Genomic DNA, 57,671 nt, shown 5'->3' with positions numbered 1-57,671 from the left:
GCCAACGCCCGCGCCTTCATCGAAGACGAGCTGGGCCTGGGCTTCAACCCGTACACCACGCAAATCGAACCGCACGACTACATCGCTGAGCTGTTCGACGCGATCGCGCGTTTCAACACCATCCTGATCGACTTCGACCGTGACATCTGGGGCTACATCTCCCTGGGTTATTTCAAGCAGCGCACCATCGCTGGCGAAATCGGTTCGTCGACCATGCCGCACAAGGTCAACCCGATCGACTTCGAGAACTCCGAAGGCAACCTGGGCATCGCCAACGCACTGTTCCAGCACCTGGCGAGCAAACTGCCGATCTCCCGCTGGCAGCGCGACCTGACCGACTCCACCGTTCTGCGCAACCTCGGTGTCGGCTTCGCCCACAGCGTGATCGCCTACGAAGCCAGCCTCAAAGGCATCAGCAAACTCGAACTCAACGAGCAGAAGATTGCCGCTGACCTCGACGCGTGCTGGGAAGTGCTGGCCGAGCCGATCCAGACCGTGATGCGCCGCTACAACATCGAAAACCCGTACGAAAAGCTGAAAGAACTGACCCGCGGCAAGGGCATCAGCCCTGAAGCGCTGCAGACTTTCATCGATGGCCTGGACATGCCAGCCGAAGCGAAAGCCGAGCTCAAGCAACTGACCCCGGCCAACTACATCGGCAACGCTGTAGCACAAGCCAAACGCATCTGATCGACCGCTTGCCCCGTTCAAGACGCCCGGCCGCGCCGGGCGTTTTTATTCCCGTCTGAAAAGTGCTTTTTTTCAATAGGTTACATATGAATTCCGATATTCCTCTTCAACTTCTGGGCGGCCTCACGGCACGCGAATTCCTGCGTGACTACTGGCAGAAAAAACCGCTGCTGATCCGTCAGGCGATTCCTGACTTCGAAAGCCCGATCGACGCCGATGAACTGGCCGGCCTCGCCCTGGAAGAAGAAGTCGAATCGCGCCTGGTCATCGAGCACGGCGAGCGCCCGTGGGAACTGCGTCGCGGCCCGTTCGCCGAAGACGAGTTCAGCAAACTGCCGGAAAAAGAATGGACCCTGCTGGTACAAGCGGTCGACCAGTTCGTCCCGGAAGTCAGCGAGCTGCTGGAAAACTTCCGTTTTCTGCCGAGCTGGCGCGTCGACGACGTGATGATCAGCTTCGCCGCTCCCGGTGGCAGCGTTGGCCCGCACTTCGATAACTACGACGTGTTCCTGCTGCAAGGCCACGGTAAGCGCAACTGGAAAATCGGCCAGATGTGCGATTCCGAGAGCCCGCTGCTGCAACACGCCGACCTGCGCATCCTCGCCGAATTCGAACAGACCGAAGAATGGGTCCTGGAACCGGGCGACATGCTTTACCTGCCGCCGCGCCTGGCTCACTGCGGTGTCGCGGTCGACAACTGCATGACCTACTCGGTCGGCTTCCGCGCGCCGAGCGCCGCTGAAGTACTCACCCACTTCACCGACTTCCTCAGCCAGTTCCTGACTGACGAAGAGCGCTACACCGACGCCGATGCCAAGCCGGCGGCCGACCCGCATCAGATCCAGCACGATGCGCTGGACCGCCTGAAGAGCCTGCTTGCCGAGCACATGAGCGACGAGCGTCTGCTGCTGACCTGGTTCGGCCAGTACATGACCGAGCCGCGCTACCCGGAACTGGTGGTCGGCCCGGAAGACGTCGAAGAAGAAGACTTCCTCGCTGCCCTGCAGGACGGCGCCGTGCTGATTCGCAACCCGAGCGCGCGTCTGGCCTGGTCGGAAGTCGATGACGACCTGCTGCTGTTCGCCAGCGGCCAGAGCCGCTATCTGCCGGGCAAACTGCGCGAACTGCTGAAGCTGATCTGCGCCGCTGACGCCCTGCACGCCGATAACGTCGGCGACTGGCTGAACGACGAAGACGGTCGCAGCCTGCTCTGCGAACTGGTCAAGCAAGGTAGCCTGGGGTTCGCCGATGAATAAAATTCGCGTTCGTGTCGCAGACTGGCAGAAGGACATCGCCGAGATCCGGCGCATTCGTGAAACGGTGTTCATCGCCGAACAATCGGTGCCACCCGAGCTTGAGTGGGACGCGGACGACGCGACCGCCGTGCATTTTCTGGCGTTTGAAGGCGACTACCCGATCGGCACCGCGCGCTTGCTGCCCGATGGACACATCGGCCGGGTCTCGGTACTGAAAGACTGGCGCGGGATGAAAGTCGGCGACGCGCTGATGCAAGCGGTCATCGCCGAAGCGGAAGCGCGCGGCCTGAAGCAGCAAATGCTCAGCGCACAGGTGCAGGCCACGGCGTTCTACGAGCGCCTGGGTTTCAGCCTGGTCAGCGAGGAGTTCCTCGAAGCCGGGATTCCGCATGTCGACATGGTTCGGCATTCGGCCTGAGACCGCATCGCGGCTTTCGCGAGCAGGCTCGCTCCCACACTTGATCTCTGCGGGACACAAAACTTGTGCTCACTGGAGACCTACTGTGGAAGCGAGCCTGCTCGCGAAAAGGCCTGCAAGCACACCCCAAACCGCCCCGCTATCTCACGATGCCGGGGCGTTTTGCTGTCTACGATTCAACTTGCCCCACCCCGGGCCGACAAACTGGCAATATCAAGCCTTTCGAACGCGGAGATAACGGACATGTCCCTACGCACCCTGCTCACCACCCTGCTGCTCGGCTGCAGCTTTTCGGTGCTGGCAGCCACAGAAATCGTGCCCCTCAATTACCGCACCAGCGCCGACATGCTGCCGATGGCGCAGGACTTCCTCGGCAAGGACGGCCAGGTCAGCGCCTATGGCAATCAACTGATCATCAAGGCCGACCCGGACAAGATTCAGGAACTCAAGGCACTGATCGGCCAGCTCGACACCGCGCCCAAGCGCCTGCTGATCACCGTCGATACCAATGAAAACAATGGCCGTGGCGACGAAGGCTATTCGGTCAACGGCGCGCAGCCGAATCAGACCCGCATCATCAGCCGCAGTACGACCAGCCGCGAAGGTGGCGTGCAGCAAGTGCAAGCCACCGACGGCATGCCAGCGCTGATCCAGGTCGGGCAAAGCGTGCCGATCACCAACGTTCAGAGCGATTCTTACGGCGGTTACAACAGCCAGACCCAATACCGCAACGTCACCCAGGGTTTCTACGTCACCGCCAGTGTCACCGGCGAGACCGTTCATCTGGCGATCAGTACCAACCGTGACCGCATGAGCCAGGAGCGTCCCGATGTAGTGAACGTGCAAAGCACCGACACAACCGTCAGCGGACGCCTCGGCGAATGGATCACCTTGGCCGGCGTGAATCGCCAGACCCAGGCTGATAAACAGGGCCTGACCCGCAGCTACTCGACTCAAGGCCGGGATGACATGACCTTGCGGGTGAAAGTCGACGCACTGGACTAAAGCACCGAAAACTGACTGATTAGTCGTATTAGACGAAAGATGTAGTGCTCTACAAAAAGCACTACAAAACGTTTGACGCGAAAAAAAAGCGAAGGCATGATGGCCTCGCTCCCGCTAATCAGGGGCCCTGGCAAGGGCCTTCGAAGCGCCGCCCGCACCTACCCCGCGAGCCGTTTCGTGTCTGTACCGCCCACAAGGTGTGTTTGACGAGGTTGCCGACTGGAACGAAGTTGTCCCGAGGGACGGAAGCGTATTTAGGTAACCCGGCTTCACGCTGCAGACCGCATAAAGGCCCACGACGCCGGAATGCGCCCGCACCGCGCCACTACCTGCTCACTTCCCCTCGAGCCCATCATTCATCCCGTCGCCTCCCCCGCCGAATCCGACTTGACCACCTAAGCTTCTGGTCAGCGAGCGCAGGAATTTTCCACCGCAGAACAACTTTTCAATAAAGACGCGACGAGGTTTATCTCCATGGCACTGACACGCGAACAGCAAATTGCAGCCCTCGAAAAAGACTGGGCTGAGAACCCGCGCTGGAAAGGCGTGACACGCACTTACTCCGCTGCTGACGTGGTCCGTCTGCGTGGCTCGGTCCAGCCTGAGCACACCTTTGCGAAGATGGGCGCCGAGAAGCTGTGGAACCTGGTCACCCAGGGTGCCAAGCCGTCCTTCCGTCCTGAGAAAGATTTCGTCAACTGCATGGGCGCCCTGACCGGTGGCCAGGCTGTTCAGCAGGTAAAAGCCGGTATCCAGGCGATCTACCTGTCGGGCTGGCAAGTGGCTGCGGACAACAACTCCGCAGAATCCATGTACCCGGACCAGTCGCTGTACCCGGTGGACTCGGTGCCAACCGTGGTCAAGCGCATCAACAACTCGTTCCGTCGTGCCGACCAGATCCAGTGGAAAGCCGGCAAGAACCCGGGCGACGAAGGCTACATCGACTACTTCGCGCCAATCGTGGCTGACGCTGAAGCCGGTTTCGGCGGTGTACTGAACGCCTACGAGCTGATGAAAAGCATGATCGAAGCAGGCGCCGCCGGCGTTCACTTCGAAGACCAGCTGGCCTCGGTTAAAAAATGCGGCCACATGGGCGGCAAGGTACTGGTTCCAACCCAAGAAGCCGTACAGAAGCTGACCGCTGCGCGTCTGGCGGCTGACGTTGCCGGCACGCCGACCATCATCCTGGCGCGTACCGATGCCAACGCCGCGGACCTGCTGACGTCCGACTGCGACCCGTACGACCAGCCGTTCGTGACTGGCGAGCGCACCCAGGAAGGTTTCTACAAGGTTCGTGCCGGCCTGGACCAAGCCATCGCCCGTGGTCTGGCTTACGCGCCATACGCCGACCTGATCTGGTGCGAAACCGCCAAGCCGGATCTGGAAGAAGCCCGTCGCTTCGCTGAAGCGATCAAGAAGGAATACCCGGACCAACTGCTGTCGTACAACTGCTCGCCTTCCTTCAACTGGAAGAAAAACCTGGACGACGCGACCATCGCCAAATTCCAGCGCGAACTGTCCGCCATGGGCTACAAGCACCAGTTCATCACCCTGGCCGGCATTCACAACATGTGGCACAGCATGTTCAACCTGGCGCACGACTACGCCCGCAACGACATGACCGCCTACGTGAAGCTGCAAGAGCAGGAATTCGCTGACGCCGCCAAGGGCTACACCTTCGTGGCGCACCAGCAGGAAGTGGGCACCGGCTACTTCGACGACATGACCACCGTGATCCAGGGTGGCTCGTCGTCGGTGACCGCGCTGACCGGTTCGACCGAAGAAGAACAGTTCCACTGATAGCGCTTCGCTGAGCAAACGGCCTTTGCGGATCGAATAAAAAGCTAACCGCAGAGCCGCAAGACTGACGCCCCGACTGGTTCGGGGCGTTTTTTTGTCTGCGATTCCTCAACACCGCCGATGCCCTGTAGGAGTGAGCCTGCTCGCGATAACGGTGTGTCAGTTAATGCATGTGCTGGCTGATACACCGCTTTCGCGAGCAGGCTCACTCCTACAGAGGTCTTGCGGTGTCAGCACAAAACATTGATCTGACGCGCCACAAGCATCAGAAATTTCCGCTACAACGGTAGGCTTTGCTACTTGCAGTAACGCGCAAGTAAGACAACTTCCCAATCCCTCACCCGATAAACAGTTACAAATCCGACTCAAACGATATCAATTATCATTTAGCCGCAACTATGATCATTACAGCGCAAGCAAAACATTATTCCTGGAAAACCGCCTGATGCCCGGAAAGGCTGGGCCGAAAGGGTTCCGAGGACGGCCACGTCCTTATTCCAATAAATAATTTCGCCATTGGAATTTTACTTGCCGGGTGTTTAGCCATAAAATCAGCCCGATTGATTGCTGCGACATATCGTCACTGCCTTATTTCTTTATCAAGCTCAGAGACCTTTGCTCTCTGTTAAGGATTACCAGCATGCCCGAAGCGACAGGACTCATGGCCCACAACTGGGGCTTTGCCATTTTCCTTCTGGGTGTCGTCGGCCTCTGCGCCTTCATGCTTGGCGTCTCCAGCCTCCTTGGGTCAAAAGCCTGGGGTCGCAGCAAAAACGAACCGTTCGAGTCGGGCATGCTACCTACCGGTGGCGCCCGCTTGCGGCTCTCAGCCAAATTCTATCTGGTCGCGATGCTCTTCGTGATCTTCGATATCGAAGCCCTCTTTCTCTTTGCATGGTCTGTGTCCGTCCGCGAAAGCGGCTGGACCGGATTCGTCGAAGCTCTCGTTTTCATAGCAATTCTGTTGGCAGGTCTTGTCTACCTGTTCCGAGTGGGCGCCCTTGACTGGGCTCCGGAAGCTCGTCGCAAGCGGCAGGCGAAGCTGAAACAATGAGGCTTTGGCAATGCAATACAATCTCACCAGGATCGACCCCGATGCTCCTAACGAGCAGTATCCGATTGGCCAGCGGGAAACCGTTGCCGATCCGTTAGAAGATCAAGTCCACAAAAACATTTTCATGGGCAAGCTCGAAGACGTGCTGAGTGGCGCGGTCAACTGGGGGCGTAAAAACTCCCTGTGGCCGTACAACTTCGGCCTGTCGTGCTGCTATGTGGAAATGACCACCGCCTTCACGGCACCCCACGACATCGCGCGCTTTGGTGCCGAAGTGATCCGGGCCTCGCCGCGTCAGGCCGACTTCATGGTTATCGCCGGTACCTGCTTCATCAAGATGGCGCCGATCATTCAGCGTCTCTACGAGCAGATGCTCGAACCCAAGTGGGTGATTTCCATGGGTTCGTGCGCCAACTCCGGTGGCATGTACGACATCTACTCCGTGGTTCAAGGCGTGGACAAGTTCCTGCCCGTGGACGTCTACGTACCTGGCTGCCCGCCCCGTCCGGAAGCATTTCTGCAAGGCTTGATGCTGTTGCAGGAATCGATTGGACAGGAGCGTCGTCCGCTTTCCTGGGTCGTTGGTGATCAAGGCGTGTATCGCGCCGACATGCCTTCGCAAAAGGAACAGCGCCGCGAACAGCGAATCGCAGTCACCAATCTGCGCAGCCCTGACGAAGTCTGATCCAGATCTGTTCTTAGTAACGAGAAGCTGGCTTCATTCTTTACGTTGACCGAAAGCGAAAAAATAACCATGACTACAGGCAGTGCTCTGTACATCCCGCCTTACAAGGCAGACGACCAGGATGTGGTCGTCGAGTTGAACAACCGCTTTGGCGCCGAAGCGTTCACCGCTCAGGCAACCCGCACCGGCATGCCGGTGCTGTGGGTGGCCCGCGCCAAGCTGGTTGAAGTCCTGACTTTCCTGCGCAACCTGCCCAAGCCGTACGTCATGCTCTATGACCTGCACGGCGTGGACGAGCGTCTGCGCACCAAGCGTCAAGGGCTGCCGACCGGCGCCGATTTCACCGTGTTCTATCACCTCATGTCGCTGGAGCGTAATAGTGACGTGATGATCAAGGTCGCCTTGTCCGAAGGCGACCTCAGCATGCCTTCCGTCACCAGCATCTGGCCGAACGCCAACTGGTACGAGCGCGAAGTCTGGGACATGTTCGGTATCGACTTCAAAGGCCACCCGCACCTGTCGCGCATCATGATGCCGCCGACCTGGGAAGGTCACCCGCTGCGCAAGGACTTCCCGGCGCGCGCCACCGAATTCGATCCGTTCAGCCTCAACCTCGCCAAGCAGCAGCTTGAGGAAGAAGCCGCGCGTTTCCGCCCTGAAGACTGGGGCATGAAGCGTTCCGGCGCCAACGAGGACTACATGTTCCTCAACCTCGGCCCGAACCACCCTTCCGCGCACGGTGCGTTCCGCATCATCCTGCAGCTGGACGGTGAAGAGATCGTCGATTGCGTTCCGGACATCGGTTACCACCACCGTGGCGCCGAGAAGATGGGCGAGCGTCAGTCCTGGCACAGCTACATTCCGTACACCGACCGCATCGACTACCTCGGCGGCGTGATGAACAACCTGCCGTACGTGCTCTCGGTCGAGAAGCTGGCCGGCATCAAGGTGCCGCAGAAGGTCGACGTCATCCGCATCATGATGGCCGAGTTCTTCCGGATCACCAGCCACCTGCTGTTCCTGGGTACCTACATCCAGGACGTCGGCGCCATGACGCCGGTGTTCTTCACCTTCACCGACCGCCAGAAAGCGTACACGGTGATCGAAGCGATCACCGGTTTCCGTCTGCACCCGGCCTGGTACCGCATCGGCGGCGTTGCCCACGACCTGCCGCGCGGCTGGGAAAAACTGGTCAAGGATTTCGTCGAGTGGATGCCCAAGCGTCTGGACGAATACACCAAGGCTGCGCTGCAGAACAGCATCCTCAAGGGTCGTACCGTCGGCGTCGCTGCCTACAACACCAAAGAGGCCCTGGAATGGGGCGTCACCGGTGCCGGCCTGCGTTCGACCGGTTGCGATTTCGACCTGCGTAAAGCGCGTCCGTACTCGGGCTACGAGAACTTCGAATTCGAAGTGCCGCTGGCCGTCAACGGCGATGCCTACGACCGCTGCATGGTCCGCGTCGAAGAGATGCGCCAGAGCATCAAGATCATCGACCAGTGCATGCGCAACATGCCGGAAGGCCCGTACAAGGCGGATCACCCGCTGACCACGCCGCCGCCCAAAGAGCGCACGCTGCAGCACATCGAAACCCTGATCACGCACTTCCTGCAGGTTTCGTGGGGCCCGGTCATGCCGGCCAACGAATCCTTCCAGATGATCGAAGCGACCAAGGGCATCAACAGTTATTACCTGACGAGCGACGGCGGCACCATGAGCTACCGTACCCGGATCCGCACTCCGAGTTTCCCGCACCTGCAGCAGATCCCTTCGGTGATCAAAGGCAGCATGGTCGCGGACTTGATTGCGTACCTGGGTAGTATCGACTTCGTTATGGCCGACGTGGACCGCTAAGCATGAACAGCACGCTTATCCAGACAGACCGTTTCACCTTGAGTGAAACCGAGCGCTCGGCCATCGAGCACGAGCTGCATCACTACGAAGACCCGCGCGCGGCGTCGATCGAAGCCCTGAAGATCGTTCAGAAGGAACGCGGCTGGGTGCCGGACGGTGCCTTGTACGCGATCGGCGAGATCCTCGGCATTCCGGCCAGCGACGTTGAAGGCGTGGCGACGTTCTACAGCCAGATCTTCCGTCAACCGGTCGGCCGCCACATCATTCGCGTCTGCGACAGCATGGTCTGCTACATCGGTGGCCACGAATCGGTGGTCAGCGAAATCCAGAACAATCTGGGCATCGGCCTGGGTCAGACCACCGCCGACGGTCGTTTCACCCTGCTGCCTGTCTGCTGCCTCGGCAACTGCGACAAGGCACCGGCGCTGATGATCGACGACGACACCTTTGGCGACGTGCAGCCTGCTGGCGTGGCCAAACTGCTCGAGGGCTACGTATGACGCTGACATCTTTTGGTCCTGCCAACCGCATTCAGCGCTCGGCCGAGACTCATCCGCTGACCTGGCGTCTGCGCGATGACGGCGAAGCCGTGTGGCTCGACGAGTACCAGGCCAAGAACGGTTACGCCGCTGCGCGCAAAGCCTTCGCCGACATGGATCAGGACGCGATCGTCCAGACCGTGAAAGACGCCGGCCTCAAGGGTCGCGGCGGTGCAGGCTTCCCCACTGGCGTGAAGTGGGGCCTGATGCCCAAGGACGAATCCATCAACATCCGCTACCTGCTGTGCAACGCGGATGAAATGGAACCGAACACCTGGAAAGACCGCATGCTGATGGAGCAACTGCCCCATCTGCTGATCGAAGGCATGCTGATCAGTGCCCGCGCGCTGAAAACCTACCGTGGCTACATCTTCCTGCGTGGCGAATACACCACCGCCGCCAGGCACCTCAACCGTGCCGTGGAAGAAGCCAAGGCTGCGGGCCTGCTGGGCAAGAACATTCTGGGCAGCGGTTTCGATTTCGAGCTGTTCGTCCACACTGGCGCCGGGCGTTACATCTGCGGTGAAGAAACCGCACTGATCAACTCCCTCGAAGGTCGCCGCGCCAACCCGCGCTCCAAGCCGCCCTTCCCTGCCGCCGTCGGCGTGTGGGGCAAGCCGACCTGCGTGAACAACGTCGAAACCCTGTGCAACGTGCCGGCGATCATCGCCGACGGCGTTGACTGGTACAAATCGTTGGCTCGCGAAGGCTCCGAAGACATGGGCACCAAGCTCATGGGCTTCTCCGGCAAGGTCAAGAACCCGGGCCTGTGGGAACTGCCGTTCGGCGTCACCGGTCGCGAGCTGTTCGAAGATTACGCCGGCGGCATGCGCGACGGCTTCAAGCTCAAGGCCTGGCAGCCAGGTGGCGCCGGTACCGGTTTCCTTCTGCCGGAACACCTCGACGCACAAATGTATGCCGGCGGCATCGCCAAAGTCGGCACCCGTATGGGTACCGGTCTGGCGATGGCGGTGGACGACAGCGTCAACATGGTCTCGCTGCTGCGCAACATGGAGCAGTTCTTCGCGCGCGAATCCTGCGGTTTCTGCACCCCGTGCCGCGATGGCCTGCCATGGAGCGTCAAGCTGCTGATGGCCATCGAACAGGGCAAGGGCCAGCCAGGCGACATCGAGACCCTGCTGGGTCTGGTCGGTTTCCTCGGCCCTGGCAAGACCTTCTGTGCTCACGCACCGGGTGCCGTGGAGCCATTGGGCAGTGCCATCAAATACTTCCGTCCAGAGTTCGAAGCCGGTATCGCGCCTGTCAGCGCCGCCGTCCCGCCTCTGGCAAGGCCGATCGTAGTCGGCGCGTAAACGCTTAAAAAGGCGAAGGGTCCGTGCCCTTCGCCTTTCGTCCGATGACGCCTTTCGGGGCTGACTGGATTCGGACGCATAACAAGATTCCATTAGCCACGCCCGCTGACACCGGGCCAACGAAGACCTTTGAACCATGGCCACTATCCACGTAGACGGCAAAGCGCTCGAAGTCGACGGGGCAGACAACCTGTTACAGGCATGTCTGTCGCTGGGCCTCGACATTCCATATTTCTGCTGGCACCCCGCGCTTGGTAGCGTCGGGGCCTGCCGCCAGTGCGCGGTCAAGCAGTACACCGACGAGAACGACACCCGTGGTCGCATCGTCATGTCCTGCATGACGCCCGCCACCGACAACACCTGGATCTCCATCGACGATGAAGAGTCCAAGGCGTTCCGCGCCAGTGTCGTCGAATGGCTGATGACCAACCACCCGCACGACTGCCCGGTGTGCGAGGAAGGTGGTCACTGTCACCTGCAAGACATGACCGTGATGACCGGCCACAACGAGCGCCGTTATCGCTTCAGCAAACGCACCCACCAGAACCAGCAACTGGGCCCGTTCATTTCCCACGAAATGAACCGCTGCATCGCCTGCTACCGCTGCGTGCGTTTCTACAAGGACTATGCCGGCGGCACCGACCTCGGTGTATTCGGCGCCCACGACAACGTGTACTTCGGTCGCGTTGAAGACGGCACCCTCGAAAGCGAGTTCTCCGGCAACCTCACCGAGGTCTGCCCGACTGGTGTGTTCACCGACAAGACCCACTCCGAGCGCTACAACCGCAAGTGGGACATGCAGTTCGCCCCGAGCATCTGCCATGGCTGCTCGAGCGGTTGCAACATCTCGCCGGGCGAGCGTTACGGTGAACTGCGTCGCATCGAAAACCGTTTCAACGGTTCGGTGAACCAGTATTTTCTCTGCGACCGTGGCCGTTTCGGTTATGGCTATGTCAACCGCACCGACCGCCCACGTCAGCCACTGCTGGCCGACGGCACCAAGCTGAGCCTGGACGACGCGCTGGACAAAGCCGCCGACCTGCTGCGCGGCCGCAACATCGTCGGTATCGGTTCGCCGCGCGCCAGCCTCGAAAGCAACTATGCGTTGCGCGAACTGGTCGGCGCCGAGCACTTCTATTCGGGTATCGAAGCCTCCGAACTGGAGCGCATCCGTCTGGTCCTGCAGGTGCTGAAAGACAGCCCGCTGCCCGTACCGAACATGCGCGACATCGAAGATCACGATGCGATCTTCGTCCTCGGCGAAGACCTGACCCAGACCGCCGCGCGCATGGCACTGGCCCTGCGTCAATCGCTCAAGGGCAAGGCTGAAGACATGGCTGAAGCCATGCGCGTGCAGCCTTGGCTCGACGCGGCGGTGAAGAACATCGGTCAGCACGCGCTGAACCCGCTGTTCATCGCCAGCCTCGCTGAAACCAAGCTGGACGACGTCGCTGAAGAGTGCGTACACGCCGCTCCAGACGATCTGGCACGCATCGGTTTCGCCGTTGCTCACGCGCTGGATGCCAGCGCCCCGGCCGTTGAAGGCCTGGACGCCGAAGCTCTGGAACTGGCCCAGCGCATCGCCGACGCCCTGCTCGCGGCCAAACGTCCGCTGATCATTGCCGGCACTTCGCTCGGTTCGAAAGCGCTGATCGAAGCCGCGGCAAACATCGCCAAAGCCTTGAAGCTGCGCGAGAAGAACGGTTCGATCAGCCTGATCGTGCCGGAAGCCAACAGCCTCGGCCTGGCCATGCTCGGTGGCGAATCGGTCGACGCCGCGCTGCAAGCGGTGATCGACGGCAAGGCTGATGCGATCGTCGTGCTGGAAAACGATCTGTACACCCGCACCGCCAAAGCCAAGGTCGACGCTGCCCTGAACGCTGCGAAAACAGTGATCGTTGCCGACCATCAGAAAACCGCCACGACCGACCGCGCGCAACTGGTTCTGCCAGCGGCAAGCTTCGCCGAAGGCGACGGTACGCTGGTCAGCCAGGAAGGCCGCGCCCAGCGCTTCTTCCAGGTTTTCGATCCGCAATATCTGGACGCGAGCATTCTCGTTCACGAAGGCTGGCGCTGGCTGCACGCCCTGCGCGCGACCCTGTTGAACCAGCCGATCGACTGGACGCAACTCGACCACGTCACCGCTGCCGTGGCTTCGAGCACCGAACAGCTGGCGCGCATCGTCGATGCCGCGCCGTCGGCGGCGTTCCGCATCAAGGGTCTGAAACTGGCGCGTGAGCCGCTGCGTTATTCCGGTCGCACCGCGATGCGCGCCGACATCAGCGTCCACGAACCACGCATGCCGCAAGACCACGACACCGCGTTTGCCTTCTCCATGGAAGGTTACTCGGGCTCTGCCGAACCACGTCAGCAGGTGCCGTTTGCCTGGTCGCCGGGCTGGAACTCGCCACAAGCGTGGAACAAGTTCCAGGACGAAGTCGGTGGTCACCTGCGTGCAGGCGATCCGGGCACCCGCCTGATCGAAAGCACTGGCGACTCGCTGAACTGGTTCGCCGCTGCGCCGCGTGCCTTCAACCCGGCGCCGGGCACCTGGCAAGCCGTGCCGTTCTTCCACCTGTTCGGCAGCGAAGAAAACTCTTCGAAAGCCGCACCGGTACAAGAGCGCATTCCGGCACCTTACGTGGCACTGGCGAAATCCGAAGCGGATCGCCTGGGCGTCAACGACGGTGCCCTGCTGAGCCTGAACGTGGCCGGCCAGACCCTGCGTCTGCCGCTGCGCATCAATGAAGAACTGGGCGCCGGTCTGGTGGCATTGCCTGCGGGCATAGCCGGCATTCCACCGGCATTCGCTGGCGTGTCCGTCGACGGTCTGCAGGAGGCAGCGCAATGACCTGGTTCACCCCCGAAGTGATCGATGTGATCCTGACGGTCGTCAAAGCCATCGTGATTCTGCTGGCCGTGGTGGTCGCGGGCGCCTTGCTGAGCTTTGTCGAGCGTCGCCTGCTGGGCTGGTGGCAGGACCGTTACGGTCCGAACCGCGTCGGCCCGTTCGGCATGTTCCAGATCGCCGCCGACATGCTGAAGATGTTCTTCAAGGAAGACTGGACCCCGCCGTTTGCCGACAAGGTGATCTTCACCCTGGCACCGGTGGTGGCCATGTCGGCCCTGCTGATCGCCTTCGCAATCATCCCGATCACCCCGACCTGGGGCGTGGCGGATCTGAACATCGGCCTGCTGTTCTTCTTCGCCATGGCCGGTCTGTCGGTCTACGCGGTGCTGTTCGCCGGCTGGTCGAGCAACAACAAGTTCGCCCTGCTGGGCAGCTTGCGTGCCTCGGCGCAGACCGTGTCCTACGAAGTGTTCATGGGCCTGGCCCTGATGGGCATCGTGGTACAGGTCGGCTCGTTCAACATGCGCGACATCGTCGAGTACCAGGCGCAGAACCTGTGGTTCATCATTCCGCAGTTCTTCGGCTTCTGTACCTTCTTCATCGCTGGCGTCGCCGTGACTCACCGTCACCCGTTCGACCAGCCGGAAGCGGAACAGGAACTGGCTGACGGTTACCACATTGAATACGCCGGTATGAAATGGGGCATGTTCTTCGTCGGTGAGTACATCGGCATCATCCTGATCTCGGCGCTGCTGGTCACCCTGTTCTTCGGTGGCTGGCACGGTCCGTTCGGCATCCTGCCGCAACTGTCCTTCGTCTGGTTCGCACTGAAGACCGCGTTCTTCATCATGCTGTTCATCCTGCTGCGCGCGTCTATCCCGCGTCCGCGTTATGACCAGGTGATGGATTTCAGCTGGAAATTCTGCCTGCCACTGACCCTGATCAATTTGCTGGTGACCGCTGCGGTTGTGTTGTGGAACACGCCTGCGGTTGCGGTTCAGTGAGGATTTGACCCATGTTCAAATATATTGGCGACATCGTTAAGGGTACCGGTACCCAGTTGCGCAGCCTGGTCATGGTCTTCGGCCATGGCTTTCGCAAGCGTGACACCCTGCAATACCCGGAAGAACAGGTCTACCTGCCGCCGCGCTACCGTGGCCGCATCGTCCTGACCCGCGACCCCGATGGCGAAGAACGCTGCGTAGCCTGCAACCTGTGCGCCGTGGCGTGCCCGGTGGGTTGCATCTCGCTGCAGAAAGCTGAAACCGAAGACGGTCGCTGGTACCCGGACTTCTTCCGTATCAACTTCTCGCGCTGCATTTTCTGCGGTCTCTGCGAGGAAGCCTGCCCGACCACCGCGATCCAGTTGACCCCGGATTTCGAGATGGCCGAGTTCAAACGTCAGGACCTGGTGTACGAGAAAGAAGATCTGTTGATCTCCGGCCCCGGCAAAAACCCTGATTACAACTTCTATCGTGTTGCAGGTATGGCAATCGCTGGCAAGCCGAAAGGCGCTGCGCAGAACGAAGCCGAACCGATCAACGTGAAGAGCTTGCTGCCTTAAGGAAGAACGATGGAATTCGCTTTCTATTTCGCATCGGGTATCGCGGTGGTGTCCACGCTTCGTGTGGTCACCAACACCAACCCTGTGCACGCCCTGCTCTACCTGATCATCTCGTTGATCGCCGTGGCCATGACCTTCTTCGCCCTCGGCGCACCGTTCGCCGGTGTACTGGAAGTGATCGCCTACGCCGGCGCCATCATGGTGCTGTTCGTGTTCGTGGTGATGATGCTGAACCTGGGCCCGGCCTCGGTTCAGCAGGAACGCACCTGGCTCAAGCCCGGCATCTGGGCAGGACCGGTGATTCTTGCCGGGCTGCTGCTGGCCGAACTGCTGTATGTGCTGTTCGCTCACCAGAGCGGTCAGGCCATCGGCCACACCACCGTAGACGCCAAGGCCGTGGGCATCAGCCTGTTCGGCCCGTACCTGCTGGTGGTCGAACTCGCCTCGATGCTGCTGCTCGCCGCAGCCGTCACGGCGTTCCATTTGGGCCGTAACGAGGCGAAGGAGTAAGACATGCCTGCTATCCCTCTCGAACATGGTTTAGCCGTAGCCGGCATCCTGTTCTGCCTTGGTCTGGTCGGCCTGATGGTCCGCCGCAACATTTTGTTCGTGTTGATGAGTCTGGAAGTGATGATGAACGCCTCTGCTCTGGCCTTCATCGTTGCGGGCGCCCGCTGGGCGCAGCCGGATGGACAGATCATGTTCATCCTGGTGATCAGCCTGGCAGCCGCCGAGGCCAGTATTGGCCTGGCGATCCTGCTGCAACTGTATCGCCGCTTCCACACGCTCGATATCGACGCTGCCAGTGAGATGCGCGGATGAACCTGATCTTTCTGACTTTCGTATTTCCTTTAATCGGTTTCCTGCTGCTGTCGTTCTCCCGTGGACGCTGGTCGGAAAACCTCTCGGCGCTGGTCGGCGTGGGTTCCATTGGCTTGTCGGCGATCGTCACCGCTTACGTCATCTGGCAATTCAACGTCGCGCCTCCCGAAGGCGGTCACTACACGTTGATGCTGTGGCAGTGGATGGCGGTGGAAGGCTTCAAGCCTGATTTCGCCCTCTACGTCGACGGCCTGTCGATCACCATGCTCGGCGTGGTGGTCGGCGTCGGTTTCCTGATCCACCTGTTCGCGTCCTGGTACATGCGCGGCGAAGCGGGCTACTCGCGCTTCTTCTCGTACACCAACCTGTTTATCGCCAGCATGCTGTTCCTGGTGCTCGGCGATAACCTGTTGTTCCTGTACTTCGGCTGGGAAGGCGTGGGCCTGTGCTCGTACCTGTTGATCGGTTTCTACTACAGCAACCGCAACAACGGTAATGCCGCGCTCAAGGCCTTCATCGTGACCCGGATCGGTGACGTGTTCATGGCCATCGGCCTGTTCATCCTGTTCCAGCAAGTGGGCACGTTGAACATCCAGGAACTGCTGGTGCTGGCACCGCAGAAATTCCAGGTCGGCGACTTCTGGATCACCCTGGCCACCCTGATGCTGCTGGGTGGTGCGGTCGGCAAATCGGCACAACTGCCGCTGCAAACCTGGCTCGCCGATGCGATGGCCGGCCCTACCCCGGTGTCGGCACTGATTCACGCTGCGACCATGGTAACCGCCGGTGTCTACCTGATCGCCCGTACCCACGGTCTGTTCACCCTGGCACCGGACATCCTGCACCTGGTCGGGATCGTCGGTGGTGTGACGCTGGTGCTCGCTGGTTTCGCCGCGCTGGTTCAAACCGACATCAAACGTATCCTCGCCTACTCGACCATGAGCCAGATCGGCTACATGTTCCTGGCGCTGGGCGTCGGTGCCTGGGATGGCGCGATTTTCCACCTGATGACCCACGCCTTCTTCAAGGCGCTGCTGTTCCTTGCTTCCGGTGCGGTGATCGTTGCCTGCCATCACGAGCAGAACATCTTCAAGATGGGCGGTCTGTGGAAGAAACTGCCACTGGCCTACGCCAGCTTCATCGTTGGTGGTGCTGCACTGGCCGCGCTGCCACTGGTCACCGCAGGCTTCTACTCCAAGGACGAAATCCTTTGGGAAGCGTTCGCCAGCGGCAACCACGGTCTGCTCTACGCCGGTCTGGTCGGTGCGTTCATGACGTCGCTGTACACCTTCCGCCTGATCTTCATCACGTTCCATGGTGAAGCCAAGACCGAAGCCCACGCTGGTCACGGCATCGCACACTGGCTGCCGCTGTCGGTGCTGATCGTGCTGTCGACTTTCGTCGGCGCGATGATCGTGCCGCCGCTGCACGGCGTTCTGCCAGAAAGCGTCGGGCATGCCGGTGGCGAAGCCAAGCACAGTCTGGAAATCGCCTCGGGCGCCATCGCCCTGGCCGGTATCCTGCTGGCGGCCCTGCTGTTCCTTGGCAAGCGTCGTTTCGTCACGGCGATCGCCAACAGCGGCATCGGCCGTTTCCTTTCGGCCTGGTGGTTCGCTGCCTGGGGCTTCGACTGGATCTACGACAAACTGTTCGTCAAGCCGTACCTTGCGATCAGCCATGTACTGCGCAAAGACCCGCTCGACCAGACCATCGGTCTGATCCCGCGTATGGCCAAGGGGGGTCACACTGCCCTGAGCCGTACCGAGACCGGTCAACTGCGTTGGTATGCCGCCTCGATGGCTGCTGGTGCCGTGCTGGTAATCGGCGCCATCGTGCTGGTAGCGGTCTGATATGAACCTTGCGAATTTGCGAAAGGAAACGAGCCCGTCATGATTCTGCCTTGGCTAATCCTGATCCCCTTCATCGGCGGCCTGCTGTGCTGGATGGGTGAGCGCTTCGGCGCTACCCTCCCGCGCTGGATTGCGCTGTTGACCATGACCCTGGAACTCGCCCTCGGCCTCTGGCTGTGGGCCCACGGTGACTATTCATTTGCACCGGCGCCGGGCGCCGACCCGACCTGGGCGCTTGAGTTCAAGCACGTCTGGATCCAGCGTTTCGGCATCAACGTGCACCTGGCCCTCGACGGCCTGTCGCTGTTGATGATCCTGCTGACCGGCCTGCTGGGTATCCTCTCGGTACTCTGCTCGTGGAAAGAGATTCAACGTCACGTTGGCTTCTTCCACCTCAACCTGATGTGGATCCTGGGCGGTGTGGTCGGCGTGTTCCTCGCCCTCGACCTGTTCATGTTCTTCTTCTTCTGGGAAATGATGCTGGTGCCGATGTATTTCCTCATCGCGCTCTGGGGTCACAGTTCTTCGGACGGCAAGAAAACCCGGATCTACGCAGCAACCAAGTTCTTCATCTTCACTCAGGCTTCCGGCCTGATCATGCTGGTGGCGATCCTCGGTCTGGTGCTGGTCAACTTCAACAACACTGGCGTGATCACGTTCAACTACGCCGACCTGTTGAAAACCAAGATGTCGATGACCACCGAGTACATCCTGATGCTCGGCTTCTTCATCGCCTTCGCGGTCAAGCTGCCCGTGGTGCCGTTCCACTCCTGGTTGCCTGATGCCCACGCCCAGGCGCCGACGGCCGGTTCCGTCGACCTCGCCGGTATCCTGCTGAAAACTGCGGCCTACGGCCTGCTGCGTTTCGCCCTGCCGCTGTTCCCGAATGCCTCGGCCGAGTTTGCGCCGATCGCCATGACCCTCGGTCTGATCGGGATCTTCTACGGTGCGTTCCTGGCCTTCGCCCAAACCGACATCAAGCGTCTGATCGCCTTCTCCTCCGTTTCCCACATGGGTTTCGTGTTGATCGGCATTTACTCCGGCAGCCAACTGGCCCTGCAGGGCGCAGTGATCCAGATGTTGGCGCACGGTCTGTCGGCGGCGGCCCTGTTTATCCTCAGCGGTCAGTTGTACGAGCGTCTGCACACGCGTGACATGCGTGAGATGGGCGGCCTGTGGTCGCGTATTGCATACCTGCCGGCGATCAGCCTGTTCTTCGCGGCGGCGTCGCTCGGTCTGCCGGGTACCGGTAACTTTGTCGGCGAGTTCCTGATCCTGATCGGTTCCTTCGCCAGCGCTCCATGGGTCACAGCCATTGCAACGTCCGGTCTGGTGTTCGGTTCGGTGTATTCGCTGATCATGATCCACCGTGCCTACTTCGGCCCGTCGAAATCCGACACCGTGCTGCACGGTATGGACGCACGCGAACTGATCATGGTGCTCGGCCTTGCGGTGCTGCTGATTTACCTCGGCGTCTACCCGCAACCGTTCCTCGACACCTCTGCCGCCACGATGCATGGCGTGCAGCAGTGGCTCGGCACCGCCTTCACTCAACTCGCTTCGGCCCGGTAAGAGCGCTATGGAATTCACGATTCAACACTTTATTGCGCTTGCGCCACTGTTGATCACCAGCCTCACCATTATCGTGGTGATGCTGGCAATCGCCTGGCGCCGCAACCACTCGCAGACCTTCCTGATCTCGGTCGCTGGTCTGAACCTGGCCTTGCTGTCGATTTTGCCGGCGCTGAAAGTCGCGCCGCTGGCCGTGACCCCGTTGCTGCAGATCGATACCTTCGCTTGTCTGTACATGGCGCTGATCCTGGTCGCCACCCTCGCCTGCGTCACCCTCGCCCACGCCTACCTGGGTGATGGCGGTTCGGGCTACCCGGGCAACCGCGAAGAACTGTACCTGCTGATCCTGATGGCCGCCGCCGGTGGTCTGGTGCTGGTCAGCGCGCAGCACCTGGCCGGTTTGTTCATCGGCCTGGAACTGCTGTCGGTACCGGTTTACGGTCTGGTGGCTTACGCCTTCTTCAACAAGCGTTCGCTGGAAGCCGGCATCAAGTACATGGTGCTGTCGGCGGCCGGTTCCGCGTTCCTGCTGTTCGGTATGGCGCTGCTGTATGCGGACGCAGGCTCGCTGAGCTTCGTCGGCATCGGTCAGGCGCTGGCTGCAACGGGTCTGCCGAGTTCGCTGGCACAACTGGGCCTGGGCATGATGCTGATCGGTCTGGCGTTCAAGCTGTCGCTGGTACCGTTCCACCTGTGGACGCCGGACGTTTACGAAGGTGCGCCGGCCCCGGTGGCGGCGTTCCTCGCCACGGCTTCGAAGGTGGCGGTGTTTGCGGTGATGGTGCGTCTGTTCCAGATCTCCCCTGCCGCCAGCAGCGGTGTGCTGAGCGACGTGCTCAGCGTCATCGCCGTCGCGTCGATCCTGTTCGGTAACCTGCTGGCCCTGACCCAGAGCAACCTCAAGCGTCTGCTCGGTTATTCGTCCATCGCGCACTTCGGCTACCTGCTGATCGCTTTGGTGGCGAGCAAGGGTCTGGCGGTGGAAGCCATAGGCGTGTACCTGGTCACCTACGTGATCACCAGCCTCGGCGCCTTCGGCGTGATCACCCTGATGTCGTCGCCGTACAACGGCCGCGACGCCGACGCTCTGTACGAATACCGCGGCCTGTTCTGGCGCCGTCCGTACCTGACCGCCGTGCTGACCGTAATGATGCTGTCGCTGGCCGGTATCCCGCTGACCGCAGGCTTCATCGGCAAGTTCTACATCATTGCCAGCGGTGTCGAATCGCACCAATGGTGGCTGGTCGGTGCGCTGGTGCTGGGCAGCGCCATCGGCGTGTTCTACTACCTGCGCGTGATGGTCACCCTGTACCTGATCGAGCCGAACCTGCGGCGCCACGACGCCCAATTGCACTGGGAACAGAAGGCAGGCGGCGTCATGCTGCTGGCCATCGCCCTGGTCGCGTTCTTCCTGGGTGTCTATCCGCAGCCATTGCTGGTGCTGGTACAACAGGCGGGACTGGCGGGCTGATAGCTCTGTTAGAACTGGAAACAAAAAATGGCACCTTCGGGTGTCGTTTTTTTTTGCGCGGGTTTTCCGCAGCAAACAGTACGTGGCGAGCGCCGCGTCCGGTCCGGCTTACGGAGTCGAGGTCTTTTTCCCACACGCCAGTTGCGATGTCTCTCCTCCCCTCTATCGAACCTTCTCACCCCACCTGTTGACGCTTCCTACAGGTGTTTTTGCTACCGGAGTCTAGCGTTGAATAAGCAGCGAAATGGATGGCTCGGAAGCCTTGACCGATTCGCTTTTTCAGGACAACACTATACGTAGGCAGCGTACAAAACATGGATGCTCTTTTTATCGAACTCCCTGCGTTTCAGAAGCACCGCGACGATTACCTGGACGAGGACCTGTTCCTCAGTTTTCAGTTGGAATTGCTGAAAAACCCCGAAGCAGGCGATCTCATCGAGGAAACCGGAGGGCTACGAAAAATCCGCTTTTGCGATCAACGAAGAGGCAAAGGCAAGCGCAGCGGATTACGCATCATTTATTACTGGTGGTCAGGCTTCGATCAGTTCTGGCTGTTCACCGTCTACAGCAAAAGCGATCAAGACGACCTGACGCCGGCGCAGAGAAAACTGTTCAGGCAAACGCTGGATCGAGAACTCAACACGAGAACCCACTATGAAACGTGACATTTTTTCCGAACTGATGGATGGCCTCGAGGCCCTGACCGATGAGCGCCAAGGCAAGATCACGCTGCGCACCCACAAGGTCCAGTTGCCCAAACTGGTGCCGATCACCGCCGAAGAAGTGGTCGCCATCCGTCAACAGCTCAACCTCTCCCGATCGGTGTTCGCGATGTATCTGCGCACCAACACCCGCACGCTCGAGAACTGGGAACAAGGTCGAGCTACGCCCAATGCCCAAGCGACGACATTGATTCGTCTGGTCGAGCGTTTTCCGCAGACGATCGAACAGCTGGCGGCACTGAGCTGAAATTGAAGGCTCAATCCACCTGTCTGGTGGAATAACAAACGCCCTTGCTCGATAAGAAAGGGCGTTGAGTCCGTCCAGAAGTTTAATATAAAGCGCATGTAGACTTATTACTCGAAAGCCAAAAAAAAAATTAAAAAAGTATGAAAAGGTATAAACAAACACGACCAACCTGTCAGGTCTGACAGGTTACGACTCTCCCATTTTTCGTTAGCGTGACCCTACCAGGCATTCCCCTGATGCCACCTCATCTGGTAGGAGCTGCACACTCATGGCCGACGACATCCCCTCGCTGATGAACGCCCTCATCAAGTCCGACGCCCCGTTAAAAAGAGGCCGCCGCGACTTCGCAGCCGCCATGCAGAAAATGGGCTTCACCTCAGTCTTCGATATCGTGCGCCTGCCCAAGTCCGCCTCCGCTCGTCAATTGGCCCGGTACAGCGATGCCAATGCCGATGCGAAATCACACTGGACCCTGACCTTCCCCAACCCGACTGCCCAGTTGGCGATGCTCCAATCTGTCCCAGACATCATCGTGCACATCAGCTACACCGCCCGCTGCAAAGGTGGTTCGCTATGAATGAACACCAGCAGCCGCCGCACCAATCGACGATGCAAATCAACACCCCGGCCCTGCCCAAGGGTGGCGGCGCCATTCAAAGCATCGGCAAGGGTTCGGCCGGCGTAGGCAGCAAGGGTACGGCGTCGCTCGAACTGCTTTTGCCGATTTCAACCGGGCGTGGTTTTGCCCCTGCGCTGGGGCTGGGTTACAGCAGCAGCACCGGCAACAGCCCCTGCGGCATCGGCTGGCAACTGACGGTCGACGCGGTAACCCTGCGCACGGTCAATGGCGTGCCGGCGTATGACGGCAGCGACCAGGTGGTGGGCCCTGACGGTGATGTGTGGATGCCCGAGCGCAATGAAAGCGACGGCGAGCTGATTTCCCGCAGCGCCAGAACCTACAACGGCCTTGCCCTGCCCACCACCTATTCCGTCGTGCGTCACTGGCCGCGGGTCGAGGGTGCCTTCACCCTGATCGAGCACTGGTCGACCCTGGTGGACAAGCCCGGTTTCTGGCTGCTTCACGGCGCCGACGGCAGCCTGCACATTTATGGCAGCACCGCCAATTCGCGCCGGGCCGATCCGAACGACCCGCAGCGTGTCGGCGTGTGGATGATCGAGGAAAGCCTCAATACCCGTGGTGAACACATCGTCTACGAGTACAAGGCCGAAACAGACCTCCCCGCTGCCCCGCAGTATCGTGACTACCGAGCTCAGCGCTATCTCAAACGCGTGTGTTACGGCAACGAAAAGGCTTTTGCGCATCTGTACGCCTGGGACACCGGCAGTTGGGAAAACCAGCTGTGGCACTTTCAGCTGCTGTTCGACTATGGCGAGCGCAGCAGCGATCTTGAAACAGTGCCGACCTTTGCCGAGCAGCAGCCCTGGCCCGAGCGCAGCGACCCTTACTGGATCTACGCCTATGGTTTCGAATTAGGTAACCGACGCCTGTGCCGACAAGTGCTGATGTTTCATCATTTCCCCGAAGAGCTGGGCGATGACCCGGTGCTGGTGCAGCGCCTGCTCCTGCAATATCGCTCCGATCCGCTTGGCTACAACCACTTGATTGCCGCTCACCAGCAGGCTTACGACGGGCTCGGCCAGATCGAAAGCCGACCGCCCATGGAGTTCAGCTACAACGCGTTCGACCTCGCCCCGACACCCCAGGGCTGGAAAAAATTTCTCGACATGCCCGGCCTCAACGACGGTCAGCAGTATCAGATGGTCGACCTGTACGGTGAAGGCCTGTCGGGTGTGCTGTGTCGCTATGACCAGGCCTGGTATTACCGCGAGCCATTGCGCGCAAAGGCCGGCGGCGACGAAGTCGTCTACAGCGAGTGGAAACGCCTCGAACATGTGCCGACGGCTGACTCTGGCAAACCGATTCGTCAGTCCCTCACCGACCTGACCGGCGATGGCAAGCTCAACTGGGTCCTCGCCACGCCGGGCATGTGCGGATATTTCACCCTCGGCCCGGACCGCAACTGGTCGGGATTTGTGCCGTTCGATGCGTTTCCCGGCGAGTTTTTCCACCCGATGGCACAGACTGCAGACCTGGTGGGTGGCGGCCTGAGCGACCTGACACTGATCGGCCCGCGCAGCGTGCGCCTGTATGCCAACCGTCGCGCAGCAGGATTCACCGACGCCGTCGATGTACCTCATCGAGAAAAAACCGCCGCGGGCGACGACGATTACCTGCCCGTGCTCAGCAACAGCCCGACCGAAGTCGTTGCGTTCGCCGATGTCATTGGCAGTGGTCAGCAACATCTGGTGCGCATCCGTCACAACGAAGTCAAATGCTGGCCGAATCTGGGCCGTGGGCGTTTCGGCAAGGGTTTTGTGCTGTGCGCCCTGCCCTTCGCCTACAGCGAATTCAATGCCTCCCAAGTGCTGCTCGCCGACCTCGACGGTTCGGGTGCGGCTGATCTGATCTACCTGGAAACCGCGCGCCTGCGGGTGTTCATGAATCAGGCTGGCAGCGGCTTTGCGCAGAACTCAGTCGATCTGCCCTGGCCGGAGGGCCTCGCCTACGACCGGCTCTGGCAGGTCAGCAGCGCCGACCTGCAAGGCCTCGGCTGTTCCAGCCTGATCGTGACGCTGCCGCACATGTCGCCCCGCCACTGGCATTACGACTTCGTCAACGTCAAGCCGTATCTATTGAACAGAAGTTGCAACAACATGGGCGCCAGCAGCGGCGTGACTTACCGCAGCTCGGCGCAGGAATGGCTGGATGAAAAACGTGAGCAGATCGCCGACGGGGTCGACAACCCGGTTTCAGCACTGCCGATGGCCATGCATTTGGTTAGTCGGCAAACCCAATGCGATGAAATCACCGGCAACAGGCTGATGCAAATCTTCAGCTATCGCGGCGGTTACTACGACCGCTTCGAGCGCGAATTCCGCGGTTTTCGTCTTTTGCTGCAAAACGACACCGAAGCATCGCCAGCCGAACGTGCGACCGCCGGCTTCACCGCGCCCATCCTCAGCAAGACCTGGTTCCACACCGGCGAGGCCATCGATCCGCCGAGAACCGGTTATTACGACGGCGATGTGGAAGCGGTCGAGCTCAAGCCGACTTTGCTGCAGAACTACCATTTCAATGACGGTTCGGCGCAATCCTTCACAGTGGCCGATGACGACAGTGCCCGAGAGATCGCCCGTACCTTGAGCGGCCGGGTGCTGCGCTCGGAGGTCTACTCGGCGGACGATAACCCGGATACCGCCGTGCCCTATGTGGTACAGGAGCATCGCTACGGCGTGCGGATATTACGGCCTAAAAGCAAATATCAACCGTACGCGGTGATCTTGCCGCTGGATGTCGAATCGCTGAGCTACCAATACGAGCCATCGCTGGCTGACGATCCGTTGTGTCAGCACCAACTGAGCCTTGAGTGGGACGCCTACGGCAGCAGCCTGCATGGTTTCACGGTGAATTATGCGCGACGCCGGACCCTCGCCGACACGCCACCGTTCAGCGATGAACGCCAGCAGAACTGGTGGCGCCACGCCCATGACGATGCGCAACAGAAATGGTATCTGAGCCAAGCCAGAGCGCAACCGATCCACCTGCCGGATATCGAGGCATGGCGCCTGCGCCTGTCCTTCCAGCAGCGCAGCAATGCACTGGTGCTGGAAAAAGCCGCGCTGAGCGCGCAGCAGATCAACCACGAACACTTCTTGCAGATGAGCGGCGACGACGGCGAATGGGCGAAACAGGCCGTGCTGGCCAGCCTGTCATTGCAGCGCTATATCAACCCGCAAAATGCTCAGACCCTTGAACCCGGCGAGGCCACCTTTGCGGGTCTGCCGGGGTATGGGGAAAGGGCGGAACTGGATGCCATCGCCCTGAGCGCTTACGACAAACTCAAGAATGCCGACGGCGAAATGCCCTTCAATCTGAAAGAAAAACTCGAATCGCCAGAAGTCGGCTATCACATCATGCCGCTGTTTTTGCCGACAGCCGCAGAGACCGCAATCGCCGATCCGGACGATGCGAAGAACTATTTGTGGTCGGTGCACCGAGGCTTCCCCACTTACCACGGGTTCGACAGCTTTTATAACCTGGAGAAATACCGCGAAACCCGTAGTCACGGCGAAACCCTGATCATCTATGACGCGTACGGGTGCCTGACCACCGCCGTGACCTTGCCCGACGGTTGCACCACCCGCAGCCTCGATGTGGATTACCGCACCTTTCTGCCAGCGTCCATCGAAGACGCCAACCGCAATATCCAGGAAGCGCGCTACAACGCGTTCGGCGAGCCGTTGGTCACCAGTTTCCATGGCACCGAACTGGGCGAGCCGGTGGGCTTCGACCCATTGAGCAGCTACGTGCCGCCGCCGGATCGCGATCCGATGGCTGCCATTGCCGACCCGAAAAACGCCATTGGCCGGTTCGCCAGCGCCAGTTTCTGGGACACCTTCAGCTGGATGGGCCGCATCTCACGCAACCCGCCACCTGCACCGGACTGGTTGGAGTGGGCAAAGAATCACGGTTTCATACTGCCCAGCGGGCACCTTTGCGATCACGCCCGACAACACCTCGCCGGTCTGGAAAATCCCGACGCCAACGAGACGCTGCTGCGGCAGCAGATCGACGCAGCGCAACGCGAACCGGTGTACTCCGTCGCGCTGCTGGCGGACCGTTATCCCGATGACCCCGAGATGCAAGTGCGGGTCAGTATCGCCTGCCTCGACGGCTTCGGCCGCTCGTTGCAGACCAAGCAGGAAGTAGAATCGGGCATATCCTGGCAGGTCGGTGAAAACGGCGAGTTGATTCTCAACGCCAACGGCCAACCGATAGAAGCCGAGGTACCGCGACGCTGGCGCGTCAGCGAACCGGTGGAATACAACAACAAAGGTGAAAAAGTGCGGATCTACCGGCCCTACTTCGCCGATCAGCCGCGCTACATCAATGACCGGTCAATGCGCGCGCATGCCTTTCATGATCAGCAGTTCTACGACGCCGCAGGACGTCCGACCGAAACCGTGCTGGCGAAACAAATGCTGCAGGGCAATCCGCCGACGATGAAACACCTGCGCCGGCAAGTCTGGTACTGGATCTGGTGCAACGTGGCCTTCGACGAAAATGATTTGTTCGAGCCTCCACCGGAACAACGGCGGCGCAACTGGTGGTCGTGAATCCGGGCATCCACGCACAGACGCCGCACCTGAGCGTCACCGACAACCGTGGCTTACCAGTGCGGCAGGTGGCCTACTGGCGCGAGGACGCCAGCGAACCCGAGGCGCGCATCACATCCCGTCACCATGACGCTGCCGGGCGGCTGGTGGCACAGCGAGACCCGCGCTTGTTCGCCGACGCGTCAGCCCCAGCCGACCTCGCCACGGTGTATTCACTGACGGGACAGGCGCTGACGACGCTCAGTGTCGACGCCGGCTGGCGCGTCAGCCTGCTGGGCGAAGCACGTCAACCGCTACACGGTTGGGATGGCCGGGGCAGCCAACGCAGCATCGAGTACGACGAACAGCTGCGGCCACTGGCAGTGTTCGAACACGCGCACGATGGCGAGCCTTTGTGCGCCGAACGTTATGGTTATGGCGGCAGCGATCCGACGCTCACCGCACGTAATCAGTGCGGGCAACTGATTCGGCACGATGATCCGGCCGGCGCGCAGTTGTTCGAACAGTTCGGATTGACAGGTGGGGTTGTGCAGCAGACTCGGCATTTTCTGCGCTCACTCGATTCTCCCGACTGGCCCGAATCGCTGCCCGACCGCGACGTCTCGCTCGAACCCGGCGCAGGGGCTACGAGCTGTTCGGTTTTCAATGCCCTGGGCGAAACCATTGAACAGACTGACGCCAAAGGTCACCGCCAGTTCTTCGCACTGAGCCTCGCCGGACAGTTGCACGAAGTGCGCCTGCAACTGGATAAACAACCCCAACCGAAAACTCTGGTCAACGCTATCCAGTACAACGCACAAGGCCAGACCGAGCAGGAAACCGCCGGCAACGGCGTGATCACCGCATTGCACTATGCGTCCGAAGATGGTCGCCTGACCCGACTGCAAGCCAGACGCAACGACGAACTCCTGCAAGACTTGCACTATGCCTATGACCCGGTCGGCAATGTCATCAGCATCAACGACGCCGCACTGCCGGTTCGCTACTTCGCCAACCAGCGCATCGAGCCGATCAACCGCTATGGGTATGACAGCCTCTATCAGTTGGTCAAAGCAACGGGATGGGAGGCTGGTGGCGCCAATCAGGGCCCGTCGTTTTCGGCATTCAACGATCCGGCCGCAGTCACCCAGTACACCCAGACCTATCGCTATGATCGCGGTGGCAACCTGCTGGAACTGATTCACGGAGGCGCGCAAGGACATGGCCATCGCCTGCTCGCCGCCGCCCAAAGCAACCGCTGCCTACCCGTATTGGATGGCGTGGAACCGGACGAAGAAGATTTCCGTAACGGCTTCGATGCCAACGGCAATCTGCTCGCCCTGCAACCGGGGCAGTCTTTACATTGGAATCTGCGCAACCAGCTGCGCGAAGTCCGACCTGTTGAGCGTGACGGAGCGGCTGGCGATCTCGAGCGATACGAGTACGGTGCCGACGGCATGCGCCTGCGCAAAGTGCAGCAGATCCAAACCAACGCCCGGACACTGATCGCTGAAGTACGTTATCTGCCGAATCTGCAAATCCGCACCCACAGCGGCACGGGCGAAACGTTGCAGGTCATCAGTGTTCAGGCCGGGCGTAGCAGCGTGCAGGTTCTGCACTGGGAATCCGAACCGCCCCAAGGCATCGCCAACGATCAACTGCGTTACAGCCTCAACGACCATTTGGGTTCCTCCACGATGGAACTCGACCTCACGGGCCAGATCATCAGTCTTGAGCGTTATCACCCTTTCGGCACCACCGCATGGTTTGCCAGGCGCGGGGAAATCGAGGCGAGTTATAAAACCCTGCGCTATTCGGGCAAAGAGCGCGATGCGACGGGGCTTTATTACTATGGGTTCAGGTATTACGTGGCGTGGATGCAACGCTGGCTCAATCCTGATCCAGCGGCGGACGTTGATGGCTTGAACCTTTATCGTTTTGTCCGCAATAACCCGATCATGTGGGCAGATGTCGAAGGCTTGGCGCCGGTGACGCTTTTATATGGATTTGAACATGTCAGGTCACGTGTCCTGAATGGCCTTGCCACAGCGTCGCCACAACAAAGCTTCGTTCGTATCGATGAAATCAATGACGCTCTCCAAATCAATATGGAAAACGCTTCTTCTGACTTTGAAGGGTTCAATGAAATGATCCGCGAAGGCATTGAAGTAGAAGACGACAACGTCGATTACTTTATGCAGGCCACCCCCAGTTACCAAGGCACTCCTGCAGAGGCCCGAAAGTTGCTGCAAGGTTGGTCCGACTATTTGAAAAGTAACGCTGCCGCATTTGATATCACCCGAAAAATCCAGAGTTATGAAACAAAATCCACCAAGGAAGTCGGCCAATTCTGGAAAAAAAACCTACGTGAGCCGCTGTCGGAGCACGATGTCCAACATGTTACTTCAACGCTACAAGACAGTCCCGAGTCGTTGTTCTCCTTGCGCACTGCCAGTTCGATCAAAGCAGGAGACGCCGTGATCAATTGGCAGTTCCGTCAATTCTCAAAGCTGGCGTTGGACTGGATGGCAGGCACCTCTGAAGCTGGGGAAAACTCAGGCGTGGTGTTTTTGGATGTCATTGCCCGATCCCCCGATTTTGTGTTCAAAGAGTTTGCACAAGAAACGTTTACAACCTTACAAAGACGCCGGAGCGGTCTATGGAAAATCCTATAACCCGATTACACATTCCGAACGTCGCCATCTACAAAAGCAAATGGCCAAGCCCGGCTCAAATTATGCCAAAAGAGTACAAATGATCGGTCTTGATCAGGCCAGGCAGTTGTCGAACGCATAGACTTCCAAGAGCCAGATAAAACACCAGAACGACGCAGGATTCCCATTACATGACGAAATTGTAATTCCCCATCACCTCTGCGTTATCCGCAGCTTGCAACGATGTCACCCGGCGACCATGCCGGCAGCCCCTGCTCCGCCGAACAACAAAACCCACGCCGAAGCACGTTCCCGTTCTGCCGAACCCAAGGAGTGTTTGATGGTTAACCCTACGAAAATATCGATGGCCGCTTTAGCGGTGGTGGTCGGCGCCGGGCCGTCCATGGTGTGTGCTGGAGACAAGCCCGAAGGCTTTGTCGAAGGCAGCAGCCTGACGGTGCTCAACCGCAATTTCTACTTCAATCATGATCATCGCAATGGCCAGTCCAGCCCCACCGGCAACGGTTATTCCGAAGCCTGGGCGCAGGCCGTGATCAGCAAGTTCGAATCCGGTTTCACTCAAGGCACCGTCGGCGTCGGTGTCGATGCGTTTGCGATGATCGGGCTCAAACTCGACACCGGTTTCGAAGCCGGACACAAAATCGACTGTGGCAGTCCGCCTGCTGGCGATGAGCATTCGCTTTGGCACATTGCATGATGCAAAGTTGAGGCGATTGATATCGAAGGGCTGCTTAGCAGACCTTCGATATCAATCGCCACTCAGCATCTGCTTCAGATTCCTCAAAGATTTGGTTTTTCTAGCACGCCCCGCGCTTTTGGTCTTACAGCGATATAAAAACTTGGAAAATCAGCGTGAGGGGAAACAGATCTTTTGACGCTGGTGGCTTCCATATCCAAAGCCTTCAAAATTTGCGCAGTATTTTTCCCATTGGGCGTTGTGAAAAAAGCTTCTTTCAACTCAATAGAATCACTTGCAAATTTCTCGGTTGCCGCCAACGTTTCCTTGTTCTTCACTTCATTACGAACCATCATAGATGGGTAATCAGTTATACCCATATATGCAACCTGAACCAGCTGAACATCACTTGCAAAAAACTGCTTCGTTTTGCTTTCTTTATAATTACCTCTGAAAATCCAAACTCCTGACGGGTGATATTCATTGATAAATTCGTCCTTGATGACCTGCCCGCCACTTCCATGGCCCTCAGGAAAAATCATTCTGCCAGAGCTGATTTTTACAGCGTCTATAGGCTTGTGCTCCAGAAGCGTATTGAGTTGCGTAATTCGGTCAATGTTATTCTGAAAATAATCAGAAACACGACTCAAAAATTCCTCATTGACCTTCACCGTATTAATCTCGGGCATCTCATCAGGAGCGTCACGCGGTAAGTCATTTAAGAAATCATCAACTTGATCAGGGTGCTCTTGCTTAGTCGTTACGTTGTTTGGAGGCACCGGACTAAGTCCTGTGTACTCCCGCAGGGAAACGGGCGAGTTCCTCAATACACGAAATAAATTCAACCCATCAACGTACCACGCTGGATCCGGATTCACCCATCGCTGCAACCATGATGCGTAATATCGATATCCATAATAATAAAGCCCGGTTGCATCCCTCTCCTTACCCGAATAACGGATGGTTTTATACTTCGCCACCAAGGCACTTTTACCTGCCCAGCACGCCGTACCACCAAACGGGTAATAGTGTTCCTGACTCAATATTCCTGCGCCGTCGTCCAATTCCAGCGTGCTGGAACCGAGATGATCACTCAGGCTGTAACGCAGTTGATCGCCCTCAACGCCCTCAGGCCAATGCAGCATTCGCACCTGATTACGCCCGGCTTCGACACTGATCACATGCCGCTCTTTTCCGTTCGCTTCGCGATGCACCTCAACACCCGGCAGATAACGCACTTCTGATTTCAGGGTTTGCCCGGATGTCTGGCTGAGGCATGTTTTACGCAAGCGATGGCCGGGTCGATCGTAAACATAACCTTCTTCGTCATTCGGCTCGTCCCGGCGTCGCACCAGCGTCACTCGTCTCAATAGACCGCGCACATCCCAGCTCATGGCCTGTCCGCGCTGCAATTCCAACTGATTGCCAGCGAGATCAAACCCTTCCGAAATCTGCGGTTCTCCCGGTAGAGAGCCATCGTCGCGCTGGGCCAGACTTCGATTGCTGCAAGCAGAGGTGAACATCGAAAAAACCGGTGCACCGCTGTGATGGCGGGTGATTAGATTGCCCGCCGCGTCGTAGGCGAATGTCTGGGTGTAGTTGCGCCGCTGCTTCGGGTCCAGCGGTGTGGGCAGCAGATCCGGTAATGCCGGGCCATGGCTCGGCTGGCTGACTTCCCAGCCTTTGGCCTCAACTAACTGATACAGGCTGTCATAGCGATAGCGGCTGACCGGTTCGATGCGCTGGTGATTGAAGTAAGTCACGGCCTGGGTTTTGTCTTCGAGGCTGACGATATTGCCCACCGGGTCGTAGACGTAATGCAAATTCTGCAAGGGTGTTTGTTCGCCGGCGGCTGCGCTGAGCTTCAGCAGCCGACCATCCTCAGGGCTGTACTCTGCGCGGGTCGTGACACCATTACCGGCGGTCTCATGTTCGATCTGCTCATGCGCGTTGTAACGGATATCACTGACCAGACGTGTGGGTGGCTTACCTTCACCGCCAGGGAGAAGCCATGTCGCGGACAGTTGTCCCGCCACGTTGTATTGCCGCGTTTGGGCATTGCCCATGGCATCGGTCTGCTCTTTCAATTCGCCCGTCGGGTAGAACACGTAGCGGGTGACGTAGGACTGCGCCTCCAGAAACACATCACGGTGTTCAGGGTCGCCAGGCCAGTCTGGCAGATCGAGGTCCGCCAGCATGCGCCGCGATTCGACCAGCTCGGCACCGGCCAAACCATAGTCGCGGATGAGCCGGGTGCCCGCCGGGTCATCATGGCGGATCAGGCGACCGCACTGATTGTGCTGGGCAAAGACATCATCCGCATCGGCATAGCTCAATCGCTCAACCACACGAGGCGGTTCGCTACGGGCCTGCTCCGTCACAACAATCGGGCGCTGCAGGTTGTCATAGTCGCGATGGCATTCGCTATCTCGGGCGTCCCAGGAACTACGCAATGAGCGGGCCTGATCCGGCAAACTCAACTGCCACCCGGCGTCGACGCTGTCCGTCAGCAATGCCTGCCCGCTCAATCCGTACGTGGTGGCCAGGTTCGGCTTCGGCGCCGCTCCCCACAATCGTGGATCCCACGATGCGACCTGACGCCCCGCTGCATCGAACACTTGCCGGGTAATTCGCGGGTCGATGTCGGGCGAGTCCGGACGCCGGCAGTAACCGACGCTGCGGATCATCAGCGAACGGGAATCGATGACCGATAGCGTCGGCGTGGCGGTGTCGTGATGAACATCCATGGTCACAAGCGTCCTTTCGCACCTATGGGTGAAGAGTGAGCGCTTTTGCGGTTTACCGATACTGTAAGAACTAACAGGTGCCTTCCCGGCAATGGGCCCTATCGCTTGCACGCGCGCTCCCACAGTGGTTCCAAGTGCACTCGGAATTTGTGAGCGACGCAGAAACCTGTGGGAGCTTGCCTGCAAGCGAAAGCGGTGGATCAGGCGCCAAAAAAAACGGCACCTTCCGGTGCCGTTCGCCTTTCACAGCTCCCCTATCACTTACGCGCATCCGCCCACGATTTCAGCAGTTCGTTGTAGCTCACGGTTTCGCCCTTCGGCTTCTCGTTGGCCAGTTTCGGCTTCGGTGCGCCCGGTTGGTCGAACCAGTATTGCGCGTCGCGTTCCGGGTTCATTTTCGGTGCGCACACGGCCTGGGCCTTGGAGCGTTCGAGGCGTTCCATGATGCGGTCCTGATCCTTGGCCAGACCATCGAGCGCTTGTTGCGGGGTCTTCTCGCCGCTGGCGGCTTCGGCGATGTGGCTCCACCACAGTTGCGCCAGACGCGGATAGTCCGGCACGTTGGTCCCGGTTGGGGTCCATTGCACGCGGGCCGGGCTGCGGTAGAACTCGACCAGACCGCCGAGTTTCGGCGCCATATCGGTCATCGCCTGCGAGTTGATGTCTGACTCGCGAATCGGCGTCAGGCCGACGATGGTTTTCTTCAGCGATACGGTTTTCGAGGTAACGAACTGCGCGTACAGCCACGCCGCCAGTTTCTGCTTCTCAGGGGTGGACTTCATGAACGTCCACGAACCCACGTCCTGATAACCGAGCTTCATGCCCTCTTCCCAATACGGCCCGCGCGGCGATGGCGCCATGCGCCATTTCGGCGTGCCGTCGGCGTTGACCACCGGCAGGCCCGGTTTGGTCATGTCGGCGGTGAACGCGGTGTACCAGAAGATCTGTTGGGCGATGTTGCCCTGCGACGGCACCGGGCCGGATTCGGAAAAGGTCATGCCCGCCGCTTCCGGTGGTGCGTATTTCTTCAGCCAGTCGACGTATTTGGTGGTTGCAAACACCGCTGCCGGGCCGTTGGTGTCGCCGCCGCGGGTCACGCTGGAGCCGACCGGATGGCAGTCCTCGACGCGGATGCCCCACTCGTCCACCGGCAGACCATTGGGAATGCCCTTGTCGCCACCACCGGCCATGGAGAACCAGGCATCGGTGAAGCGCCAGCCCAGCGACGGGTCTTTCTTGCCGTAGTCCATGTGCCCGTAAACGCGTTTACCGTCGATTTCCTTGACGTCTTCGCTGAAGAATTTGGCGATGTCTTCATAGGCCGACCAGTTCACCGGCACGCCCAGCTCGTAGCCGTACTTTTCCTTGAATTTGGCTTTCAGGTCGGCGCGTTCGAACCAGTCGGCCCGGAACCAGTACAGGTTGGCGAATTGCTGGTCGGGCAGTTGATAGATCTTGCCGTCCGGTGCGGTGGTGAACGAGATGCCAATGAAGTCCTTGATGTCGAGGGTCGGCGAGGTGAAGTTCTTGCCTTCGTTGGCCATCAGGTCGGTGATCGATTCGGTCTTGCCGTAGCGAAAGTGCGTACCGATCAGGTCGGAGTCGTTGACCCAGCCGTCATAGATATTCTTGTCCGACTGCATCACCGTTTGCATTTTCTCGACCACGTCGCCTTCCTGCAGCAAGTCGTGGGTGAGCTTGATCCCGGTGATTTCGCTGAACGCCTTGGCCAGCACTTTCGATTCATATTCGTGGGTGGTCAGGGTCTCGGAAACGACCTTGATGTCCATGCCACGAAACGGCTCGGCGGCCTTGATGAACCACTTCAATTCTTCCAGCTGCTGTTCGGCCGTCAGGGTCGAGGGCTTGAACTCGCTGCCGATCCATTTTTTCGCGGCATCTTCGTAGGCGTCAGCCCAGGCAGACGCGCTCAAACCGCTGAGTGCCAGCATGGCTGCCAATGAAATGCTATGTCGCAGCTTATTGTTTTTATCGAACATAGAGACCTCCTGTTTAAGTTGTGGAGCCGCGTTGCCGAACGATTCGGCTAGCCCCAACGCATCACAGCCAACAGCCACACCAGGGACAACGCGGACGCCACCCAGATGCTCCAGTCGGTGACGCCGATTACCAGCAAGTGCAGGTAGGCGCTGCCGAGAAGACCGATAAACAAGCGATCGCCACGGGTGGTGGCAATCGGCAGAAACCCTCGCCGCAAGATGCTCGGCGAGCGCAATTCCCAAGTGGTCATGCCCACCAGAATCAGACCGATGCCGATGAAGAACGCGGCGGTCGGTGTCGTCCAGCTCATCCATTCCATCATCAGCTCCTCAGACCCGACCGAGGGCAAAGCCCTTGGCCACATGGTTGCGAACAAACCAGATCACCAGCATGCCCGGCAGGATGGTCAATACCCCCGCCGCGGCCAGCACGCCCCAATCGATCCCCGACGCCGACACAGTGCGGGTCATCACCGCCGCGATCGGTTTGGCGTTGACCGAGGTCAGCGTGCGTGCCAGCAACAGTTCGACCCAGGAAAACATGAAGCAGAAAAACGCCGTGACACCGATGCCGGAACCGATCAACGGAATGAAAATCTTCACGAAGAACTTGGGAAAACTGTAGCCGTCGATGTAGGCGGTTTCGTCGATCTCCTTCGGCACGCCGGACATGAAACCTTCGAGAATCCACACCGCCAGCGGCACGTTGAACAAGCAGTGCGCCAGGGCTACGGCGATGTGCGTGTCGAACAGGCCGATCGACGAATACAACTGAAAGAACGGCAGCAGAAACACCGCCGGCGGCGCCATGCGGTTGGTCAGCAGCCAGAAGAACAGGTGTTTGTCGCCGAGGAAACGATAGCGTGAAAACGCGTAGGCCGCCGGTAACGCCACGCTCAACGAGATCACGGTGTTGAGGCTGACGTAATACAGCGAGTTGAGATAACCGGTGTACCAGCTCGGATCGGTGAAGATCACCTTGTAGTTCGCCAGCGTGAAGGCCTGTGGGAAAAGGGTCAGGCCGCCGAGGATTTCGGTGTTGCTCTTGAACGACATGTTCAGCAGCCAGTAGATCGGCACCAGCAGGAACAGGATGTACACCAGCAACGGAATAAGCTTTCTCTTGCTCATGGCCGGGCCTCAGCGGTTGGCGTCGGAATGCGTCATGGCGGTATAGAACAGCCACGACACCAACAGGATGATCAGGAAGTACACCAGCGAAAATGCCGCTGCCGGACCGAGGTCGAATTGCCCTACGGCCATCTGCGTCAACGTCTGACTGAGGAAGGTCGTGGCATTGCCCGGCCCGCCGCCGGTGAGCACGAATGGCTCGGTGTAGATCATGAAACTGTCCATGAAGCGCAGCATCACCGCGATCAGCAGCACGCTTTTCAGTTTGGGCAGTTGAATGTGGCGGAACACCGCCCAGGCCGAGGCGCGGTCGATGCGTGCGGCTTGGTAATAGACGTCGGGAATCGCGCGCAGACCGGAGAAGCACAGCAGCGCCACCAGTGAGGTCCAGTGCCACACGTCCATGACCAGCACCGTCACCCAGGCGTCCATGGTATTGGCCGCATAGTTGTAGCTGATGCCCATGGCGTTGAGGCTGGAACCGAGCAGACCGATGTCGGCGCGGCCGAAAATCTGCCAGATCGTACCGACCACGTTCCACGGAATCAGCAGCGGAATCGCCAGAATGATCAGCACCACCGACGACCAGCGGCCCTTGGTCGGCATGGTCAGCGCGACGGCGATACCCAGGGGGATCTCGATCAGCAGCACGCAGGCCGAATAGATGAACTGACGCAGCAGCGAGTCGTGCAGACGTGGGTCGAGCAGCACCTGCTTGTACCAGTCGGCGCCGACGAAGTAGCGGCTGGACTGGTCGAAGATGTCCTGCACCGAATAGTTGACCACGGTCATCATCGGGATCACCGCACTGAACGCCACCAGCAGAAACACCGGCAACACCAGCCACCAGGCCTTGTTGTTCTGCACCTTGTTCATGGCTGCACCTCATCGTCGGCTTCGAGCAGGAATTCATCGGCATACACCATCAGCCACTGCGCCGGAAAACTGATGTACGCCGTGCCCTGTGGCACCGGTTTGTCTTCGGTCAGGCGCACCTTTAACGGCGCGCCGTCGAGGTTGAGGGTCATGATCTTGTAGGTGCCGAGGTCTTCGACGTGTACGACGTCGGCCTGCATTGCGTCATCGAACGGCTCGTCCCAGACATGAATGAACTCGGGGCGGATACCGACCTTGAGATTTTTCCACTGGCCGTGCTCGATATGGCGCTGCAAGGCTTCGGACAACGGCAAGTGCGTCGAAGCGAAACCGACGCCACCGGGCTGCGGCTGCACCTCGATCAGGTTCATCCCGGGGCTGCCGATGAAATAGCCGACGAAGGTGTGGCTTGGCCGCTCGAACAATTCCCGTGGCGTGCCGAACTGGACGATCTGGCCGCCGTACATCACCGCGATCTTGTCAGCGAACGTTGAGGCTTCGAGCTGATCGTGGGTGACGTAGACCATGGTGATGTTGAACTGCTCGTGGATCTGCTTGAGCTTGCGCCGCAGTTTCCATTTCAGGTGCGGGTCGATCACCGTCAGCGGTTCGTCGAACAGGATCGCCGAGACGTCGTCGCGTACCAGACCACGGCCCATCGAGACTTTCTGTTTTTCGTCGGCGGTGAGGTTGCGCGCCTTTTTGCTCAGCAGGTTTTGCAGGTCGAGGACTTCGGCGATTTCCTGCACCTTGCTGTGCACTTTCGCCTCGGCCATGCCCTGATTGCGCAAAGGAAAAGCGAGGTTGTCGAACACGGTCATGGTGTCGTAGACCACCGGAAACTGGAACACCTGGGCGATGTTGCGCTTCTCCGGCGTCAGGTCGTTGACCGCTTTGCCGTCGAACAGCACATGGCCCTGGGACGGGCTGAGCAGGCCGGAAATGATGTTGAGCAAGGTCGACTTGCCGCAACCGGACGGGCCGAGCAAGGCGTAGGCGCCGCCCTGCTCCCAGATGTGATCCATCTCACGGATCGCGTAATCCTCAGCGCCGCTCGGGGTTTTGCTGTAGCTGTGGGCGAGGTGTTGCAAACGGATTTCGGCCATCAGGCAACCCTCGCGACACGCCGGCCCGGTGCTTGCACCAGACGGCCCTGCGCATCGAAAACGAACAGTTTGTGGGTCGGGATATAAATGCGGATCGGCGCATCGACGTCGTATTCGTGAACCCCCGGCAGGTGCAGCACCAGCAGGAAATGCTCGTTGCGCACATGCAGGAAGGTTTCCGAGCCACTGATCTCGGCCACTTCGACGGTCACCGCCAGTTCCAGATCATCGTCGTTGCTCGGCACCAGCGAGATATGGCTGGGGCGCACGCCGAAACGGTATTCGCCCTCGCCTACCGGCCGCAGATCAACGTTCAACGGGAAGTGGACGAAATTGGCGAAGCTGACTTCGTTGCCGGCAATGCGCCCGGGCATCAGGTTGATCGGCGGTTCGGAGAACAACTCGGCGGCCAGCACGGTTTGCGGCTGGTGATACACCGAGGTCGACGGCCCGCTCTGAATCACCCGGCCTTCATGCAAAATCGTCGTGGTGCCGCCCAGCGCCAACGCTTCGTTGGGCTCGGTGGTGGCGTAGATGGCGATGGTATGGCGCGCCTTGAACAGCTCGCGCATTTCCTGGCGCAGCTCTTCGCGCAGTTTGTAATCGAGGTTGACCAGCGGCTCGTCGAACAGAATCAGTTCGGCATCCTTGACCAAGGCCCGAGCCATGGCCGTGCGCTGTTGCTGACCGCCGGACAGCTCCAGCGGATAGCGCTGCAGAAACTTCTCGATGCGCAACATCTTTGCGGTTTCCAGCACTTTGCTGTGGATGATGTCTTTCGCCACACCGGCCTGGCGCAACGGCGAGGCGATGTTCTCGAACACCGTCATGGTCGGGTAATTGATGAACTGCTGATAGACCATCGACACGTTGCGCAGGCGCACCGGGCGCTGGGTGACGTCGACGCCGTTCATCAGGATGCGCCCGCTGTCGGGCTTGTCCAGCCCGGCCATCAAACGCATCAAACTCGTTTTGCCGGACAGCGTGCGGCCGAGCAAAACGTTGAAGGAACCGGGTTCGAATTTCAGGCACGCATCGTCGATCCAGATCTGGCCCTCGACGGTACGGCTGACGTGCTCCAGGGTGAGTGACATGGCTCGGCCTTTTTTATTTTTGGAGTCAAGCGACCGAAGCAACAGAGCGACTTTCGTGCCAGAAGTGGCAAGTGCTTGATTTGCCTTGAGAAGCAGTGTTTACGGGGGCCAGCGCCGTTCACAGCTGAACACTTTTGAACAGTCGGGTGATTGACAATGAACAATAGTGAACAACACTCTATGAACGCTTTTTGCCCGATCCTGAATGCAACAGAGATCCCCTGTAGGCCTTCGCCTGCTCGCGATAGCGGTGTATCAGTCGATGGAAATGTGTCTGACAGACCGCTATCGCGAGCAGGCGAAGGCCTACAGGGGATCTGTGTTGGTTTTAAAGATCGGGTTCATAACAATAATAAAATCGCTGCACTCAGAGGCTCGCCCCCATGGCCGCACCTGCTTCGCCGCTGTCCCACGATGCGATCGTCCAGACCTCCTGGCAACGTTGTCGCGCGTTCGGTCTCGACCATCAGAGCACCCCTGCCTTCGATCAACTGCCCGCCGCTGGCATTGCGCAATTGCTCGACAGTCATCATTCACTGGTGCAGACCACGCATCAGGAAGTTCTGCCCTATTACGAAAACATCCTTAGCAACTCGAACTGCCTGATCATGCTCGCCGACAATCAGGGCCAGGTGCTGACCTCGTGGGGCACCCAGCGTTTTATCGAACCGAACCTGGCGCGCGGCTTTCAGGCCGGGGCGAGCTGGATGGAGCGCTGCAGCGGCACCAATGCGATCGGCACCGCGCTGGCCTGCGAGCAGGCGGTGCACATTGAACACGATGAACACTTTCTCAAGGCCAACCGCTTCATGACGGGTTCCGCCGCGCCGATTTTCGACGCCGAGCGCAAGGTCATCGCCGTGCTCGACGTGTCCAGCGACAGCTACCTGCCGCCCTCGCACACCTTGGGCATGGTCAAGATGATGAGCCAGACCGTGGAGAACCGGCTGATCCTCAACCTGTTCCACGGTCAGCACTTTCAACTCACCTTCAACACCGGGTTGAACAACCTCGACAGCCAGTGGGCCGGGTTGTTGATCTTCGATGAGAGCGGTCAGGTCCTGTCGGCCAATCGCCGCGCGGACAATTTGCTCGGGGTGCGCTTGTCGCGGGTCAGTGTGGAAAGCCTGTTCAAGGTCTCGCTGCTGGAGTTGATCAATCAGCCGGACGGTTTGCCATTCGCCTTGCAGACTTCCGGGCGCAACCGTTTTCAGTGTCTGTTGAAACGGCCGAAACAGGCAGCGGTTCAAGCCCGGGTATTTGTGACGGAAGAAAAGCCCGCGCCATCCAGCGCGATCAGCCTCAACAGCCTGCATTTCGGCGATAGCCGCGTGGAAAAAGCCGTGCGTCAGGCCGAACGCCTGCTGGAAAAAGACATTCCGCTGCTGATCCACGGCGAGACCGGCGTCGGCAAAGAGGTGTTCGTTAAAGCCCTGCATCAGGCCAGCTCGCGCAGTAAACAGGCGTTCATCGCGGTGAACTGCGCAGCGATCCCCGCCGAACTGGTTGAGTCCGAGCTATTCGGTTATGAGAAAGGCGCGTTCACCGGCGCCAACCAGAAAGGCAGCATCGGCCTGATTCGCAAGGCTGACAAAGGCACGCTGTTTCTCGATGAAATCGGCGATATGCCGTTGCCGACGCAGGCGCGCCTGTTGCGGGTATTGCAGGAGCGCTGCGTGCAGCCGGTAGGCAGCAGTGAGTTGTTCCCGGTGGACCTGCGGATCATCTCGGCGACCAACCGTTCGTTGCGCGAACAGGTGCAGTTGGGCCGGTTTCGTGAGGATTTGTATTACCGCATTGGCGGGCTGACCCTGGAACTGCCACCGCTGCGTGAGCGCAGTGATAAACAGGCGTTGTTCAAGCGGTTATGGCAACAGCATCGTGAGCCGACGCAGTGGGCGGGTTTGAGCTCAGAGGTGCTGGAGTTGTTCGAACGGCATCCGTGGCCGGGGAATTTGCGTCAGGTCAGCAGCGTGATGCAGGTGGCGCTGGCCATGGCCGAGGAGCAACCGGTGCGGCCGGAGCATTTACCGGATGATTTTTTTGTCGATCTGGAGATGGAGCCGGTGGAGACGGCGGCGCCGTTGGGGCTGGATTTGAATGATGTTGACGCGTTGAACCGCGAGTTGAAGGCGGCTGGGGGGAATATCTCGCATCTGGCGCGGCGGTTGGGGGTTAGTCGGAATACGCTTTACAAGCGGTTGCGGCAGATTGGCGGTTGAGTACAACCCTTGCACTCACCCCAGCCCTCTCCCCGAGGAGAGGGGGCCGATGGGGGGATATTCGAGAGCTACGCCGACCTGAACTTGCTTCACCGAATCCATAATCGACTCGGTCATTCAGGTCGGCGCAGATCTTCAGCCCCCCACAGTCAGTCCCCTCTCCCTCCGGGAGAGGGTTAGGCGGGCGGCGTTCCGATGAGGGGCTTCTGGCTTCTGGCTTCTGGCTTTTAGCCTCAGTCAGCCAACCGCCAGGTCGTGCCCCCCTTGCCATCTTCCAGCACCACACCCATCGCCGTGAGCTGATCACGAATCCGATCCGACTCGGCCCAATCCTTCCCGGCCCGGGCCGCCAGACGCGCAGCAATCAACGCATCCACCTCAGCCGCATCGACACGCCCTTCGGCGCCCGCCTGCAGGAAGTCGTCGGCTTCGAGCTGCAACACGCCCAGCACGCTGGCCAATTCTTTCAGGCGCGCTGCCAGACCCGCCGCCGCATCGAGATCACTCTCGCGCAAGCGGTTGATCTCGCGCACCATCTCGAACAGCACGGCGCAGGCTTCAGGCGTGCCGAAGTCGTCGTTCATCACCGCAGTGAAACGCTCGACGAAGGCTTCGCCACCGGCCGGCGCCACAGTCGGCAGGCCTTTCAATGCGTGATAGAAACGCTCCAGTGCGCCTTTGGCGTCCTTGAGGTTGTCTTCCGAATAGTTGATCGCGCTGCGGTAGTGGCTCGACACCAGCAGGTAACGCACGACTTCCGGGTGGTACTTTTCCAGTACGTCGCGGATGGTGAAGAAGTTGTTCAACGACTTGGACATCTTCTCGCCATTGATACGGATCATCCCGCAATGCATCCACGCGTTGGCGTAGGTCTTGCCGGTGGCCGCTTCGCTCTGGGCGATTTCGTTTTCATGGTGCGGGAACTCGAGGTCGCTGCCGCCGCCATGAATGTCAAAAGTCTCGCCCAGGCAGCAGGTCGACATCACCGAGCACTCGATGTGCCAGCCCGGACGCCCGGCGCCCCACGGCGATTCCCAGCTCGGCTCGCCCGGCTTGGCGGCTTTCCACAGGACGAAGTCGAGCGGGTCCTGTTTCGACTCGTCGACTTCGATGCGTGCGCCGATGCGCAGGTCTTCGATTTTCTTGCGCGACAGCTTGCCGTAGCCCATGAATTTGGCGACGCGGTAGTACACGTCGCCATTGCCCGGCGCGTAGGCGTAACCCTTGTCGATCAGCGCCTGGATCATCGCGTGCATGCCAGCGATGTGATCGGTGGCGCGCGGCTCCATGTCCGGCTTTTTGATGTTGAGGCGCGCTTCGTCTTCGTGCATCGCGGCGATCATGCGTTCGGTCAACGCTTCGAACGATTCACCGTTCTCGTTGGCGCGGTTGATGATCTTGTCGTCGATGTCGGTGATGTTGCGCACGTAGGTCAGGTCGTAGCCGCTGAAGCGCAGCCAGCGCGTCACCAGGTCGAACGCGACCATGCTACGACCGTGGCCGAGGTGGCAGTAGTCGTACACGGTCATCCCGCAGACGTACATGCGAACCTTGTTGCCATCCAGCGGCTTGAAGACTTCTTTGCTCTTGGTGAGCGTGTTGTAGATCGTCAGCACGTTAATTTCCTTGACGCTGTCTCACTGGCCCCACGAATCACGCAGGGTCACGGTACGGTTGAATACCGGCTGACCGGGTTTCGAGTCCTTCAGATCCGCGACGAAGTAGCCTTCGCGTTCGAACTGGAAACGGTCTTCCGGCTGCGCATTGCCGAGCGATGGCTCGGCGCGACAACCGGTCAGCACTTGCAGTGAGTCAGGGTTGATGTTGTCGAGGAAACTCGCGCTGTCTTCGGCCTTCTCCGGGTTCGGTGAGCGGAACAGGCGATCGTACAGACGCACTTCGCACTCGACGCTGGCGGCGGCCGGCACCCAGTGGATCACGCCTTTGACCTTGCGCCCTTCCGGGTTCTTGCCGAGGGTTTCCGGGTCGTAGGAGCAACGCAGTTCGACGATGTTGCCATCGGCGTCCTTGATCGCTTCGTCGGCACGGATCACGTAGCTGCCGCGCAGACGCACTTCACCGGCCGGCTCCAGGCGCTTGTAGCCTTTTGGCGGCTCTTCCATGAAGTCGTCACGGTCGATGTAGATTTCCCGGGCAAACGGCAAGGCGCGCACGCCCATGTCTTCTTTCGGGTGGCGTGGCAGTTCGAGGTTTTCGACCTGGCCTTCCGGGTAGTTGGTGATGACCACTTTCAGCGGACGCAGCACGCACATGGCGCGCGGTGCGCTCTGGTCGAGGTCGTCGCGAATGCTGAATTCGAGCATGCCGAAGTCGACCACGCCGTCGGAGCGGTTGGTGCCGATCATTTCGCAGAAGTTGCGGATCGATTTCGGCGTGTAGCCCCGGCGGCGGAAGCCCGACAGCGTGGACATGCGCGGATCGTCCCAGCCGTTGACGTGCTTTTCATCGACCAGTTGCTTGAGCTTGCGTTTGCTGGTGATCGTGTAGTTCAGGTTCAGGCGGCTGAACTCGTACTGACGCGGCTGCGCCGGCACCGGCAGGTGCTCGAGGAACCACTCGTACAGCGGACGATGGCTTTCGAATTCCAGGGTGCAGATCGAATGAGTGATGCCTTCGATGGCGTCCGACTGACCGTGGGTGAAGTCGTAGTTCGGGTAGATGCACCACTTGTCGCCGGTCTGGTGGTGATGGGCGTGACGGATGCGGTACATGATCGGGTCGCGCAGGTTCATGTTCGGCGAGGCCATGTCGATCTTCGCCCGCAGCACGCGTGCGCCGTCGGGGAATTCACCGGCCTTCATGCGCGCGAACAGGTCGAGGTTTTCCTCTACCGAGCGGTCGCGAAACGGGCTGTTCTTGCCCGGTTCGGTCAGGCTGCCGCGGTATTCCTTGGCCTGCTCGGGGGTCAGGTCGTCGACGTAGGCCTTGCCGGCCTTGATCAGCTCGACCGCCCAGTCGTGCAACTGGTCGAAATACTGCGAGGCGTAGCGCACTTCACCGGACCACTCGAAGCCCAGCCATTTGACGTCGCTTTCGATCGCGTCGATATATTCCTGGTCTTCCTTGGCCGGGTTGGTGTCGTCGAAACGCAGGTGCGTGACGCCGCCGAACTCCTGGGCCAGGCCGAAGTTCACGCAGATCGACTTGGCGTGGCCGATGTGCAGGTAGCCGTTGGGCTCAGGCGGAAAACGCGTGACGATCTGGGTGTGCTTGCCCGAGTCCAGGTCTGCCTGGATGATCGGCCGCAGGAAATTGACCGGCACGGCAGGGCCGGACTTGGCATTCGAGGTAGGGTCGACAGTGGGCTTGCTCATAGGATCCTTGACTTACATGTGCGCGGCCGCAGAACGGGCCAGACAAAACAAAGCCGCTATCATAGCCGATGCCGTCAAGGGGCTGACAGAGCAGGCTCCATAAAGCGGCGCATTTAATCGCGCGGAAATGAAAAACCGCCTCGAAATTCGCGCCTGTCACGCTAAACTGCGCACCTTGGCCGAAGCAGGCTGAACCGGTTGCGGGGCTGAAGGTCCCAAAACCACGAATTCCTCAGAAGAGTAGCGATCATGACTCAAGTCAAACTGACCACCAACCATGGCGACATCGTCATCGAACTGAACGCTGAAAAGGCGCCGATCACCGTCGCCAACTTCATCGAATACGTTAACGCCGGTCACTACACCAACACCGTGTTCCACCGCGTCATCGGTAACTTCATGATCCAGGGCGGCGGTTTCGAGCCAGGCATGAAAGAGAAGAAAGACAAGCGTCCGAGCATCCAGAACGAAGCGGACAACGGTCTTTCCAATGACAAGTACACCGTCGCCATGGCCCGCACCATGGAGCCGCATTCGGCTTCGGCACAGTTCTTCATCAACGTCGCCGACAACACCTTCCTCAACCACAGCGGCAAGAACGTGCAGGGCTGGGGCTACGCGGTATTCGGTAAAGTCACCGCCGGCACCGACGTTGTCGACAAGATCAAAGGCGTGTCGACCACTTCCAAGGCCGGCCACCAGGACGTACCCGCAGACGACGTGATCATCGAGAAAGCCGAGATCATTGAGTGATATTGCTGATTTCAGACTTGCATCTGGAAGAGGAGCGCCCGGACATTACCCGGGCGTTTCTGGATTTGCTCGCCGGACGCGCCCGCTCGGCGAGTGCCTTGTACATCCTCGGCGACTTCTTCGAGGCGTGGATCGGCGACGACGCCATGACACCCTTCCAGCGTTCCATCTGCCAGGCCCTGCGCAACTTGAGCGACAGCGGCACGGCCATTTTCCTCATGCACGGCAATCGCGACTTCATGCTCGGCAAGGCCTTTTGCAAACAGGCCGGCTGCACGCTGTTGAAGGACCCGAGTGTCGTGCAGTTCTACGGCGAGCCGGTGCTGCTGATGCACGGCGACAGCCTGTGTACCCGCGACGTCGGCTACATGAAGCTGCGCCGCTACCTGCGCAATCCGATCACCCTGTTCATCCTGCGCAATCTGCCGCTGCGCACGCGCCATAAACTGGCGCGCAAGCTGCGCAGCGAAAGCCGTGCGCAGACGCGGATGAAGGCCAATGACATTGTCGATGTCACGCCGGAAGAGATTCCGTGGATCATGCAGCAGTTCGGCGTGAACACCCTGATCCACGGCCACACCCACCGCCCCGCCATCCACAAGCTGCAACTCGGTGAGCAAGCAGCGAAGCGCATTGTGCTGGGGGATTGGGATCGTCAGGGCTGGGCGTTGCAGGTCGATGAGAGCGGGTATGCGTTGGCCCCGTTCGACTTCGCCCCGCCACCTGCCCTCCCAGCGCCCACCCTCTGAAGCCAGATACAAAACCATTGTAGGAGTGAGCCTGCTCGCGATAGCGATATCACATTCAACATCTTTGTTGACTGATACACCGCTAATCGCGAGCAGGCTCACTCCTACAGTTGATCGCGCTTCGGATCAATGACCGCTGGCGGCAGGCCCTGCCTTCGCCGCAAACGGCGGCTTCGCCAGCCACACAATCAGAATCAACCCCATGAACCCCCACCCCAGCAGCGTGAAGTAATCCACGGTCGACAACATATACGCCTGACTGGACAGGATCTGATCCATCTGCGCATACGCCGGTTGACTCGCCCCGCCCAGCGCATGCAAGGTCTCGCGCGTGGCCGGTTCGAAGGTGCTGATGCTCTCGCTCATGTAGGCATGATGCTGATTCGCCCGGCGAATCCAGATCCACGTGGTCAGCGAAGCCGCAAAGCTGCCGCCCAAGGTCCGCAGGAAAGTCGCCAGACCGGCCCCGTCGGCAATCTGGCTCGGCGGCAGATCCGACATCAGGATGCTCAACGTCGGCATGAAGAACAGCGCCACGCCAATACCCATGAACAACTGCACCAGAGCGATGGACTGGAAGTCGACCTCGTTGGTGAACTCGGCGCGCATGAAGCAGCTCAGGCCGATCGCCAGAAACGCCAGCCCGGCGAGCAGGCGCAGGTCGAACTTGTGTGCGTACTTACCGACAAACGGCGACAGCAATACCGGCAGAATGCCGATCGGCGCCACGGCCAGACCGGCCCAGGTCGCGGTGTAGCCCATTTGCGTCTGCAGCCATTGCGGCAGGATCAGGTTGATGCCGAAGAATCCCGCATAACCCAAGACCAACACCAGCGTGCCGATGCGAAAGTTGCGATAGGCGAACAGGCGCAGGTTGACCACCGGATGCTGGTCGGTCATTTCCCAGATCACGAACACCGCCAGCGCGACCACGGAAATCGCCGCGCCGATGATGATGAAGTTCGATTCGAACCAGTCCAGGTCATTGCCCTTGTCGAGGATAACCTGCAACGCGCCGACACCGATAATCAGGGTGATCAGACCGACGTAATCCATCGGCTGGCGGCTGGTGACCACCGGCCGCTTGGCCAGTTGCGAACGCACCACCATTACCGCAAAAATCCCGATCGGCACGTTGATGAAGAAGATCCACGGCCAGCTGTAACTGTCGGTGATCCAGCCGCCAAGAATCGGCCCGGCAATCGGCGCGACCACCGTGACCATCGCCAATAACGCCAGGGCCATCCCGCGTTTCGCCGGCGGATACACCGCGATCAACAGGGTTTGAGTCATCGGGTACAAGGGCCCGGCGACCAGACCTTGCAGGACCCGGAAGCCGATCAGCTCGGGCATCGAGGTGGAAATCCCACAGAGAAACGACGCCAGCACAAACAGCATCGTCGCCCACAGAAACAGTTTCACCTCGCCAAAACGGCGGCTGAGCCAACCGGTCAGCGGCAGCGCAATCGCGTTGCTCACGGCGAACGAAGTGATCACCCAGGTGCCCTGCTCCGAACTCACCCCCAGGTTGCCGGAAATCGTCGGCAACGCCACGTTGGCGATGGTGGTGTCGAGCACCTGCATGAACGTCGCCAGCGACAGGCCAATGGTGCTGAGCAACAGGCTGGGCGGCGTGAAAGAAGCGTTATTGCTCATGGTGGATCCTATGAAACCTAGAGGACACCGCACCCCTGTAGGAGTGAGCCTGCTCGCGATAGCGGTGTAACAGTCGACATCATCGGTGACTGACACACCGCTATCGCGAGCAGGCTCACTCCTACAGGGTCCGTGCGGATCAGCGCTGTGCGGTCTTGCTCGCCGCGGCGCTGTTGTCGTGAATCAGCTGGGCAATCATTGCGTCCGCTTCGGCCAGTTGGCGCTCATACACATTGGTGCTGAACGAGGCTTTTTGCGGCGGCTGCTGCGCCAGCACCGGGCCGCTCTGGTCGTGCAGGTTGACTTCGACATTGGTCGACAGACCGACCCGCAGCGGATGTTTGGCCAGCTCTTCGGCATTGATGTGAATACGCACCGGCACCCGCTGGACGATCTTGATCCAGTTACCGGTGGCGTTCTGCGCTGGCAGCAAGGCAAACGCGCTACCGGTGCCGGCGCCGAGGCTGTCGACGGTGCCGCTGTATTTGACATCGCTGCCGTACAGGTCGGCTTCGATGTCCACCGGCTGACCGATGCGCATGTCACGCAGTTGGGTTTCCTTGAAGTTGGCGTCGATCCACAGTTGATTGAGCGGGATCACCGCCATCAGCGCGGTGCCCGGCTGTACGCGCTGACCGAGCTGTACGGTGCGCTTGGCGACGTAACCGGTCACCGGGGCGATCAAGGTGCTGCGCGCGTTGGTCAGGTAGGCCTGACGCAAATCGGCAGCTGCCGACATTACGTCCGGGTGCGACGACACCACGGTGTCATCGACCAGCGCGCTGGTGGTCTTCAGTTGCTGCCTGGCATTGGCCAGAGCGTTCTGCGCCGAGGTCAGGTCGTCGCGGGCGTGGGACAGTTCTTCCTGGGAAATCGCCCCGCCCTGCGCCAGATTCTTGCGGCGGTTGTAGTTGTCCTGCGCCTTCTGCACTTCGGCCTGTTGCGCGTTGACCTGGGCTTTCATGCCGTCGACGTTGCTGTACAAGCCGCGCACCTGACGCACGGTGCGCGCCAGTTTGGCCTTGGCACTTTGCAGGCCGACTTCGGCGTCGTTGGGGTCGAAGTTGACCAGCACCTGGCCTTCCTGAACCAGATCACCGTCGTCGGCGCCGATGCTGACCACGGTGCCGGTCACCAGCGGGGTGATTTCCACGACGTTGCCGTTGACGTAGGCGTCGTCGGTGCTTTCGTTCCAGCGCCCGATGAATTCGTGATACGCCCACACGCCAGCAATGGCGAGCAGGACGACCACGGCCAGGGCCAACAGCATCACCTTGCGTTTGCGCGGGTTGCCGGTGTCGGGGGTGTTGTCTTGAGCTTTAGTGTTTTCGGCAGTGGCCATGACGGTTACCTTGAATTAGTTGTGCGCGGTGGCTGGGCTGGCGTTGGCTGCGGTCAGGGTTTCACCCTGGAAGCCGCCGCCCAGCGCTTGCATCAGTTGAATCGACAGGTCGATCTGCTCGGCATTGAGCGTGGCCAGCTGACGCTGGGCCTGGAGCAATTGCTGCTCGATGCTGAGCACGTCCAGGTAGTTGCCGATGCCGGAACCGTAACGCTGGACCGCAGTGTTGTAAGAATCCTGAGCAATGTCGGTGGCGTGTTGCTGCGCGCCGATCTGCCGGCCGATATCACGCAACTGATTGATCGTGTCGCCGACATCGCCAAGGGCTTTCACCAGACTTTTGTTGTACTGCGCCACCGCGAGGTCGTAATCGGCGTCGCGGGCATCAAGGTTGGCGCGCAGGCGCCCGCCATCGAAAATCGGCAGCGACACGGTTGGCGCGATGTTGAAGAAGCGACTGGCGGAACCGAACATCGCATCACCCAGCAGCGATTCGGCACCCGCCGACGCGCTCAGGTTGAGATTCGGATAGAAGCGCGTCTTGGCGGCATCGATATCCTTGCTCGCCGCCTCGACACGCCAGCGCGCCGCGACCAGATCGGGACGCCGCCCGAGCAGTTCGGCAGGCAATACCGACGGCACGGCAACGGCACTGGCTTGCAAGACTTTCGGCCGAGCGATTTCGTTGCCACGATCCGGACCTTTGCCGAGCAATACCGCCAGCGCGACTTTGGCGCTGTGCAAGCGTTTTTCCGCGTCGATCAGGCTGGCCTGAGAGCTGGCTTCCAGACTTTGCGTTTGCTGAAACTGGTACTGGCTGTCGATCCCCGAACTCAGGCGACGCTGGCTCAGGTCGAGCATCTGCCGGGTGCGCTTGAGGTCTTCGTTGGCCAGGTCATAAACGATATGCGCCTGGCCGAGATCGCTGTAGGCGCGGGCGACGTCAGCGGCGAGGGTCAACTGCGCGGCCTGACGGTCGACTTCAGCGGCGCGCGCCTCACCGAGTGCGGCTTCCCAGGCATCGCGCTGGCCGCCCCACAGGTCGAAGTTGTAATTGAAGCCGGCGCTGACATTGCGCACCGTCGAATAGGCGCCGCCCTGCCCTAGCGGATCCTGATCACGGGCCAGCCGCGAACGGCTGATGCCGGCGCTGGCGTCGAGGGTCGGGTAACGTTCGGCGTCGGCGGCATAGGCCGCGGCGCTAGCCTGATGGGCGCGGGCGGCGGCGATCTGCATGTCCGGGCTGTCATCCAATGCTTCGCGGATCAGGCCGTCGAGCTGCGGATCGCCGAGGCTGGTCCACCAATCGCTCTTCGGCCACGCCGCCGGCGACAGGCTGACGCCGTCCAGAGACTGCGCTGTCTTCAGGTTCGCGGCGTCGAGGCGCTGACCTTCGGTATCGAGGCCGCTGTAGTTGGCGCAACCGGCGAGGATCATCGCCGACAGCAGCAGGGTCAGGCTGCTGCGCAAGGTTTTACCGCTCATTGTGGTCACCTAAGCGCTGGAGGGTGATCGGGTCACCGGCGGCCAGCAGGATTTTCTTGAGGATGTATTCCAGAGTTTTCAACTCTTCGCGGGAGATGGCACCGGCCAGTTCGTTCATCGCATCGGCACCGATCTGCGGCAGGCGATCGGTCAGTTGCTGGCCCTGTCCCGTCAGTTTCAACTGCACCTGCCGGCGGTCATCTTCGCTGCGTTGGCGCAGCAGAAAACCTTTCTGCTCCAGACGATCAAGCATGCGCGTCATCGACCCGCTGTCCAGCGACAGGTGCCGGCACAGCTCCGCCGGGGTGTCGACGCCGAACTGGGCCATGATGATCAACACCTTGAACTGCGCGGCGGTGATGCCGTGGGGTTCCATGTGCGTATCGATAATCCGGTCCTTGAGCAGCGCGGCACGGCCGAGCAACAGGCCGAGATGGCATTGCTTGAATTCGTCGGGGGTGAAATGCTTCATCGGTCCACCTGATAACTGCCTAGGCAGTGAATGTATGTCGAGATGTTACTGCTTAGGCAGCGAATGTCAACGTAATAGTTAGGTGGCTTGGTAATTTGGTTTTTTTGGCGCGCAGTCGCACGCCATCGCCAGCAGGCTGGCTCCCACAGGGGATCTCCAACAGACACCAATGCTGTGTCGATCAGAGATCCAGTGTGGGAGCCAGCCTGCTGGCGATGGCAGCGACTCGGTTTAGAGAAAGACGCGCGATTTAAAAATCGCGCTTGTAGAAGATATCCAGCGAACTGGCGACGCCACTGGCCGCTTCGACATACACCTTCTTGCTCAGCTTGTAGCGCAGGGCAATCGTGCTGGCCGGTTCGAACACGCCGACGCCGTAGCGCAGGCTGAGTTTTTCGGAGATGTTGCCGCTGGCGACGACGCTGGTGTCGTTGCCGCTGCCCTGGGTGTCGAGCTGGAAATCCTGAATGCCCAGGTCTTTGGCCAGGCCGCTGGTGACCCCGGCGCTGCCCATCAGGCCCAGGCCCAATGCGGCTTGAGCGAGCATGTTGTTGTCTTCGCCGTTGGTGCTCAGTGGACGCCCGAGGACCAGATAGGACAGCGCCTGCTCCTGACTCATGGCCGGTTCGGAGAAGATCTGCGTGGTCGGCTGTTCGGCGCTGCCGCTGAGGCGGATGCCGGCGATCACGTCGTCGGTCTGGCGGATCGCTTCGATGTCCAGATACGGCTGGTCGATGGGGCCGGCGAACAACAGACGCGCACGCCGTACCGTCAGGCGCTGGCCGTAGGCGCGGTAGCGGCCGTCGTTAAGCCACAGCTCGCCACGGGTGTCCATGTTGTCGCCGATGTGCACCTGACCTTGCAGATTGGCGGTCAGGCCAAAACCGGCGAAGCTCAGCTTGTTCTGGCCGACGATCACATCGATGTCCATCTTCATCGCGAGCGGCGCTTTGCCCTCTTCGGTCTGCGCGCCGACGATGATCGTGTCGTCCGAGACTTTCACGGTGGAGGGCGGCAGTTCACGAACGGTGATTTCACCGTTGGGCACCAGCACCTTGCCAGCGATTTTCAGCTCGTCGCCGGCCATGGAGATCTTCAGGTCCGGCGCGACTTCAAGCTTGGCGTACGGCTCGACGGTGACCGGCAATTGCGTGCCTTTCAACGCCAGGTCGACCACCAGCGCCTGGCTCCAGGCGACATTGCCGTTGAGACTGCCGCGGCCGTTTTTGCCGCTGTTCCAGCCGCCATCGAGGCGCACGGATTCACCGGCAATTGCTGCGGTGAGTTGCAGGTTCTGCAGTTCCATCGGCAATTCGGCGCCGGAGACTTCGCCGTCGCTCAGTTGCACCGTGCCGTTGACCAGCGGCGCCAGCAGACCACCGGAAATAGTGCCGCTGCCGTTCAGGCGTCCGGTGAGTTTTTCCACCATTGGCACAAACGGCCGCGCTACCGACAGGTCCAGGCCGCTGAGGCGGAACGAGCCGCTCAACGGTTTGTTTTTCGGCAGCGGATTAAGCTGCGCCTGCACCATCAATTCGCCAAGCTTGCCGCCGACGAAGTTCAGTTCGGTGTCGACGCGTTTCGGTGTCAGTTTGCTGGTGAGCCTGAGCGTCTGGTAGGGGAAGTCCAGCCATTGCTGCTGGTCGCGCATGCGCAAGGTGCCGCCGCTGGCGTCGATGCTGACCACGCCGTTGGGGCCGCTGGCCGGCAGGTCGAGTTGCAGATCGGCATTGAGCCGGCCCTGCCAGGCGAAGTCTTTCGGCAACCACTGCGCCAGGCTTTCGATCGGGAACTGCTTGAGGTGATAACGCAGTTTCGGCTCAGGCATCAGCCGCTGATCTTCGCCGCACAGGCTGGCACTGCCGGAGGTCCAGCAATGCGCGCCGAAGTTGATCTTGCCATCGGCGAGGCGTTCCAGTTTCGCCGGACTCTGCAGCTTCCAGTCCTGCCCGCCGGCCTGGATATCGCCGCTGGCCAGACGCCCGCGCCAGTTGCCCTGATCCAGACGGCCGTCCAGCCCCAGCGCGAGTTTCAGCTTGGGTCCGAGCAGATCAAGGGTGAGCTTCTGACTTTTGATATCCCCCTGCGCGCTGGCGGTCAGTGTGCCCAGCGATGTATCGCCGACCTGAATGCCGCTGCCCTTCAGATCGATCTTCGCCCGTTGCGCACTGTCCAGATTGGCGTCGAGGTTGAGGCTTTGCAGGCGATTGTCCTGAAACACCAGTTGCGAGCCCTGCAAGTCGAGTTTGCCCTGTGGCGCCTTCAGCGTACCGGCGACGTTGACCTGACCGTTGACCTGCCCGCGCAATTGCGGCCAGAGCTGGGCCAGACGCGGCAGCTTGATGTCGATCTGCCCGGCGAGTTTCTGTTGCAGGCTGCCCTTGCCGCTGATGCTGTTGTCGCCGAGACGGATTTGCAGGGCGTTGAGATTCCACTGTTCGCCGGCACCGTCAGCCTTGGCTTGCAGAATCGCCGGTTGCCCGCGCAGTTTGCCTTGGAGGTCCAGGTCAGCGTTGAGGCTCAGGCGCTCATTTTTCATTTCGCCGGTGCTCTTCAGGGGCCCGGCCAACGTGCCGGGCAGTTCGGCAACCCAGTACGCCGGATTCAATGCCGAGAGTTGCAGCGCGGTGTCCCAGGCGATGCCGTCGGCGAATCTGACCTTGACGTGACCTTCGGCCTTGCCCTGCCCGGCTGCCATCACCAGTTGCGGCAAGGCGATCTGTTCGAGGCTGCCGCTGAACGGGCTGCTCAGGGTGAACGCACCGGCCGGACCATCCAGTGCGGCGGCAAAGTTGCCGAGGTACTGACCGTCGGTGTAGGAAACTTCACCCGTGAAGGTACGCAAAGCGACTTGCGGCTCGTCGATCTCGTTGTAGAGCCGATGCCAGGGAAAGTCCTGCCAGTTGATGTTGGCTTGCGCGCTGAGGCCTTTGCTCCAGTCGACGCTGCCGCTGAGTTTAAGGCTTTGTTTATCGTTGGCAGTCAGATCAAGACCGGCGATCTGCGCACCGCTGGCATCGACTTTACCCTTGAGCAACAGCGCCACCGGGGCTGTGTCGGCGGGCAATGTAGCGGTGCCGTTGAGTTGGTAACCGTTTTTCAGATCGCCCTCGCCAGTCAGCACTAACTGATTGAGTTGCAGGGTGTCCGGCAGTTCGGCGCTGGGTTTGAACGCTTCACTGGTGATGCGCACCTTGGCCGGCAGGTTTTCCACCAGTGGCTGCAACTCGCCGGTCAATTGGCCGTCGAGATAACCACGGCTGTCGACGTGCAGATTGAGGGTCTTGAGCAGATCACCCTCGGCTTTCAGGGCCAGCGTCCACGGTTCTGTGCCCGGTGCGGGTAAAGTCAAATCGCCCTGAATAGTCAGCGGCCAGTTGCCGGTCGGTTGCAGCAGACCGGAGAGGTTCAGGCTGAGTTCGTCACGCTGCAGTTTCACGCGGTCGATCTGCAGACCTTGAGCAGTCCAGTGCGCGACCAGTTGCAAACCTTTGAGCTGCTCACTGCCGTTGAACAGCAGGCTGCCGACCTGCACGTCGCCCAGTTCGATGGCCACCGGCAATTGCAAATCCGGCAGTTTGATCGGGCCGCTCTCGGTGGTTTCTTCACCCGGCGGGAATTGCAGAACCACTTGCTCGGCCTTGAGCTGATCGATGCACAGGGTCATGCGCGTCAGGCACAGCGGCGACCAGGCAAAGATCGCCTTGTTCAGTTCGACACGGCTGGTGTCTTGCTGCCAGAGCAGATGATCGGCACGCCATTGGCCGCCAAGGCGACCGTGAAAATTCTCCACGCTCAAGCCTGGTACAAGGCTCAGCGCCCAACGGCTGCCGGCCTGAGTGCCGAGCACGGCGCTGATCGTCAATACCATCAACAGCAACAACGCCAGCAGCGTCACAGCCGTTATTTTCAAACCACGCTTCACAGCTCAGGCCCCATGGAAAAGTGCAGCCGGATGCCGCCGTCGTCGTCCAGCGCATGGGCCAGGTCGAGGCGGATCGGCCCGACCGGCGAGACCCAGCGCACGCCAATACCGACCCCGGTCTTGAGGTTCGGCAGTTCAAGCTTGTTGAAAGAGTTGCCTTGGTCGACGAAGGTCGCCACGCGCCATTTCTCGGCGACCGAATATTGATATTCAACGCTGCCGGCGACCATGTAGCGCCCGCCGATGCGATCGCCATCGGAGTTCTTCGGCGACAGGCTCTGATAGTCGTAGCCGCGCACGCTCTGATCGCCACCGGCGAAGAAGCGCAGCGACGGCGGGATCGAGTTGTAGCCGTTGGTGGCGCTGCCGCCGACCTGCACACGCCCGAGCAAACGGTGCTTGTCGAACACCGTGGTCAGGCCTTTGACCAACGCGGTGCCATATAACAGGTTGTTGTCGGAACCGAGGCCTTCCTTCGCCACTTTGCTTTCGAAGCTCAGACGATAGCCGTTGTGCGGGTCGATGCGGTTGTCGCTTTTCAGGTAGGAATAACTGATGCCAGGCATCAGCAAAGTGCTCAGACCGGAGTCGTCGCCGAGTTCGTATTCCTCGCGCTGCCATTTCAGCGAGATCACCCGTTGCCAGCCGCTGGGCAACTTGCTGTGCCATTCCGGGCCGAAGGTCAGCAGTTTGCTGCGCGTGTCGGAGCCCTCGATGTCTTCGAACTGATAACCGCCGGCCCAGCGCAGTTTGTCGGTCAGCGGCGGGTCGAGCGGAATGTCGTAAAACAGCCCGACGTTTTGCCGTGGCGCCGAAAGCTCGGCTTCCCAGCCATAGCTGTCGCCTTGCGGATTGACCCAGTGGCGGGTCCAGTTGGCTTTGATGCGTGGGCCGACGTCGGTCGAATAGCCAAGACCCAGGCCCATGGTGCGCGGCTTGCGCGTGTCGAGTTTGACGTCGACCGGGATCACCTGGTCTTGGGCCGCCGTCGGTGCCGCGTCGACGCGCACGCCTTCGAAATAGCCGCTCGACTGCAGGTCGCGGTTGAGCTCGGCGATCAGCTCGGAGTCGTACGGCTCGCCGGCCTTGAACGGCACCATGCGTTGCAGCAGGTCTTCGTCGAACGGCGTGTCGCCCTCGAATTTCACTTTGCCGAGCGCATAGCGCGGGCCGCTGTCGTAGATCAACTCGACATCGGCAACGCCAGCACGCGGATCGACCAACAGCTTTTGGCTGGTGAAATGGCCGCTGAAGAATCCGAAGCGCGAGGCCTGGTTCTGAATAATTCTTTTCGCGTCTTCGTAGTGGCCGTGATTGAGCACCGCGCCGGACTTGAGCAGATCGCTTTTCGGCACACGAAAGGATTTCAGCGAGGCTGCCGGGCCGTCGACTCGTACGGTGACGTTGCGCAGGCGGATCGGCTCGCCGGGATCGATGTTGAGCACCAGACGCGGTTTTTCCCCGCCCTTGACGTCGCTGTCGATCTGCGGCTGGTAGTAGCCCAACGCCTGGGCGGCCTTGCGCGCCTGTTCTTCGGCACCGCGATTGAAGCGCTGCAAGGCTTCTTCGTCACGATCGCCGAGGCTGCCGATATAGCCTTCTATATTGGCCTTGAGTTCATCGTTGGACGGTTTGATCCGTACATCCAATTCACTTTGCGCCAGCGCCGCGCAGCTGGATAACAGCATGAGCACGCCGCTGGTAAATCTTCCTGGAAACTTCATAGGCGCGGATGCTATCAGGGCTGGGGAGCGTGATAGAACAGGAAATTTCCCAAGAAGTTCGATTATTACCCTGTTGCTGTTTGTAACACCTGCGGATTGGCGTGGAAAAACACGTGCTCGCGCACCGGCCCGACGGCAACCTCGCCGATCTCCTGATAACCCTGCCTTTTATAGAATTCCAGGTAGCGCGGGTTACCGGTGTCGAGCACCACGCCTTGCGAGGTTTCATCCACCGCGCACCAGTTGTGCACGGCGGTGAGCAGTTGTTCGCCGTAGTGCTTGCCCTGAAATTGCGGATGCACGCCGAGCAACGGCAGCATGTGCACCGAGTCACCGGGCACGCATGCGGCGACGGCATCGTGATATTCCAGATAGCGCCGGGTGCAGCGAAAACCGGTGCTGAGCACCATGCGCAGGCGCCACGCCCAGCTTTCTGTCACCCCCAGGCGCCGTTGCGGCGGCGCGATCAGGGCGATGCCGATCAGCCGATCGTTGACCAGCAGTCCGATCGCCGGCAGGTCCTGGAGAAAATGCTGTTTGACCAGCTCGCGCACCGTCGCGCGCACGCGTTGCTCATAACCGGGGCGTTCGGCTTCGAACAGGTAGCCGAAGGTCGGCTCGTGACGGTAGGCCTGATACAGCAGCGAGCGCGCTTCGCGGGAATAACCGCGGTCGAGCATGTGGATGTCGGCGATGGCGGTCTGGGTGTCAGGCATGGTGGTGATTCTCCCCGGGGCGCGCTCGAAGGATGGCGCGCTTGTTGGTACGAACCTTGGGCGGGTGGTGTGGTTCCCCTGACAGGTTAGACCAGC

General features: G+C 60.1%; 42 protein-coding genes and 1 pseudogene (1 of these 43 running past the window's edge). 27 read left to right on the top strand and 16 right to left on the bottom strand.

The genetic code is table 11. From position 1 onward, the window contains the following. The 24 genes and pseudogenes from purB to BLU24_RS12285 form a co-directional block, all read left to right on the top strand. Nucleotides 1-690 carry the 3' portion of an adenylosuccinate lyase gene (gene purB / locus BLU24_RS12400; protein ID WP_093100578.1) on the top strand. Its footprint begins 681 nt before the window's first position, so the window shows 690 of its 1,371 coding nt (coding positions 682-1,371); its start codon lies beyond the left edge, outside the window; the stop codon is at nucleotides 688-690. Nucleotides 691-776: 86 nt separating this feature from the next. Continuing rightward, nucleotides 777-1,946 carry a ribosomal protein uL16 3-hydroxylase gene (locus tag BLU24_RS12395; protein WP_093100576.1) on the top strand — a complete coding sequence of 390 codons (1,170 nt, stop codon included), beginning with the start codon at nucleotides 777-779 and terminating at the stop codon, nucleotides 1,944-1,946. Further along, nucleotides 1,939-2,364: a GNAT family N-acetyltransferase gene (locus BLU24_RS12390; RefSeq protein ID WP_090284364.1), complete on the top strand. Its 426-nt coding sequence runs from the start codon at nucleotides 1,939-1,941 to the stop codon at nucleotides 2,362-2,364. The genes BLU24_RS12395 and BLU24_RS12390 overlap by 8 nt, the downstream gene beginning before the upstream one ends. A gap of 243 nt (nucleotides 2,365-2,607) precedes the next feature. Further along, a complete protein-coding gene (locus BLU24_RS12385; protein WP_093100574.1) occupies nucleotides 2,608-3,369 on the top strand; it encodes a secretin N-terminal domain-containing protein in 762 nt (253 codons plus the stop codon). A 474-nt stretch (nucleotides 3,370-3,843) separates the two neighbouring features. After that, nucleotides 3,844-5,169 carry an isocitrate lyase gene (aceA, locus tag BLU24_RS12380; RefSeq protein WP_003223815.1) on the top strand — a complete coding sequence of 442 codons (1,326 nt, stop codon included), beginning with the start codon at nucleotides 3,844-3,846 and terminating at the stop codon, nucleotides 5,167-5,169. Nucleotides 5,170-5,809: 640 nt separating this feature from the next. Continuing rightward, a complete protein-coding gene (locus tag BLU24_RS12375; protein ID WP_003223812.1) occupies nucleotides 5,810-6,223 on the top strand; it encodes an NADH-quinone oxidoreductase subunit A in 414 nt (137 codons plus the stop codon). Nucleotides 6,224-6,233: 10 nt separating this feature from the next. After that, nucleotides 6,234-6,908: a NuoB/complex I 20 kDa subunit family protein gene (locus tag BLU24_RS12370; RefSeq protein ID WP_016775278.1), complete on the top strand. Its 675-nt coding sequence runs from the start codon at nucleotides 6,234-6,236 to the stop codon at nucleotides 6,906-6,908. A gap of 69 nt (nucleotides 6,909-6,977) precedes the next feature. Then, a complete protein-coding gene (gene nuoC / locus BLU24_RS12365; RefSeq protein ID WP_076563524.1) occupies nucleotides 6,978-8,762 on the top strand; it encodes an NADH-quinone oxidoreductase subunit C/D in 1,785 nt (594 codons plus the stop codon). A 2-nt stretch (nucleotides 8,763-8,764) separates the two neighbouring features. Beyond that, nucleotides 8,765-9,262 carry an NADH-quinone oxidoreductase subunit NuoE gene (gene nuoE, locus BLU24_RS12360; RefSeq protein WP_003223804.1) on the top strand — a complete coding sequence of 166 codons (498 nt, stop codon included), beginning with the start codon at nucleotides 8,765-8,767 and terminating at the stop codon, nucleotides 9,260-9,262. Next, nucleotides 9,259-10,614 (top strand): NADH-quinone oxidoreductase subunit NuoF, encoded by a 1,356-nt coding sequence (nuoF, locus tag BLU24_RS12355; protein WP_090284368.1) that lies wholly within the window; start codon nucleotides 9,259-9,261, stop codon nucleotides 10,612-10,614. The genes nuoE and nuoF overlap by 4 nt, the downstream gene beginning before the upstream one ends. Before the next feature lie 136 nt (nucleotides 10,615-10,750). Continuing rightward, a complete protein-coding gene (gene nuoG, locus BLU24_RS12350) occupies nucleotides 10,751-13,465 on the top strand; it encodes an NADH-quinone oxidoreductase subunit NuoG (RefSeq protein ID WP_093100572.1) in 2,715 nt (904 codons plus the stop codon). Then, nucleotides 13,462-14,469 (top strand): NADH-quinone oxidoreductase subunit NuoH, encoded by a 1,008-nt coding sequence (gene nuoH / locus BLU24_RS12345; RefSeq protein ID WP_090284373.1) that lies wholly within the window; start codon nucleotides 13,462-13,464, stop codon nucleotides 14,467-14,469. Before nuoG ends, nuoH begins: the two co-directional genes overlap by 4 nt. An 11-nt stretch (nucleotides 14,470-14,480) precedes the next feature. Continuing rightward, nucleotides 14,481-15,029: an NADH-quinone oxidoreductase subunit NuoI gene (gene nuoI / locus BLU24_RS12340; protein WP_016775283.1), complete on the top strand. Its 549-nt coding sequence runs from the start codon at nucleotides 14,481-14,483 to the stop codon at nucleotides 15,027-15,029. 9 nt (nucleotides 15,030-15,038) lie between these two features. Further along, entirely contained in the window at nucleotides 15,039-15,539 is a 501-nt protein-coding gene (gene nuoJ, locus BLU24_RS12335; RefSeq protein ID WP_090284375.1) for an NADH-quinone oxidoreductase subunit J, read from the top strand. A gap of 3 nt (nucleotides 15,540-15,542) precedes the next feature. Further along, nucleotides 15,543-15,851 carry an NADH-quinone oxidoreductase subunit NuoK gene (nuoK, locus tag BLU24_RS12330; protein WP_003180046.1) on the top strand — a complete coding sequence of 103 codons (309 nt, stop codon included), beginning with the start codon at nucleotides 15,543-15,545 and terminating at the stop codon, nucleotides 15,849-15,851. Next, entirely contained in the window at nucleotides 15,848-17,701 is a 1,854-nt protein-coding gene (gene nuoL, locus BLU24_RS12325) for an NADH-quinone oxidoreductase subunit L (RefSeq protein WP_093100569.1), read from the top strand. Before nuoK ends, nuoL begins: the two co-directional genes overlap by 4 nt. A gap of 39 nt (nucleotides 17,702-17,740) precedes the next feature. Continuing rightward, the gene (gene nuoM, locus BLU24_RS12320; protein ID WP_090284379.1) at nucleotides 17,741-19,273 is read left to right on the top strand and encodes an NADH-quinone oxidoreductase subunit M; all 1,533 of its coding nucleotides are present in this window, start codon (nucleotides 17,741-17,743) and stop codon (nucleotides 19,271-19,273) included. Nucleotides 19,274-19,280: 7 nt separating this feature from the next. Beyond that, nucleotides 19,281-20,744: an NADH-quinone oxidoreductase subunit NuoN gene (nuoN, locus tag BLU24_RS12315; RefSeq protein WP_093100567.1), complete on the top strand. Its 1,464-nt coding sequence runs from the start codon at nucleotides 19,281-19,283 to the stop codon at nucleotides 20,742-20,744. Nucleotides 20,745-21,058: 314 nt separating this feature from the next. Then, on the top strand, nucleotides 21,059-21,409 hold the full coding sequence (locus BLU24_RS12310; RefSeq protein ID WP_093100565.1) for a toxin: 351 nt from the start codon (nucleotides 21,059-21,061) through the stop codon (nucleotides 21,407-21,409). Further along, complete coding sequence (locus tag BLU24_RS12305; RefSeq protein WP_093100562.1) at nucleotides 21,399-21,713, top strand: helix-turn-helix domain-containing protein; 315 nt, start codon at nucleotides 21,399-21,401, stop codon at nucleotides 21,711-21,713. The genes BLU24_RS12310 and BLU24_RS12305 overlap by 11 nt, the downstream gene beginning before the upstream one ends. Before the next feature lie 268 nt (nucleotides 21,714-21,981). Beyond that, a complete protein-coding gene (locus BLU24_RS27885; RefSeq protein WP_177344122.1) occupies nucleotides 21,982-22,290 on the top strand; it encodes a hypothetical protein in 309 nt (102 codons plus the stop codon). Then, nucleotides 22,287-26,912 (top strand): SpvB/TcaC N-terminal domain-containing protein, encoded by a 4,626-nt coding sequence (locus tag BLU24_RS12295; protein WP_093100559.1) that lies wholly within the window; start codon nucleotides 22,287-22,289, stop codon nucleotides 26,910-26,912. The genes BLU24_RS27885 and BLU24_RS12295 overlap by 4 nt, the downstream gene beginning before the upstream one ends. Further along, nucleotides 26,903-29,566 carry an RHS repeat domain-containing protein gene (locus BLU24_RS12290; RefSeq protein ID WP_231990206.1) on the top strand — a complete coding sequence of 888 codons (2,664 nt, stop codon included), beginning with the start codon at nucleotides 26,903-26,905 and terminating at the stop codon, nucleotides 29,564-29,566. The genes BLU24_RS12295 and BLU24_RS12290 overlap by 10 nt, the downstream gene beginning before the upstream one ends. Nucleotides 29,567-29,885: 319 nt before the next feature. Beyond that, nucleotides 29,886-30,188: pseudogene (locus BLU24_RS12285) on the top strand (OprD family outer membrane porin); the annotation flags it as partial. A 158-nt stretch (nucleotides 30,189-30,346) separates the two neighbouring features. Here the strand turns inward: BLU24_RS12285 and BLU24_RS12280 are convergent. The 7 genes from BLU24_RS12280 to BLU24_RS12250 all read right to left on the bottom strand — a co-directional run bounded on the left by BLU24_RS12280 (nucleotide 30,347) and on the right by BLU24_RS12250 (nucleotide 39,196). Beyond that, entirely contained in the window at nucleotides 30,347-32,989 is a 2,643-nt protein-coding gene (locus BLU24_RS12280; RefSeq protein WP_093100556.1) for an RHS repeat domain-containing protein, read from the bottom strand. Nucleotides 32,990-33,246: 257 nt separating this feature from the next. Continuing rightward, nucleotides 33,247-34,989, bottom strand: coding sequence for an ABC transporter substrate-binding protein (locus BLU24_RS12275; RefSeq protein ID WP_093100553.1), 1,743 nt, complete (start codon nucleotides 34,987-34,989; stop codon nucleotides 33,247-33,249). Between the two features lie 47 nt (nucleotides 34,990-35,036). Beyond that, a complete protein-coding gene (locus BLU24_RS12270) occupies nucleotides 35,037-35,309 on the bottom strand; it encodes a DUF2160 domain-containing protein (protein ID WP_038861868.1) in 273 nt (90 codons plus the stop codon). A 10-nt stretch (nucleotides 35,310-35,319) separates the two neighbouring features. Further along, nucleotides 35,320-36,120 (bottom strand): carbohydrate ABC transporter permease, encoded by an 801-nt coding sequence (locus BLU24_RS12265; protein ID WP_090284391.1) that lies wholly within the window; start codon nucleotides 36,118-36,120, stop codon nucleotides 35,320-35,322. A gap of 9 nt (nucleotides 36,121-36,129) precedes the next feature. Next, the gene (locus tag BLU24_RS12260; RefSeq protein ID WP_007912484.1) at nucleotides 36,130-36,996 is read right to left on the bottom strand and encodes a carbohydrate ABC transporter permease; all 867 of its coding nucleotides are present in this window, start codon (nucleotides 36,994-36,996) and stop codon (nucleotides 36,130-36,132) included. Continuing rightward, on the bottom strand, nucleotides 36,993-38,102 hold the full coding sequence (locus BLU24_RS12255) for an ABC transporter ATP-binding protein (protein WP_093100550.1): 1,110 nt from the start codon (nucleotides 38,100-38,102) through the stop codon (nucleotides 36,993-36,995). Before BLU24_RS12255 ends, BLU24_RS12260 begins: the two co-directional genes overlap by 4 nt. Further along, nucleotides 38,102-39,196: an ABC transporter ATP-binding protein gene (locus BLU24_RS12250; RefSeq protein ID WP_093100548.1), complete on the bottom strand. Its 1,095-nt coding sequence runs from the start codon at nucleotides 39,194-39,196 to the stop codon at nucleotides 38,102-38,104. The genes BLU24_RS12255 and BLU24_RS12250 overlap by 1 nt, the downstream gene beginning before the upstream one ends. Before the next feature lie 383 nt (nucleotides 39,197-39,579). Between BLU24_RS12250 and BLU24_RS12245 the strand changes: the two genes are divergently transcribed. Further along, complete coding sequence (locus BLU24_RS12245) at nucleotides 39,580-41,418, top strand: sigma-54-dependent Fis family transcriptional regulator (protein WP_093100545.1); 1,839 nt, start codon at nucleotides 39,580-39,582, stop codon at nucleotides 41,416-41,418. A gap of 233 nt (nucleotides 41,419-41,651) precedes the next feature. Here BLU24_RS12245 and cysS read toward each other — a convergent pair whose 3' ends face one another. Then, nucleotides 41,652-43,034: a cysteine--tRNA ligase gene (cysS, locus tag BLU24_RS12240; RefSeq protein WP_093100542.1), complete on the bottom strand. Its 1,383-nt coding sequence runs from the start codon at nucleotides 43,032-43,034 to the stop codon at nucleotides 41,652-41,654. A gap of 21 nt (nucleotides 43,035-43,055) precedes the next feature. Continuing rightward, a complete protein-coding gene (locus tag BLU24_RS12235; RefSeq protein ID WP_093100539.1) occupies nucleotides 43,056-44,753 on the bottom strand; it encodes a glutamine--tRNA ligase/YqeY domain fusion protein in 1,698 nt (565 codons plus the stop codon). 249 nt (nucleotides 44,754-45,002) lie between these two features. Between BLU24_RS12235 and BLU24_RS12230 the strand changes: the two genes are divergently transcribed. After that, nucleotides 45,003-45,506, top strand: a complete 504-nt coding sequence (locus BLU24_RS12230) for a peptidylprolyl isomerase (protein ID WP_093100536.1) — start codon at nucleotides 45,003-45,005, stop codon at nucleotides 45,504-45,506. Beyond that, on the top strand, nucleotides 45,503-46,255 hold the full coding sequence (gene lpxH / locus BLU24_RS12225; RefSeq protein WP_093100533.1) for a UDP-2,3-diacylglucosamine diphosphatase: 753 nt from the start codon (nucleotides 45,503-45,505) through the stop codon (nucleotides 46,253-46,255). The genes BLU24_RS12230 and lpxH overlap by 4 nt, the downstream gene beginning before the upstream one ends. 126 nt (nucleotides 46,256-46,381) lie before the next feature. Here lpxH and BLU24_RS12220 read toward each other — a convergent pair whose 3' ends face one another. From BLU24_RS12220 to BLU24_RS12190, 7 genes are all read right to left on the bottom strand, one after another. Further along, a complete protein-coding gene (locus tag BLU24_RS12220) occupies nucleotides 46,382-47,911 on the bottom strand; it encodes a DHA2 family efflux MFS transporter permease subunit (protein ID WP_090284406.1) in 1,530 nt (509 codons plus the stop codon). A gap of 139 nt (nucleotides 47,912-48,050) precedes the next feature. Beyond that, nucleotides 48,051-49,253 (bottom strand): HlyD family secretion protein, encoded by a 1,203-nt coding sequence (locus tag BLU24_RS12215; protein ID WP_093100530.1) that lies wholly within the window; start codon nucleotides 49,251-49,253, stop codon nucleotides 48,051-48,053. A 15-nt stretch (nucleotides 49,254-49,268) separates the two neighbouring features. Beyond that, nucleotides 49,269-50,738, bottom strand: coding sequence for an efflux transporter outer membrane subunit (locus BLU24_RS12210; RefSeq protein ID WP_093100527.1), 1,470 nt, complete (start codon nucleotides 50,736-50,738; stop codon nucleotides 49,269-49,271). Beyond that, a complete protein-coding gene (locus BLU24_RS12205) occupies nucleotides 50,728-51,210 on the bottom strand; it encodes a MarR family winged helix-turn-helix transcriptional regulator (protein WP_090284413.1) in 483 nt (160 codons plus the stop codon). The genes BLU24_RS12210 and BLU24_RS12205 overlap by 11 nt, the downstream gene beginning before the upstream one ends. 250 nt (nucleotides 51,211-51,460) lie before the next feature. Next, on the bottom strand, nucleotides 51,461-55,135 hold the full coding sequence (locus tag BLU24_RS12200) for a translocation/assembly module TamB domain-containing protein (protein WP_093100524.1): 3,675 nt from the start codon (nucleotides 55,133-55,135) through the stop codon (nucleotides 51,461-51,463). Further along, nucleotides 55,132-56,859, bottom strand: coding sequence for an autotransporter assembly complex protein TamA (locus BLU24_RS12195; RefSeq protein ID WP_093100521.1), 1,728 nt, complete (start codon nucleotides 56,857-56,859; stop codon nucleotides 55,132-55,134). The genes BLU24_RS12200 and BLU24_RS12195 overlap by 4 nt, the downstream gene beginning before the upstream one ends. Before the next feature lie 65 nt (nucleotides 56,860-56,924). Continuing rightward, nucleotides 56,925-57,575 (bottom strand): GNAT family N-acetyltransferase, encoded by a 651-nt coding sequence (locus BLU24_RS12190; protein ID WP_093100518.1) that lies wholly within the window; start codon nucleotides 57,573-57,575, stop codon nucleotides 56,925-56,927. Nucleotides 57,576-57,671: the final 96 nt, after the last annotated feature.

Origin of the sequence: Pseudomonas sp. Z003-0.4C(8344-21), from assembly GCF_900104975.1 — a bacterium.
GTDB lineage: Bacteria > Pseudomonadota > Gammaproteobacteria > Pseudomonadales > Pseudomonadaceae > Aquipseudomonas > Aquipseudomonas granadensis.
The sequence above is the reverse complement of the archived record's forward strand: the minus strand, read 5'-3'. Positions and strand labels throughout refer to the sequence as shown.

What these genes read in the sequence shown, in the direction of transcription:
- BLU24_RS12395 (WP_093100576.1), top strand. Translation starts at nt 777, where the DNA reads ATGAATTCCGATATTCCTCTTCAACTTCTGGGCGGCCTCACGGCACGC.
- BLU24_RS12390 (WP_090284364.1), top strand. Translation starts at nt 1,939, where the DNA reads ATGAATAAAATTCGCGTTCGTGTCGCAGACTGGCAGAAGGACATCGCC.
- BLU24_RS12385 (WP_093100574.1), top strand. Translation starts at nt 2,608, where the DNA reads ATGTCCCTACGCACCCTGCTCACCACCCTGCTGCTCGGCTGCAGCTTT.
- aceA (WP_003223815.1), top strand. Translation starts at nt 3,844, where the DNA reads ATGGCACTGACACGCGAACAGCAAATTGCAGCCCTCGAAAAAGACTGG.
- BLU24_RS12375 (WP_003223812.1), top strand. Translation starts at nt 5,810, where the DNA reads ATGCCCGAAGCGACAGGACTCATGGCCCACAACTGGGGCTTTGCCATT.
- BLU24_RS12370 (WP_016775278.1), top strand. Translation starts at nt 6,234, where the DNA reads ATGCAATACAATCTCACCAGGATCGACCCCGATGCTCCTAACGAGCAG.
- nuoC (WP_076563524.1), top strand. Translation starts at nt 6,978, where the DNA reads ATGACTACAGGCAGTGCTCTGTACATCCCGCCTTACAAGGCAGACGAC.
- nuoE (WP_003223804.1), top strand. Translation starts at nt 8,765, where the DNA reads ATGAACAGCACGCTTATCCAGACAGACCGTTTCACCTTGAGTGAAACC.
- nuoF (WP_090284368.1), top strand. Translation starts at nt 9,259, where the DNA reads ATGACGCTGACATCTTTTGGTCCTGCCAACCGCATTCAGCGCTCGGCC.
- nuoG (WP_093100572.1), top strand. Translation starts at nt 10,751, where the DNA reads ATGGCCACTATCCACGTAGACGGCAAAGCGCTCGAAGTCGACGGGGCA.
- nuoH (WP_090284373.1), top strand. Translation starts at nt 13,462, where the DNA reads ATGACCTGGTTCACCCCCGAAGTGATCGATGTGATCCTGACGGTCGTC.
- nuoI (WP_016775283.1), top strand. Translation starts at nt 14,481, where the DNA reads ATGTTCAAATATATTGGCGACATCGTTAAGGGTACCGGTACCCAGTTG.
- nuoJ (WP_090284375.1), top strand. Translation starts at nt 15,039, where the DNA reads ATGGAATTCGCTTTCTATTTCGCATCGGGTATCGCGGTGGTGTCCACG.
- nuoK (WP_003180046.1), top strand. Translation starts at nt 15,543, where the DNA reads ATGCCTGCTATCCCTCTCGAACATGGTTTAGCCGTAGCCGGCATCCTG.
- nuoL (WP_093100569.1), top strand. Translation starts at nt 15,848, where the DNA reads ATGAACCTGATCTTTCTGACTTTCGTATTTCCTTTAATCGGTTTCCTG.
- nuoM (WP_090284379.1), top strand. Translation starts at nt 17,741, where the DNA reads ATGATTCTGCCTTGGCTAATCCTGATCCCCTTCATCGGCGGCCTGCTG.
- nuoN (WP_093100567.1), top strand. Translation starts at nt 19,281, where the DNA reads ATGGAATTCACGATTCAACACTTTATTGCGCTTGCGCCACTGTTGATC.
- BLU24_RS12310 (WP_093100565.1), top strand. Translation starts at nt 21,059, where the DNA reads ATGGATGCTCTTTTTATCGAACTCCCTGCGTTTCAGAAGCACCGCGAC.
- BLU24_RS12305 (WP_093100562.1), top strand. Translation starts at nt 21,399, where the DNA reads ATGAAACGTGACATTTTTTCCGAACTGATGGATGGCCTCGAGGCCCTG.
- BLU24_RS27885 (WP_177344122.1), top strand. Translation starts at nt 21,982, where the DNA reads ATGGCCGACGACATCCCCTCGCTGATGAACGCCCTCATCAAGTCCGAC.
- BLU24_RS12295 (WP_093100559.1), top strand. Translation starts at nt 22,287, where the DNA reads ATGAATGAACACCAGCAGCCGCCGCACCAATCGACGATGCAAATCAAC.
- BLU24_RS12280 (WP_093100556.1), bottom strand. Translation starts at nt 32,989, where the DNA reads ATGGATGTTCATCACGACACCGCCACGCCGACGCTATCGGTCATCGAT.
- BLU24_RS12275 (WP_093100553.1), bottom strand. Translation starts at nt 34,989, where the DNA reads ATGTTCGATAAAAACAATAAGCTGCGACATAGCATTTCATTGGCAGCC.
- BLU24_RS12270 (WP_038861868.1), bottom strand. Translation starts at nt 35,309, where the DNA reads ATGGAATGGATGAGCTGGACGACACCGACCGCCGCGTTCTTCATCGGC.
- BLU24_RS12265 (WP_090284391.1), bottom strand. Translation starts at nt 36,120, where the DNA reads ATGAGCAAGAGAAAGCTTATTCCGTTGCTGGTGTACATCCTGTTCCTG.
- BLU24_RS12260 (WP_007912484.1), bottom strand. Translation starts at nt 36,996, where the DNA reads ATGAACAAGGTGCAGAACAACAAGGCCTGGTGGCTGGTGTTGCCGGTG.
- BLU24_RS12255 (WP_093100550.1), bottom strand. Translation starts at nt 38,102, where the DNA reads ATGGCCGAAATCCGTTTGCAACACCTCGCCCACAGCTACAGCAAAACC.
- BLU24_RS12250 (WP_093100548.1), bottom strand. Translation starts at nt 39,196, where the DNA reads ATGTCACTCACCCTGGAGCACGTCAGCCGTACCGTCGAGGGCCAGATC.
- BLU24_RS12245 (WP_093100545.1), top strand. Translation starts at nt 39,580, where the DNA reads ATGGCCGCACCTGCTTCGCCGCTGTCCCACGATGCGATCGTCCAGACC.
- BLU24_RS12235 (WP_093100539.1), bottom strand. Translation starts at nt 44,753, where the DNA reads ATGAGCAAGCCCACTGTCGACCCTACCTCGAATGCCAAGTCCGGCCCT.
- BLU24_RS12230 (WP_093100536.1), top strand. Translation starts at nt 45,003, where the DNA reads ATGACTCAAGTCAAACTGACCACCAACCATGGCGACATCGTCATCGAA.
- BLU24_RS12220 (WP_090284406.1), bottom strand. Translation starts at nt 47,911, where the DNA reads ATGAGCAATAACGCTTCTTTCACGCCGCCCAGCCTGTTGCTCAGCACC.
- BLU24_RS12215 (WP_093100530.1), bottom strand. Translation starts at nt 49,253, where the DNA reads ATGGCCACTGCCGAAAACACTAAAGCTCAAGACAACACCCCCGACACC.
- BLU24_RS12210 (WP_093100527.1), bottom strand. Translation starts at nt 50,738, where the DNA reads ATGAGCGGTAAAACCTTGCGCAGCAGCCTGACCCTGCTGCTGTCGGCG.
- BLU24_RS12205 (WP_090284413.1), bottom strand. Translation starts at nt 51,210, where the DNA reads ATGAAGCATTTCACCCCCGACGAATTCAAGCAATGCCATCTCGGCCTG.
- BLU24_RS12195 (WP_093100521.1), bottom strand. Translation starts at nt 56,859, where the DNA reads ATGAAGTTTCCAGGAAGATTTACCAGCGGCGTGCTCATGCTGTTATCC.
- BLU24_RS12190 (WP_093100518.1), bottom strand. Translation starts at nt 57,575, where the DNA reads ATGCCTGACACCCAGACCGCCATCGCCGACATCCACATGCTCGACCGC.